Origin of the sequence: Pseudoalteromonas mucoides, from assembly GCF_049257175.1 — a bacterium.
In the GTDB taxonomy this organism is placed as follows: Bacteria; Pseudomonadota; Gammaproteobacteria; order Enterobacterales; family Alteromonadaceae; genus Pseudoalteromonas.
The window spans coordinates 172,725-230,395 of sequence record NZ_JBMMUC010000006.1; the positions used below are offsets into that span (position 1 = coordinate 172,725).

The following is a 57,671-nucleotide window of genomic DNA, read 5'->3' on the forward strand; positions in this document are numbered from 1 at the left end:
GCTGGGTTGAGTAAATCATTCCAGGGCTCAAGGTAAGGCATCATTTCGTTATTTACTTGTATGTAATCACCACCAAACATGACTAGTTGTTTGGTTTTTTTATCTATTTGAGTTAAATACAGAAATTTTTGCCAAGACCACTGATGAAAATTACAGTTGGTAGATTGATCTTGTCCATCTACCCATGCAAACGGACTGTCTTTGCCTTCTTTTGGGGGTTTAACTGGAGACTTAAACCACTGTGCTTGAGCAATGCAGTTTGCTTGTGTAGCATATTGAGCTGCAGATTTTCCCGTTGCATGAGTGGTGAACGAGCTTAAGCAGAGCAATACCACTGCGGCGGTTTTAACTGGCTGAAAACGTTTCATTATTATGTTCCTACAGTTGCTAATTGAGCTAATCATTTTTATTAGTTCAAAGTAGGTCACTACAGGTATTAAATCTATTACACGACATTGCAGCAAATAGCTAATAACGAGTTATTCAGTATTTGGGTCAATCAAGTTAAGTGCTTTATTAGAGGGGGGATTAATAATTGTGGTGTTGTCGCTCGGTTTTAATAAGGAATAACTATTAACTTAGTATTAACTATGAAATGAGTAAGCGTGAGTAATGGTAATGCTCACGCTCACAGATTATTTAAGTTTGTTATTGCAAGGCTTTAAACCTAATGGCTGTGCCACCACTAGTCGCTAACTTTAGCGATAATGTATCTTTCGCTGTAACAATGCGTTGTTCAATCTTGATGTCGTAGGGGTTGTTTTCCCATTGTGCGTTGTCACCATCTCTATAAATTTGTGCTTCGAATGCGGTTCCTGTTTCTAAAAAGTCGAGCTTAATATCTATTGTACGAGCTTGCTCATCGGTGACTGCGCCTAAGTACCAGTCATTACCAGAATAGTTGTCGCGTTTGCGCTCTTTACGTGCAAACACCACGTAGTCGCCAACTTCACCTGCCAATGCGATACTTTGTTGCCAATCAGTCGGCACGTCTTGAATAAATTTAAACGCATCCGGTTTTGCTAAGTAATTACGCGGTAAGTCAGCAGCCATTTGAATAGGGCTATACATCACTACATACAAAGCCAGTTGCTTAGCTAGGGTTGTTTGCGGACGGTTAGTATCAGCGCCTAAACCATTAAAACCCATATCAAATATGCCCGGGGTAAAATCTATAGGGCCCGCTAACATACGAGTGAAGGCAAGCATCGGAATATGTTCTGGTGGATTAGGTGGCGTGCCCCATGCATTAAACTCTTGGCCTCGAGCACCTTCACGAGCTATCCAGTTAGGGTAGGTTCGGCGCAGGCCGGTGTCTTTAATCGGCTCATGGGTATTTATGCTGAGTTTATGTTTAGCGGCCAGCTTTATACTGTGTAGGTATTCGTTAACCATAAATTGACCGTCGTGCCATTCTTTTCGAACAATACCATTTTCGTCAATGCGTTTGATGTTACCGCCATCTGCGACGTAGCCAGTCTTTACTTGGCTAACGTTGGATTTTTCATACAGCGCATAAGCATCTTCCATTTGATTACGGTAGTTTGTAACGTTACCAGAGGTTTCGTGATGGCCTATAAGCTGCACACCTCTTTGTTTACCGTAACGAGTCAGTTCGGCGATATCAAAATCATCATAAGGTTTGGTAAAGCTAAATACATCGCCATTGAAAAACCAATCACCGTCCCAACCAATATTCCAGCCTTCCACGAGTACCCCATCAAAGCCGTATTTAGCTGCAAAATCCATGTAGTACTTAGTGTTTGCTGTGGTAGCGCCGTGTTTTTCACCGCTGCCCCAGGTGGTTTCATTGATATGCATTCCCCACCAAATACCCACATATTTACCTGGTTTGACCCAAGATACATCGCCTAATTTGTTTGGTTCATTTAGGTTTAAAATTATATCTGAATTAATCAAATCAATGGCTTGTTCGCCAATTTGTACCGTACGCCATGGAGTATTAAATGCGCCGCTTTTTTTCACTGCGATGCCGTCAGACCAAGGTGTTAGATCAGCTTGTAATGTACCAGGGCGACGTTGATTGAGAACCATACCGGCATAATCAACCAATGCTGCTTCATGAATACTAATATGAACACCATCGGCATTTTTAAATGTGAAAGGGGTGTGTACAAGAGCAGCATCTTGTAATGGTGTGGTGTTGTAAACATATTCGTAGCGATTCCAGCCGCGGGCAGGGATCCACCAAGCTGTTGCTTTATCTGCGGCGGTTATTGCAAACTCGGTGAGCTCTTTGGTTATCTCGATCTGTTCAAAACCAGTTTGTTTCGGTACTTCGTAACGAAACCCGACACCGCTATCAAATGCTCTAAAGCGCACGGTGTAGGTACCGCCATGAGGAGCTGGTTTGCTAAAAGTAACTGCAACTTCATTATGCTGATCAAAAACCGTTTGTCGCTCACCCCATGGTTGCTGCCATTGTTCATTTACCTGTTTACTGGCAATGTTAGTGATTGTGAAACCTTCATCAAATGCTGCTTGCTGTTTGAACTCAAATCCTAGGGATGAGTTTTCAATAACATTTTTATTGTTAAAGCTGATTGAATAATGAGGTGCCGTATTATGATCTGAAATGGTTATTTTGATTTTTTTGTTTGGTGATTCAACAGTGGCTTCTTTAGCGAAGCCACTGCTTGATAAAAGCGCTAGCAGTAGTAAAGGTAATCGCATTGTGTGTCCTTTATGTCTAACTGGTTAATTATCCAGAGTTCAGATTAGTTAGCATAAAGCGAGGGGGTAGCATTTACGAGGTGGCTACATACGTATTCAACGCAATAAATTTTTCAAATTAAGTAATAAAGTATCAATAAAATAGGTCTATACTGTTATATAAAATAATTAGAATAGATAATATGAAACTCCTTACCTTTATTCTTTTAGCGTTGAGCGCTGTTAAAAGCTATGCAGCCACGGTAGCAATATCTGATTTAAATCAGCAAGCTGTAGAACATGCAGTGGTGTGGTTAACGCCACTGAAACCGTTAGAGAATACAGCTGTAGCTAACCAGTCATTTACCATGGCGCAAAAAGATCGTCAGTTCACTCCACATGTGCTGGTGGTTGAGCAAAATGCTAAGGTCGAATTTCCTAATTTAGATTCGATCATGCATCACGTTTATTCGTTTTCTAAAAGTAAGTCGTTTGAATTAAAGCTTTATCGTGAACAACCCCAAGCGCCGATCACCTTTGATCAAACAGGGGTTGTTGAGCTTGGCTGTAATATCCATGATTGGATGCTTGGTTACATAGTGGTTGTTGATAGCCCATTTTATGGCATAACAAACGAGCAAGGTCAGTTTTCTTTTGATGTACCTGCCGGTGAATATACACTCACTGTATGGCACGAAGGGTTTGGCGATATTAGCTCAACAGAGTCGCAAACCGTTAAAGTTAGCGATACAGATTTCAACTATCAATTAAAACAAAAAGTAACTCCACGTATTGCAATTGGTGTAGATGAATTTGATGAATATTAGAGTCTTAATCGGTTTTGCTCTTTTGGCTGTTGTGTCAAATGCCACTGCGCAAGTAAAAGGTTTATTGCAAGTAGGTGCAATAAAAGGCGATTCCCACGCTACTTGGCAAGAAGGTGGTGTAGGGCTTTATCGCTACGATACTGATACCGACGGTATTGTACTTACGCAAGGGTTAATCGATTTTAGAGCCGATATAACAAGTGGTTGGTCTGCGCATGGGGTGATTAACGCCTACCAAGATTCTGAACCAACGCTCGGGCTCAGCCAAGCGTATTTACAGTATAAACCCCTAACAAACAGCAAATATAAATGGCATGTTCGCGCTGGAGGTTTTTACCCTTTATTGTCACTAGAAAACCCTGATATGGGCTGGATATCTCCCTACAATTACACGAATTCTGCGATAAACTCATGGATTGGCGAGGAAGTGCGTACTTTGGGCGTAGAAGCAACAATTAAACGCCCTGGTCGCAGTTTTAATAGTAAGCATAGCTTTGCCTTTGTTGGCGCTACATTTAAAGGTAATGACCCCGCAGGTACGCTTTTAGCTTGGCGTGGGTTTGCGATGCATGACCGCCAAACAACACTGAATGAGGGGGTTGCATTTGCCGCTGTTGCATCGCTTGATACGCCTCAACTGCAATTTCAAGCTAATCAAGTTTTGCCGTTTGAAGAGGTTGATGGCCGCTTTGGTTATTATGCCGGTGTGCATTGGGATTATTTAAAAAAGTCGCAATTTCGATTCTATTACTATGATAATAATGGTGACCCAGCGGCTGTTAACTACAGTACTGGGCAATACGCGTGGGATACACGTTTTTCAAGCGCTGCATGGTTATATAAATTCAATGCTAAAACACGTTTAATTACTCAGGTTATGTCTGGTAGTACGGCGATGGGAGATACACGAGGTGTAGATAACCGTTTTTATAGCCACTTTGTTTTATTGAGCCATAAAATGGCATCTCATAGGCTATCTATTCGTTATGACTATTTTGAAGTAACAGATAAAGACGATTGGGCCTTTGATCCAAATGCTAGTTATGGCGAAGGGATTACAGCAACTTGGCGTTATCAGCTTTCACCACAATGGCAGTTAGGTATTGAAGGATCTGCATTACATAGCCAAGCCGATAATCGTGCCGCTATGGGTATCGCAGAAAAAATTTCCCAGCAGCAAATTAGTCTAAATGCCCAATGGCGCTTTTAGACCCGCATGAAAAAAGTAAGGGATTCTTGGAGCCCCTTACTTTTTTAAGACACCTTATTTTTTATCAAAGGCACGTTTCATAAAATTAGGTGTAGCTAATGCGCCGTGGTGAATACCACTGTTATAGTATTCAGTACCTTGAGCAAGCTCACTAGCAGCATCTTCTCTAAAGCCTGCAAATGCTTCATCTTTACGTGCTAGTGTCACAGACCATAAACCGCTTGGGTAAATAGGTTGTGGAAAAGGCAGAGTTTGCAAATCTTTAAAGCCTACGTCTGTCATGGCATCGCGCATCTCGACTAGTAGCGGCATGTGCATGAGTGGAGATTCACTTTGTTGCACCATAATACCGCCAGGGCGAAGGGCGTTTAAACAACTAGTATAAAAAGCATGGTTGAACAAGCCTTCACCAGGACCGACAGGATCAGTACCATCAACAATCACTACATCGATAGAATCACTTGGTAGTTCGCGCATGTATTTAATACCGTCATCAAACATCACCGTTGCACGTGAGTCTTGATTTGCTTCACATAACTCCGGGAAGTACTTTAGCGACATTTGCGTAACGACTTCATCAATATCAATTTGTGTTACCGCCTCAACACTTGGGTGTTTTAGTACTTCGCGTAAAGTACCGCAGTCACCACCGCCGATGATCACAACATTCTTAGGGTTCGGGTGAGCCAATAGTGCAGGGTGGCTGATCATTTCATGGTAAAAAAAGTTCTCACGACTACTTACCATAGTGCAGCCATCAATAATCATTAAGTTACCAAAATCTGTGGTTTCGAACATTTCGACTTTTTGAAAAGGAGACTGTTTTTCGTCTAATTTTTTATTAATGCGTAGAGAAAACGCACTGCCGTCACGTTCGCTTATTTCGGTAAACCATTTGCTTTGATCTAAATTTGCCATGTCGCTAGCTACACTTTTGAGTTGAGTATGAAAAAGGGGCAATTCTGCCAGTGGTTGGCGTTTTGCTCAATGAAATTTTATCAGTATAGCGAATATTTTATCCTAGCTTTGGCTTAAAGGTTAATTTTTGTTAGCTTAGCGAGTTATGACGTATTAAAATGCGTGATTAAACACGTATTTGCCAACTAAAGAAGAATTTGCCATGACTTGGGGTTTAGACACAGCACGCGCTACCTATAACGTTGCTCATTGGAGTGATGGTTACTTTGATATAAATAGCCAAGGCGAGCTGGTGGCTTATCCTGATGGCGATCAAAGCAAAGCGGCTATTTCATTAACTGATTTAACTGAGCAGTTTAAAAAACAAGGTCTAACACTGCCTGTGTTAGTGCGCTTTACTGATATTTTGCAAAACCGAGTTGATACACTCACCAGTGCTTTTTGCAAAGCCCGCGATGCACGCGATTATCATGGTCAATACACCTGTGTTTATCCAATAAAAGTAAACCAGCAGCGTTCAGTCGTGAGTAAGTTGTTAGCTCATCCAAGTGGATTAGTGGGTCTTGAAGCTGGCTCAAAACCAGAGTTAATGGCTATTTTAGGAGTGGCAACATCACCTATCACTATTGTTTGTAATGGCTATAAAGATAGCGAATTCTTACGCCTAGCCTGTATTGGTCAAGCGATGGGCCACAAGGTTAAAGTGGTTGTTGAAAAGCTATCAGAACTGACCACCTTACTAGCTGAAATAGATGATTTAGGCATTGAACCGGCTATTGGTATTCGTATTCGCTTAAATTCTGTGGGTAAGGGGAAATGGCAAAATACCGGCGGCGAAAAAGGCAAGTTTGGTTTAACTGCAGGGCAGGTGCTTAGTGCGGTTGAAGTACTTAAACAACATAATAAGTTGCATTTAATGCAAATGGTGCACTTTCATATCGGTTCTCAGATTGCCAATATTCGTGATATTCATCGGGCTTTACGCGAATGTTCGCGCCATTTTGCTGAGTTAACCCAGTTAGGTGTGCCATTAAACACCGTTGATGTGGGTGGTGGACTCGGCGTTGATTATGAAGGTTCTGGTTCACGCAGTGCCTGTTCAATGAACTACACAGTAGATGAGTATGCTCGCAATGTTGTGAATGCGTTCGCGGAAGTGTGTGAACAGCATGATTTACCACATCCAGCCATTATTACAGAGTCAGGTCGTGCGCTTACTGCGCACCATGCGGTATTAATTACTGATGTTATTGATGTTGAACAAGCGCCAAATCATTTGAACCCAAGCGCACCCGAACCTAACAGTGTATTAGTGCTTGATGAAATGTGGCAATGTTTACAGCGTTTGAATCCGCGTATGGCGCTCGAAATTTATCACGATGCGATGCATTTATTTAGTGAAGCGCATGATCAGTACGTACACGGTTTAGTCAGCATGTTGGAATGGGCTAAAATAGAGCAACTTTACTTTACGATATTGCACCGTGTGCGAGCGTCATTAAGTAATGCAAGAGCCCACCGTGAAGTGCTTGATGATTTAAATGAAAAACTGGCCGACAAGCTATTCGTTAATTTTTCATTGTTTCAGTCGCTACCCGATGTATGGGGTATTCAGCAGTTATTCCCAGTAATGCCAATTGAGAATTTAGACAAGCCTCTAACGCAACGCGCGATTATCCAAGATATAACATGTGATTCAGATGGGCAAATTCGTGAATATGTTGAAGGTGCTGGAATTGAAACAAGCTTACCAATACCGCAATATATTCCGGGGCAGCAATATCATGTTGCTATGTTTATGGTGGGTGCATACCAAGAAATTTTAGGTGACTTACATAACTTATTTGGCGACACTGATTCGGTACATGTTGAGTTGAACGAACAAGGCTATCAACTAACAAATGCGATAAAGGGTGATAGCGTTAAGGATGTATTAAAGTTTGTAGACTATGATAGCGAAATTTTAGCCGAGAACTTTGCATCAACTGTCGCAAAATTAAGTATCAGTGATAGCGAAAAAGCACAGTATTTAGTAGAGCTAAATGCAGGACTTGCTGGTTACACGTATTTTGAAGATTAAATTTGATGAAAGGAATTAAGTAGTAATGTCGATGATTCGCTGTGTGTTTAGTATTTTCTTTTACACCTTAAATACGGTAATTTGGTTTATACCAATCTTTCTTTTTGGCTTAATTAAATTACTGCCAATTAAACCATTGCAAAAAGCGATGAGTTGGGCGGCTAAAAAGTGCGCCTCTATGTGGGTGAGCTGCAACTCATTAAATCAAAATATATTTACACCTTATCAGCTTAATGTAACGGGCCTTGAGCAAGTTAAACTCAAAGACTGGTATTTGATTATTGCTAATCATCAAAGCTGGGTCGACATTTTAGTTTTACAGCGCTTATTAAATCGTAAAATTCCGTTTTTGAATTTCTTTTTGAAAAAAGAGCTTATCTATGTGCCGATTCTTGGCTTAGCTTGGTGGGCTTTAGACTTCCCATTTATGACCCGCACCAGTAAAAGCCAACTTAAAAAGAATCCTAAACTGCGTGGTAAAGACTTAGAAACAACCCGTAAAGCGTGTGAAAAGTTTAAAGAAATGCCAGTGAGTATTGTTAATTTTGTTGAAGGTACGCGTTTTACTCAGGCAAAGCATCAACGCCAAAATAGCCCATTCCCGCATTTATTAAAACCAAAAGCGGGCGGTATTGCTTTTGTAATGCAAGCGATGGGAGAGCAAATATCTAAAGTGGTGAATGTAACAATTCATTACCCTGATGGCATACCTACTTTTGTTGATTTTGCCAGTGGTCGAGTTAAAAACATCAACGTGCACGTTGAAGTGTTACCTGTAAGCCAAGAGTTAATAGGCGATTACACCGGGGATTCTGAGTTTAGAGTTGGCTTTCAATCAGAGTTAAACCGTTTGTGGCATGAGAAAGAGCAGCAATTAGTAAAGCTTGAGCAACAAGCTAAGTGATCATTAATAGTGAGTGCACATGCTAAATAGTGTTATTCCAAAATGGCTGAATGGCCTAATTGTGGGGGTTGTACTTTTTAGTAATACCTTACTGTGGGGCTGTGTTGTTTTAGTACTGGGCTTAATAAAACTAGTATTGCCCATGGCGTGGGTAAGTAACTTGTTACATAGTGCGTATCAAGGTTGGTGTAGTGGTAACCGGCTCGGGTTAAAATTGAGCAACGCGCAAATCACAACAGTTATTAATGGTGATGTAAATAAACTTGGTTGGTACTTGCTGATATCGAATCATTTTAGTTGGCTCGATATTGTAGTGCTTAGTGCCATTGATGTATTACCTGCTCCTAAGTTCTTTTTAAAAGATGAGCTTAAGTATGTGCCGCTTATTGGCTCAGGCGCTTGGGCTATGGGTATGCCATTTATGAAGCGTGTTAGTAAAGCTCAGCTCGCTAAAAATCCTGCACTAAAAGGCCTTGATGTTGCACGCACTAAGCATAGTTGCCGTAATTTTCGCAGTCATCCAACCACTATAATTAACTTTGTTGAAGGCACGCGTTTTACAAATGCAAAGCACCAAACACAGCAAAGCCCATTCAAGCATTTATTAAAGCCTAAAGCCGGTGGCGTCGCATTTGCGCTTGAAGTTCTAGGCGAGCAATTTGATGCCATTCTCAATACCACGCTGGTATATCAAGCACAGAGTAATCATATTTGTGGTAGCTTTTTAAGTGGGCGCTTAAATAAAGTGACTGTTAATGTTACTTTAGTGCCTGTTAGCCCTGAGCTATTAGGTAACTACCAGCAAGATAGTCAGTTTAGAGCGCGTTTCCAAGAGTCGATTAATCAGTTATGGTTAAATAAAGATAGTGAACTGGCAATTGCTTACGCAGAGCAGGGCTCTGAAATTGTAATTATCCAAGATAAGGAGATTGAACTACCGTGACAACACCTACACGCCTACAACAACTTGTTACACCTTGGTTTGAGGGGATGCCGGATGCTGAACTCTTCGGCTCGCTAGCAGCTACTGCGATTGGAGTATGTACATTACTGATTGTGTATTTATTTACTCGGCGCTTAATGTTACCGGGCATTCAAGCTGTGGTTACTAAACTCTCACCTGAGCGAATAGGCTCCCTCTCGCCATTACTTACAAAGCTTAATCGTCGCTTTGCAGGCATGCTGTGCTGTGTATTTTTTTTGGCTACATTTGATAGTGTTTATCCTGTTGGTGAATTTGCCGCCGAAGTATTTAAAACCATAGGTCAAACCCTGTTGATCATTCATGTTGGTTTTATCATTAGCAGTATAGTGAGTATTGCTGGGGCAATTTATAACCAACTTGAATTTGCTCGTGAAGTACCAATACAAGGGTTGATTCAAGTTGTTAAGCTGATCACTTTTATAATTTGCGCAATCTTAATTGTTAGTATTTTACTTGAAAAGTCGCCTACTTATATTTTGTCTGGCTTTGGTGCTATTGCTGCGGTTACTTTATTGGTATTTAAAGACACCATTCTAGGTTTTGTTGCGAGTATCCAAATAGCCGCAAATCGTTTAGTGACCTACGGAGATTGGATTCAAGTTGATAATTACGGCGCAGACGGTGAAGTCATCGACTTAGGCTTAAACACAGTAAAAGTACGTAATTGGGATAATACAATTACGACTATCCCAACTTACATGTTGGTAGCTGGCTCTTTTAAAAACTGGCGTGGTATGCAAGAGTCTGGCGGTCGACGTATAAAACGCTCCCTTAATATTGATATGAATAGTATTCGCTTAGCTGATGATGAACTTACAAAAACTATTGGTCAAACAATCGCCCTAAAAGACTATATTAAAATGAATAGTTTGCCTGATCCGGTATCAAATTTAGGCTTGTTTCGTCGTTATGCTGAAGGCTATTTAAAGCAACATGACAAAATAAACACCTCATTAACCTTAATGGTGCGTGAGTTACAGCCACTAAATCATGGTTTACCCATTGAGTTCTACTGTTTTAGTCAAGACAAGCGATGGATATCATTCGAACATTTACAAGCTGAAATAATGGATCATCTACTTGCGGTATTACCGCTGTTTGATTTACGTCCTTATCAAAGTGTGACAGGGCAGTTTAGCCCTGCGATAAATGGTGTTGCGGGGACTAAACCGACCGTTAAAGTTGCAAATGATACTGCCCAAGACCCATCAGAATAAAGCCAATTAATAGCCACCATATAGGTGGCTTGGCCAACCTTAGCCATGCAAAAGCGGCGATTACCAGCGCTATATGCCAAACGTTGTGAACTGCTGAAGTCCAAATTGGTGAGTATAGTGCCGCAGCAAGAAAGCCCACAACAGCAGCGTTAAGTGCAGCAATACTGCTTGCAAAACGAGGGTGCTGGGCTAACTGCAACCAACTACCCTGTAGGGCAAACATCAGTAATAGCCCCGGTAAAAAAATTAATGTCGTGGCAATTAATGCACCTACTACGGGCTGAATACCCTCAAACTGTGCCCCTAAATAACTTGCTATCGTAAACATTGGTCCAGGCACTGCTTGGGCGCTAGCATAGGCTGTTAAAAATTGCTCGGTATTGAGTGTGGGTAAACCAGCTTGAAGTATTGGCAGTACAACGTGCCCACCACCAAACACCATAGCGCCAGCTTGATAAAATGGCGCAAATAACGCGGCGCTTTCAGTCAAGGGCAAAAAGCTTATTATCAGCAGTAAGGCAAATAGCAGCAAAGCAAGCCAGTTAACGCCTGCCTTGGTTACTGATTGCGGTTCATTGTTATTAGTTAAGTTTAACATTGGCCAAATAGCGCCAATACTTGCAGCTACAAATAATACAGCTATTTGACTGGCAAGGTTGGGTATTACAATGAGCAACAAAGTGCTTGAAGCGGCCAATGCTTTTAATACCCAGCTGGTGCAAAAACTTTTTGCCATACTAAGTGTTGCATCAGCAACAATAACGACTGCAAACAGCTTTAACCCGGCGATAATAGCAAAGTAAATGGCATCAAATTGGTGAGCACTGATAGCAAGTAGTATCATGATCAATAATGATGGCAGCGTAAAGCCTATAAAAGCTGCGATTCCACCTAATAAGCCACCACGCTCAACACCGATGGCAAACCCTACTTGGCTTGAGCCAGGCCCTGGTAATGCTTGGCTTAAACTAATTAACTGTGCATAAAGCTGGGTGTTTAACCACTTAAGGTTATCGACAAAGTGGCGTTTAAAATACCCAAGGTGTGCTGCAGGGCCACCAAAACTCATGCAACCAAGTAAAAAAAACTGTTTAAAAATAGCGAGCCACATAGCGTTTGATTATCCTTTTATTGCCTTTATATTTCATTATGACAAATTTTAGTGACAATTTTGTGGTTATTAATTTATATACTTGTCTACAATAAATGTAGGTGATAGCTAAAAGTAAGTAGTTATGCGACTTATAGTTTACGTTTTGATCGGCACTATGCTTTTGATAAGTAACGGCTCCCACGCGGCTGTTGCAATAACTAAGGTGTCATTAGCAGTGGATCATGGCCCACCATATAGCCAAATATCTGACAGTGGTGAAATCACTGGCGCTATTGTTGATATTTTTCAGTTAATGCAGCAGCAACTTGATTTTAAATTAGAATTAGTAGGTTGCCCATTTTCTCGTTGTATCAGAATGCTTGAAAATGGTGAAGTTAACGCGATGGGAGGGTTAATACTTACACCTGAACGCCAGAAATTGATGCAGTTTGTTACGCCTCCTTATATGGTGATCACCTCGTCGTTTGTATTTTATGCGCGTCATGAAAGCAAGTTAGAAATTAAGCACTACGATGACTTATATGGAAAGAAAATAGCCATTATGCGCGGAGCTGCATATTTTAAGCGCTTTAATGAGGATGATAAGTTAATTAAAGTTCCTGTATTGACCGAAAAGACGGCTATTGATTTATTAGTAAAAGGCCGGGTGGATTTGGTGGTCGGCATTGAAAGCACAACGGATCATGCAATGAGTGTGTTAAATCAACCGGTTAATAATTTAGTGAAAATGCAGTACCGCCACAGTGATACTATTTACGGGTTCCTTGCACTGAGTAAGTCATTTGCTGACACTGATCTTGCTAAACGTATTGATGTTGAATTAAAAAAGATGGCTGATAGCGGCGAATTAACGAAACTCGTTGCACCTTATAAATTACCCGCTGTAGATCGAGAGTCGCTGGGCTTTTAACTGATTCTTCATCGGTTGTTCATGGATAGCTTTGCATACTTGCTAGCAAATGAGTATTTCAAGGCAAGGAGTTACCATGACGTTAACTAAACCATTATTAACAGCAGCAATTGTAAGTGTATTACTAACCGGTTGCGAAACTAACAATACAGGTATGGGAGCGGGCATAGGTGCAGCAACAGGTGCTGTACTAGGTAAAGCAACAGGTGACCACGATGACAAGCGTATTTTTATTGGCGCTGCAATAGGGGCCTTAGCCGGTGCAGCTGTTGGTGATTACATGGATAAGCAAGAGCAGGCTTTTCGTGATGAACTCGCCGGTTCTGGTGTTGAAATAGTCCGTGAAGGTGACAACTTACGCTTAGTTATGCCGTCAAATATTACCTTTGCGACAGACCAATCATATATTTCATCGGGTTTTCATAACACCTTAGATGCGATTGCTAAAGTAATGAACAAATATGAAAAAACCTTCCTTAGCATTGAAGGTCATACCGATAGCACAGGTAAAGATAGCTACAATATGACACTATCTGAGCAGCGTGCACAAAGTGTGAAAAGCTACTTAGTGAATCAACAAATTCTAGCTGGGCGTATCAGCACTCGCGGCTACGGTGAAACTCAGCCAATCGCCAGTAACGACAGTGCTAACGGTCGCGCGCAAAACCGCCGTGTAGAAATTCAAATCGTACCAAATACAGAAGGCTAGTTATTTGCATTTATACCCAAGCCACCTCAAGGTGCGAGCGTCGTTGGAATTAAAAGCGATTTAGGCAAGGCATTGATTGCAAGTAATAGTGGTTCTATTGTTAAAATCAATAACGCAGTATAAATCGCTTTTAAACCAACCCTTTGGGCGTTTCACAGAGACTTACTCTTATCGTTGTTACTTCTTAAAAGGGACTGCCATTCTTGCAAAGTAACGCCTTGATATTAAGCCCCTGTGAAACGCTGAATTCTGCATCTTGAGGTGGTTTGGGTATATTTATCTCATTCACTTGTTAATTAGCAGGTGAATGAGATGATTGACCGCCGACCGCCGACCGCTGACCGCTGACCGCTGACCGCTGACCGCTGACCGCTGACCCTCAATCCCTATTAAACTGCAATTCACATAACTGTTTATAAAGCGGGTTTGACTCTATTAATTGCTGGTGCGTACCTGTGGCAATTATCTCACCTTGCTCCATTACCACAATAACATCAGCATGCTTTACTGTAGCTAAGCGGTGAGCAATGATAAGTGTTGTACGATGCTGCATTAGATGCTCCAGCGCAGCTTGCACATGATGTTCACTTTGCGCATCAAGCGCGCTAGTTGCTTCATCAAGTAACAATATTTCAGGGTCTTTTAATATTGCGCGAGCGAGAACAATACGTTGTTTTTGCCCGCCAGATAAACGCACTCCTTGTTCACCTAAAAAGCTTTCATAGCCGTTTGGTAATTGCTGTATAAACTCATCAGCATGGGCGTGTTTAGCGGCGGCAAAGACTTGTTCGTCCGTTGCGTTAGGGTTGCCATAGCGAATGTTGTGCATCACATCTGAGCTAAATAAAATAGGGTTTTGTGCCACCATGCCCATGCTATTACGTAGGGTATTGAGTGATAGTTCTTTAATATTAATACCGTGAAACTTAATATCGCCGCGAGCGGGGTCGTAAAAGCGCTGTAGTAGTTCAAAAAGAGTGGTTTTACCTGCGCCAGAGGGGCCCACTATCGCCACTGTTTGACCTTGTTTAATGTTCAGCGTTACATTTTTAAGTGCACTTACATCAGGGCGTGACGGATAATTAAAGCTAATATTGTTGAGCTCTATAGCCGCTGATTCTTTTTTTGCTTGCAGCTGATCATCAAGCGGTGTTTCAGGATTTACAATCTCACTTTTTACCGCTAACAATTCAAGCAGCCTTGCCGCGGCCCCTGCGGCGCGTTGTAGCTCACCATATACTTCGGCCACTGTTGCCACAGACATTGCCACCATAATGGCGTAAAACACAAAGGCACCGAGCTCTCCACCGGTCATTGTGCCTGCAAGTACATCAGTGCCGCCGACCCAAAGCATGACACTTATGGCGCTAAAGGTTAAAAATATTACTGCGGCAATTAAAAATGAGCGCTGTTTAATACGGCTTTTAGCCACATTAAATGCTTTATCGGTTTCAAGCGCAAAGGCCTGTTGCTCGCGCTGCTCGTGGCTATAGCTTTGCACCACTTTTATATTTTGAATGATCTCCCCAGCATAAGTGCTAATATCGGCAATAGCATCTTGGCTAGAGCTGGCAAGTTTGCGCACCTTTTTGCCAAATACCATCATCGGCACCAATACTAACGGCACACAAGCAACCACCACTAAGGTGAGTTTTAAGTTAGTGACGAGCAGCATCACTAAGCCGCCAATAAGCATTAATGCGCTGCGCAATGCCATTGAAAACGATGAGCCTATAATGGATTGTAACAAGGTGGTGTCGGTGGTTAAGCGCGACATTAACTCACCGCTGCGGTTTTCTTCAAAGTAACTCGGATGCAAAGTAACGATGCGATCAAATACGGCTTTGCGAATATCATTACTGACTCGCTCACCAATCCACGACATTAAATAAAAACGGCTAAACGTGCTAATCGCTAATAAGCTAATGAGGCCAATTAATACTAATACAGCATATTTGAGTTGTGCTTGCGAACCCGCAATAAAGCCATGATCAATTACAAATTTAACCCCTTGCCCAAGTGATAGGTTAACACCTGCGGTAATAAGTAGCGCCAAAAGCGCAGAAAAAACCACCCATTTGTAAGGTTTAATAAATTCAAAAATCGGGATTAAGCTACTAAAAGCCGCTTTTTCTTGATGCGTGGATTTGCTCATGCTGGATTCTTTTTAATGGATAAGGTATAGATATGGCTGCAAATAAAAATATTTCAATAACCGCAAACAACAATCAATAAAGGATTATCATGGCTACTACACACATTACGGGCGAATTTAGCGTTAAACTCAACCCAATAGAAGGCTACGCTAAAGGTATTGATGGCGTTAATTTGGGGCGAATGTCGATTGATAAAACCTTTACAGGCGAGCTTGATGCGACTAGCACTGGCGAAATGCTCAGCGCGATGACTACCACCCAAGGCAGTGCAGGCTATGTTGCTATTGAGCAAGTTGTTGGCACACTTGCAGGTAAGCAAGGTAGTTTTGTATTGCAGCACTTTGGAACCATGGATAAAGGCCAAGATTCATTAATTTTAAATGTTATACCTGACTCTGGTAGCAATGAGCTTGAAGGGCTTAGTGGTAAAATGAGTATTCGCATTGAAGACGGAACTCATTTTTATGATTTTGAGTATCAGCTGTAAGGGGTATAAACATGCAAAAAGTAATAGAATTTAAAAAGACGCGCTTTTTTGGTGGTATTAATATCGATGTCCTCAATGAAAAAGTTTATCAATTAAATCAAGATGGCTGGAACTTGGTTAATATCAGCCCTGTAACGGGCTTTTTTGGCCAAGTTTATGGTTATATTCTTCTGATTGAAAATAATGAGTTATAAATGACATTATCACTGTGGTTAAGCTTAGTGGCCATTTGTATGATGGGGGCTATGTCTCCTGGGCCAAGTTTGGCTGTGGTTTTGAAGCACAGTATTCATGGCAGTATGAAAAATGGCATGCTTGCGGCTATTAGCCATGGAGTAGGTGTTGGCTTTTATGCAGCGGCATCTTTGCTTGGTCTTGGTGCATTGATGTTACAATTTCCCACTGTGTATCAAGTGTTAGTTTACTTTGGTGCGGCGTATTTAGCATATTTAGGTATTAAGATTTTATTAGCAAAACCCAGTGCTGATGAGCTTCAAGTTGCGCATCAAAGTGGTAGTGCTCAACAAGCGTTGCAAGATGGTTTTGCTATTGCGTTTTTGAACCCCAAACTTGCCGTGTTCTTTTTAGCCTTATTCTCACAGTTTATTGACCCTGCAAACCTAACTTTTAAAGTGGGCATGATCATGTGCTTGACCGTATTTGTTATTGATACTGGCTGGTATTTGATAGTGGCAGCACTCACTGAACTGTCAAAAAAACGATTTGCGTTTACTAGGTCATCACCTTGGCTCGATAAAATTCTTGGGGTTGTTTTCATCGCTCTCGCGATTCGAGTTGTTATTACGTTATAAGGAATTACTATGTCAGAGAGTTGTTTAAAAAGTGCAGCATTTAACCCTAAAGTGAAATCTTACTGGATCACGTTAGGAGTTGTTACCTGCTTAGTGTGTTTGGTTGGTATCCCATTAATTCCAATTGTAGCCTTAATAATTTGGATCGTTTCAGGGCGTATGCTTAAAGCAATGTCAGCAGTGCTATTGGAGCGTAAGCTGGTGGTAAAGCGCGGTGTATTTTTTAAAGAAGAAAAGTCCATCCCGCTTGAAAAAATAACCGATGTAGGGTTAAGCCAAGGGCCATTGATGCGTCTATTTGGTTTATATCGATTAAGTTTTGAAACGGCAGGTCAGTCTGGGCACGGTGCATTAGTGTCGTTACTAGGGGTCGAGAATGCCAGTGAATTTCGCGAGGCTATATTAACGCAAAAAGACAATCTAACCGAAGCAAAGCCAAGCACAGTTAAAACGGATGAGCCACAAAGCCAAGTCGAATTACTTCGCGCACTCACCTACAGCGTGAAAAACATCGAGCAAATGATGGTCACGCTACTGGATGAGAAAAAGTAAAATTAACTTATTATTGTACTGTGTTTTGCACAAAGAGAAGAAAATGAGAAGTGAATGAGGGTAGAATATTAAATCAATTGACCAAATCAACTGAGCATGTAGGTCGTCATTTATGACGACAGTCGTGTAATTAACGCGCTAAAGCACGACCTACGAAGATCTCAGCATCTGGAATTCGTTACTGTAAAGGGCTCTTTCGGGGAGCTGCGTTGCACTTAAATCAGCCCAGCGATCAGTTGATCGCCGGGCTGCTTTAACCTTTTCCCTAGCCCCTAGGTACTTTCTTGAGCCTTTACCCTTGAATTTCTGGCTGACCAGCAATCATGTGTAGTTCTTTGCTGCGCTCAGTTTGCATAGCGTAAGACGCGGTTTTAATGCTGCTTACGTAGTTCCATTTGGCTTCGGCTTGCTCTGGTGTAAAGGTAACGGTTAAGTAACCACGATCTACCAGGTTGTTATACATCAAGTCATTAACTAGTAATGGGATCACTTGCTCCATTTGCGCGGTTGCTTCTGGCCCTTGGGTGTTCAGCGCTAAGTACTCTTCAAGACCTGGCGAAGACACCGATGAGGTGGCAAATTCAACACCGGCATTTTGTGATGCAGCAATTGGGTTGCTGGCATCAGTGGTTAATTGGCCTGCCCAGGCATTATGAGTGTCGCCGGCTAACACAACTAAATTCTTTTGTGCCGCTATAGCAGTACCAAGCAGAACTTCACGTTCGTAGGCATAGCCGTCCCATGCATCTAAATTGTAAGGAGCTGTGGTATCAACGCGGGCACGCTCAGCATCAGTGACTGTTGGATCACCGGCTAGAATGCGGCCTTTAATTTGTGCTAGTTCTGTAAATAATGCCGATGCTTGAGCTAACAGAGTTTCAGTATCAGCACCGTTAGCTTGGCTTACTTGTAGGCTAACTAAAAGTTGTAGTACTTCAAACGGCAGGTGCATCTTGGTCATTAGCACTTGCTGGCCAAGCACTTGCCATTTTGAGCTTGAAGTTGTCATACCATCGGTGAGCCAGGTTAATTGTTCATTACCCAGTAGTGCACGTGTTGGCGAACTAATAGCAGCGACAAAATCACCTTGCCCCTGCGCACTGGTTAAATCAAAGTCACCGTAGCTTAGTTGTTCATCACGAGCGAGTACACGGGTATCCAGCATATACAGCGAGACTAAATCACCAAATTCAAAGCGGCGATAAATACGCTCTTTATCGGCAACATTACGAATTGGCATCCATTCAAAATAGGCCTGTAGAGCATGTAATTTACGCTCACTAAACTCGCCTTCGCCATCATTATGGTTTTCTGCGCCTTCACGCCACGTGTCGTTAGTTACTTCGTGATCATCCCATACTGTTATAAAAGCGCAATTGCTGTGAGCTGCTTGTAAGTTGCTATCGGTACGGTAATGGGCATAGCGCTTACGATAGTCCGCTAAGCTGATAATTTCTGCGCTATTATCATCTGGTAGTAAACGCCCTAGCAGGGCGGCGTCTTGTGAAGCATAACCACCATTACCGTATTCATAAATATAATCACCGAGGTGAAGTACAGCATCAAGGTCAGTTTGTTTTGCTATTTCACCATACACATGGAAAAAGCCAGCAGGGTAGTTAGCGCACGACACGACTGCAAATTTTACTTTATCAACACTACCTGTTGGTAATGTTTTACCTGAGCCCGTAGGTGAGGCTTTACCGTTTGAAATAAAGCGATAGTAGTAAGTGGTATTGGCATCTAAGCCTTGTAAGTCAACTTTTAGAGTAAAGTCACTGGCGGTCGTTACTTCGGTTTCACCGTCATGAACTATATTATTAAAGTTACTGTCGGTGGCTGCTTGCCATTGCACTTTTATGCTGGTGGTTGCTGCGTCAATGGGTGTTACACGAGTCCATAAAATGAGGCTGTCACTAAGTGGGTCGCCACTGGCTACACCGTGATTAAAGCTAACCTCAATGATTTCATCATCATCGTTATCAAATGTACAACCTGTGATGCCTAATGATAAAACGGCAGCGCCAAAACCCGCCGCCGATGCCTTTAAAAAACTTCTCCGTGTAAACGTCATTGCTCTATACCGTTAAATTAAAAGTATGAGCTTATCCGACCAGTATGACTTTTATGTGAAGTTGTGATGCTATTTGTATTAAAATACCTGGCAAATAGTGTCTGCTTTACAAGTGATTACAGTAACGTTTTCATACCCTACTCGGGTCAGCGCTTCTGCACTTAATGTGGCACGTGCACCACTGGCACAGTGTAAATAAATAGGTCTAGCAGGGTCCTTTTCGATTTCCATTAACTTCATTTCAAGCAAGCCGCGGGGAATATTAATAGCACCAGTTGCCGCTTTGGTTGCATGTTCTGCTGGTTCTCGCACGTCAATTAATAAGCCATGATTTTGCTCAAGCTCTTGTTTTGCTTGTTCAGCATCGATACGACGTTGGTTGGGTGTAATAATTTTCATAAGATCTGGAATTGAAGTAAGCATGTTATTCCTCGAAGCCTAGTTTTTTTAATACAGTGATCATAGGGCACCATTTGCTAAATGCCGATTGAATTAAGTTTAGGGCAATAAATACAGTAAACCAAATCCACTGTGGATCATGAAAGTGTTGTAGTAATAATGAAATACCAATCATTACTCCTGCAATAAGACGAAGTGCCTCATTTAGTTTCATAGTGAACCTTATCTATTGTGGTTGTTGTTTTGTAATATATTAGAAAAAACTAAATTAGTAAAATCTAATATTAGACTTTTCTAATATATAGATTTATACTTAGTATGTAATTTGAATATAAGAGCGCAACTTATGACTATCGACTTTACAGCCATGACAGAAAATGTAGAACGGGCTGAGCAGCTACTAAAAATTTTAGCGAATAAAAACCGTTTAATGATCTTGTGCTCGTTACAAGATAGAGAAATGAGTGTCTCAGAATTAAATGCTGCAATACCTCTGGCACAATCAGCTTTGTCACAGCATTTAGCTGCATTACGAAAAGCTAACATCGTCACTACGCGCCGTGAAAGCCAAACTATTTTTTATCGTGTAATTGACGAAAATGCGCAAGTTATTCTAGCCACTTTATATGGCTTATTTTGTAAGGAATAACGGTTATGAATACGCTCGATAGTGCAGTAAAAAATAGCCTTAACGGCCGTATTCCTATCATTATTTTTGTTATGGCTGTCTTGTTAGGTATGCTGGCTTTAAAGCAAACTCCTCGAGAAGAAGAGCCGCAAATTGTCGTTCCCATGCTTGATATTTATGTCTCAGCCCCTAATGTTGAAGCGCCAGAAGTTGCTAGGCTGGTTACTCAGCCACTTGAGAAACTGTTAGCGCAATTACGCGGTGTTGAGCATATTTATTCAACGACCCAATCTAATGGCTCTGTGGTGACATTACGTTTTGAAGTTGGTCACGACCGAGAGCAAGCCATCCTCGATACATACGCTAAGCTTTATAGTTATCAGCATGCGATGGCATCGGTTATTAGCTCCTGGCAAGTTCGTCCTGTCGAAGTTAATGACGTACCCATAGTGATGTTAGGTTTATTCAGTAAAGATCCTAAGTTATATAGCGATTTTGAACTAACACGGTTTGCTAATGAAATTGCTAATAGCTTACAGCGCATAGAAAATACCAGCGAAGTGAAAGTAATAGCAGGGCGTGAGCGAACCTTAACAATTAACTTAGATGCCAGCGCATTGGCAGCCCATCAAACAACACTAAGTGATGTATATTACGCGTTAAGTGTATCCAATCAATTATCGCAAGTAGGTAGTGTCGTCAACGCGAAGCAGCAAATAACACTGCAAGCCGGTGATGTCTTACGCGCAAAAACTGATATAGAGCAGCTTGTTGTTAATGTAATTAATGGCAAAAACATCTATTTAAAAGATGTTGCTAACGTACTTGATGGCCCGGGTGAACCGCAAAATTACCAATGGCTAGCGCAGAGCAATACAGCACAAGAGCTACCACTCGTTACATTGAGCGTAGCTAAGCAAGCGGGCACCAACGCGGTTGCGGTTGCTAATGATGTTCACGCCATGATGGCTGAATTAAAAGAAAACTTTTTACCCTCGCAAATAGACTACACCATACTCAGAGATTACGGCCAAACAGCTGATGAAAAAGTGAATAACTTAACATCGAGCCTCGTATTTGCGGTGTTTACTGTGGTTATATTTGTCGGGGTGTTTTTAGGTTGGCGACCAGCCATCGTTGTCGGCCTTGCTGTGCCTATTTGTTACGGTATTACTTTAAGTCTTGATTTTGCCTTTGGTTATACGATTAATCGCGTCACGCTTTTTGCGCTTATTTTATCATTAGGTTTACTGGTGGATGACCCTATTACGGGCATTGATAACATTAGTCGCTTCTTACAGAAAAAAGGCAATAAAAAGCAACAGATAGTCGCCGCAATGAGTGAAATACGTGGCGCACTTTTAATGTCTACATTAACCATTATGGTGGCTTTTATTCCTTTGGCTTATATAACCGGCATGATGGGCCCTTATATGGCACCAATGGCGTTTAATGTGCCAGTTAGTGTTATGGTTTCAACTATAGTCGCGTTTTTCGTTACTCCTTGGCTTGCTATGAAATTACTAAAAGAGCCCGTAGCTGAGCATTCAACTTTAGCGGATGACAAAGCCGGTATTTATGCGCGATTACTAACCCCACTTTTGGCCTCTAAAGGCAGAGCTAAATTAATTTTATGGATAACTCTTGGCCTATTTATTATCAGTGCAATGCTACCTGTTATGCGCCTTGTACCTTTGAAGTTATTACCTTTTGATAATAAAAATGAGCTACAAATATTAATAGATATGCCAGAAGGTACTAACCTAGAGCAAACAGCACTTATCGCTCGTAAAGTGCAAGCAATTACATGGCAGCTTAGCGAAGTCAGTGAAATTGCTGCTTATGTGGGTCAACCATCTAGTATGGACTTTAATGGCATGGTACGCGGGTATTATCGCCGCCAAGCGCCTAATTTAGCTGAGCTCAGAGTGTTGTTATTAGATAAAACTGAGCGTGAACATCAATCACATGGTGTGGTTATGCGATTACGCAAACAGCTAGAGCCGATTGCAGATAACGGCATTGTAATAAAGGTGGTTGAAGTCCCCCCTGGGCCGCCTGTGTTTAGTACGCTCGTTGCAGAGGTGTATCGTGATGCATTTGTTGATACAGAGACTTTTCATCAAGCGGCCTACAATGTTGCTAAACGACTAAAGCAAGAACCCCATGTAGTCGAAGTCGATACCAGTATCGCGGTAGCAGCACCGTTACAGCGTTTTATTACAGACAAAAGTAAAGCGGCCCTTTCGGCGGTCTCAACTGAGGATATTGCAAGCTCATTAGCTATTGCCTCAGCAGGCAAAAATGTGGGAGTAATGTATGTAAGCGGCGAAACAAAGCCCGTTGATATCAAACTACAGTTACCTTATCAGCAGCGAAATCAGCTTGCTCAATTACTGGCAATTCAGGTGCGTGGTGATCGAGAGCTTACAAAAAACACCGATGACTTTGGCTTATCCAGTGCTCCAAGGCCGCTTGTCGCTTTGTCTGAATTAGGTGAATTTAAACACTTAGAAGTAGCCAAACCGATTATGCGTAAAGATCAGCGTGATGTGGTTTACGTTATGGCTGAATTAAATGGCCGTACTCCCGCCGAAATTATTGCTGACGTGAATGCTGATTTAAATGTCAAAAGTGATCAGTTTACGCAAACTAATTGGCTTAATCGACACTTTTTCAATAATGGGGGCACGGCTGCGTGGCATTTACCACAAGGCACTCATGTGACCTTTAGCGGCGAAGGGGAGTGGCGAATTACCATTGATGTGTTTAGAGATATGGGCATTGCATTTGCGTTTGCGCTTAGTGCTATTTTCATTATTTTGCGTATCCAAACTCAATCAGCTAGTTTGTCACTGATTATTATGTCAGCAATCCCACTTACGGTTATTGGTATTATGCCTGGTTTTTGGCTGTTGAATCAGTTTGGTGAACGTACAATTGCAGGCGCACCAGAACCTGTGTTATTCACTGCTACGGCGATGATCGGCATGATTGCACTTGCGGGAATCGTTGTGCGCAACTCATTAATTTTAGTTGAGTTTATAAATCAAGCGCGTGGGCAAGGTATGGCTATAAAAGATGCATTAATTGCTGCAGGAACAACCCGTATGCGCCCTGTATTATTAACCGCAGGAACTACTTTACTAGGTAACTTGGTAATTACTTTAGATCCTGTCTTTAGTGGCCTCGCTATCGCTATTATTTTTGGTATTGTTGCTTCCACATTGTTTTCATTATTTGTGGTGCCGCTAGTTTATTATTTAGTGTTTGCAAACACTCAAACAACCGAGGACGAAGTTCATGCAAGGTAAATCAAAACTATTTGGTTCAATCATTGCGTTGTTAGTGATTATTTTAGCTGTACTGTTTATGGCTGGCAGCTTTACCGACAAGCAAACACCGGGTAACAAGCCTGTATCAGCGGCTGAATACAGTGGTAAAGTCGTTTCGGTTGAGTTAACGACTATTCAGCCTGATGAGCTCGTGCCAGGTACTGTTATTGCTAAACAAAATACGCAAATATCATCGCGGGTTATGGCGCAAGTTGAACGCTTTAATGTACGCGCTGGCGATAAGGTGGCAAAAGGTGATGTACTTATCACGCTTCAACAAGATGATTTAAAAGCCCAACTGGCACAAAGTGATGCACAAATTAAAGCAATACAAGCCTCTTTAACTCAAGCCGAAAAACAACTTAAACGAGTAAATGACTTATACTCACAAGGCTTGGTATCAGTTAGTGACTATGATGACGCTAAAGCTAAGTTTGATAACGCAGCCGCCAATTTAGCCGTAGCCCAGCAGCAGCAAACTCAAGCACAAGTTGCATTGAATTATACCCAGATCAAAGCGCCAATCTCAGGTGTTGTGGTTGAAAGGCTGGTTGAACCGGGCGATATAGCTTCACCGGGCGCTCCTTTACTTGCTTTATATAATCCTCAGCAACTACAACTTGAGTTTAACGTGCGAGAGCGTCAAGCGATAAAGTTAAAGTTGGGAGATTTACTTAACGTTAAATTACCTTCGTTAAATCTAACTGCAAGTGCAACTGTTACGGAGATAGTGCCCGTTGCAGATAGTGCGGCTCGTAGTATGTTAATTCGCTTAGAACTCTCGTCTCAAACAGGTTTAACACCAGGGTTGTATGCACAACTACAGTTACCATTAAAACCAGAACCCGGAATTTTAATTTCACCTGATTGGGTGTTTCAGTTTGGTCAGCTAAATATGGTCTATGTGATCAATAATAATAGTATTGAACGTCGCTTTGTGCGTTTAGGAGAGCAGGTAAACTCTCAACAGCATGTTGTCACTGGACTTAACCCTGGCGACAAGCTCGCTGTTGATTATAAACCGATGGGAGTTAAATAAAGGTGGCTATTTCATCCAGTGATTTTTTAACAAGCGCATGATTTGGTACGGTTGCCTTATCACTGGGGTAACCGGTAATTAAAAGCATATAAGGGCGTTCGTTGTCTTTATCTCGGCCACATATATCGGTCAAAAAGCTCATAGGCTTTGGCGTATGAGTAAGTGTTGCAAGGCCAGCTCTATGCAGTGCTTGAATTAAAAAGCCAGTCGCTAGGCCAACTGATTCATGAACATAGTAGTTCGTGTTTTTATCATCAGTACTTAACCCGCCTTTCTTTTGACTAAACACGGCAATTAACCAAGGTGCGTGTTCTAAATAAGGTTTACTGGCATCAGTACCTAGCGGCTTTAATGCATCAAGCCACTCTTCGCCTGCACGGCCTTCATAAAAAGAGCGCTCTAGTTTTTCAGCGGCTTCGCGAATTTGTTTTTTCACGTCACTTGAGTGAATAGCTACAAAATGCCACGGCTGGTGATTTGCCCCACTTGGTGCCGTGCCTGCTGCTTTAATACAGGTTTCAATAATTTCTTTTGGCACAGGACGGTCGCTAAAACTGCGAATACTATGGCGGCGCTGACTAGTGATTAAAAACTCTTGGGCACGCTCTAGCATTTGATCATGAGGATATTCGGTAAAGTCGGTGAGTGGTTGATTATCATGTTGCTGCATGGCTTTTCGCTTCTTATTCAAAGTAGTTAATTATTTTTATACCTAGACGCAAGATTAGGTGCAAGTAATATCTACTTCACAGCTTTTCTTTTTTATACAAACTTGTTCATTTATCGAACGTTACGTTCACAAAATGTTCAGCTATATTTGCTTATAGTAACGATCTAGATAGAGAGATCATGAACATTCAAGCAACTAATTAGGTTAATCAGTACCAGTTAAACACTACTTTAAATGGTAGCAGCAACCTGTTAACGCCCATTTAGAAAAAGATAAAATAGAACAGACTAATGAGATTGCCGATATTATGATTGATTCGATTGAGCAAAAAGATGATGAAGACGAAAACAATCTGCTCCAGTATTAAAAGCTAACTTATTAAGCGTTATTTCAGAATTTAAGTCACTTCTCCTAAAGAGTGAAACCAAGCCGCATTTACTGCGGCTTTTCTGTGTTCATCAGATTAAAGTTTACATTGTAAAAAAGTGTCTATCTGGTTATTAGCTTTGGCTACACAATCACTACAGTTTCTTACCTTTTATTGTATTTGTTATATGTACAATTACAGCTCTTAACCAAATACATAAAAAGGATATAACAATGAGAGCGTTAATTGCTTGCTCAGCGTTACTCATGCTCAGTGCTTGTTCTTCGGTGACTATCCAACCGCAGCAAGTTGCTAAGCTTAGTTCTAAACCTAGCTATCAAGACAGCCGCCCATTCTTTATGTGGGGGCTGGTCGGTGAGCAACGTGTTGATGTAAAACAAATATGCGGCGATCAAACTGTTGTACAAATGCAGTCACAGCAAACATTTACTGATGGCGCACTAGGGTTAGTAACGTTAGGTATTTACGCACCGCATACAGTTAAAGTTTGGTGTAATGAACAACAAGCCACAGGAGAAGAAGCATGAAAAATCTAAGCTTGTTTACAGTGTGCCTATTTATATTGGTTTTAACTGGTTGTACAAATATTCACTTTGATAATGGTGAGTATGATGATTTAGCTAATAACCATAAAAGCGAACAATGGCATCACAATTTTGCAGCAGCATTATATGAAGGTTCTAATGCGGTAGATTTATCTGACATCTGTCCCGACTCGCAATGGCAAAGTGTGCACACTTATAAATCATTTACTAATGGCTTGGCCGAGCTGGTTGTCAATGATGTTGGTCCTATCTGGTACCCTAAAACAGTGGAAGTAAGCTGTGCTAAGGTACCTTATAAAGTACAATAACTTTTTCATTACAAAGGCGATGTGCCGTTATATGAATTAAACTTTTAAAATTTGTATTAATTATATAATTTTAGTATCGGCACTCATGATCTAGAGTGCCTTTCTATGTTAGGTATATTATTTTCTTTTTTCTATTAAATATGTATTAAGTTAGTAAAATGTACTCTACTCGTTTAGTGGCTTAAATAGTTGAGAGATAATGATGAATAATGCAGAACGAAAAATTGATGAGTTAGTCCTTGGATTTTGGCGCTTAATAGATTGGCAAGTCACCCCGCAGCAATGTTTAACTTTTCTTGAGCAAGCTATTGAAGCAGGTGTAACAGATACAGATCACGCTGATATTTACGGTGAATATGGTTGTGAAGCTGAATTTGGCAAAGCTTTGGCGCTTAAACCAAGTATTCGTGATGAAATTAAAATAATCACTAAGTGTGGTATTAAGCCTGCGTTTCCAAGTTTAGGATTGGCTGGGCAAGCTAACCATTATGATTCAAGTGCGCAGCACATTATTGCCTCAGCGCAGCAATCACTTAAGCATTTTAATACTGACCGGTTAGATGTATTGCTAATCCATCGCCCTGATTATTTAATGCATGCAGATGAAATGGCACACGCTTTTAATACCTTAAAGCAAAATGGTGATGTGTTGGAGTTCGGTGTATCGAACTTTACACCGTCGCAATTAAGCTTATTACAATCACGGTTAGACTTTGAGTTAGTGACCAATCAAGTTGAGTTTTCTCCTTATGAAATGAAAGCCCTTGATGATGGTACGCTAGATCAATGCCAGTTATTAGATATCAAGCCAATGTTATGGTCACCACTTGCTGGCGGGCGCTTGTTCGCAGAGAATGATGAAAAAGCGATACGTTTACGTCATGTGCTTGAACAAGTTGCTAGTGAAATTGGCGCAAGTTCAATTGACCAAGTGGTATACGCATGGTTACTGATGCACCCAAGCGCGCCATCGGTAGTACTCGGTACAGGTAATATCAAACGTATTGAATCGGCCGTTACTGCCAAGCAGTTAAAACTTAACCGCGAACAGTGGTACCGTATTTGGCAGGGCTCTACAGGGCACAGCGTGCCGTAAAATATATGCCAGTGAGCACATTGGTGTGCTCACTCGAATAAATAGTTACTGCGCCGCAGCGAGTGCTCGGGCTCTAATATCAGCGGCAAAAGTTAAGCCTTTCTTGAAGCTTGCCTCAGCAACAGCAATATCCTCAGCATCACCATTAGCCCCTAGAATAGCCTGACTTAGGGCATTATATAAGTTAGTTACTTGTGATTGATATGCCGATTCAATTGCCTGTTCAACAGTCGTCATTATTGTTCCTTATAATTTATTTGTGATTTTTATTTTAAGGTACAGCAATAAATCATGCACGAAAAAATTTTAATGCAAAAGCTGTTTATGGCTGAAGTCATCTCCTACGGGGATTTTGAATTACGCTTTTATATCTTGTAGGTCAGGTTTTAGTCTGAGAAATGTGACGGGATAAATCCCGACCTACAAAAGAATACGAACCTTTGTGCAGCGCGAAGTACCTCGGTGGTGCAACTAGCACTGAAATTGCTTTATTAAAGTTTGGCTAATCAAAGTTATCCATTGTCTTCATTAAGTTAAATGGTTTATTTAACTTCTCCAAATTTGAAAACTGTTTACGTATATCTTGTGGCAATATAAAGTAATCTGCTTTAGTTCTCTCATAGGCTAAAGGGATGGCCATAAGCAACTGATTATATTTATCCAGCATCGATTTATCAGTGTCTTTTAAAGCTTGCAATTTAGCCCAAAGTAAAGAGTAGCGTTCTAATTCATCACGTGCGCACAAATCTTGAGTTTTAGCATAATGATAAGATAGAGCACTACTTAATACACCCCAATCATCCGAAATATGCTTCACATCATCAGGTGTGATGGTTGCTTCTACTTGTTGGCATTTTTCAAGCTTAGCGTCATATGCTTTTATTGAATTCTGATATTCGATAGTTAGATAATTTGCAAGGTCCTGTTCTGCTGAACCTGCATACGTAAAAGTAGAACTAAATATTGTAAAAAATAAAATAATATAGTTATTCATTTTGCAGCCTCACAACCTTTATATACTGCTTTCCAGAATTGCCTTTCTTTAGATGTTTTGGCTTTAATTGCTTGAAGGCCTGATATTGTTTCTATAGTTTTTCTTGCAATGCTGGGCGAGCTTTTAAGTGCTGCGGCAAAAGAGTCAAAATCAGTTTGAGTGAGGTTGTAATGGCTTTTGATTACACCGTTTCCAGCAAATATGTTGGCAAAAGTACCGACAGTAATAGATGTACTTAGCCACTGATTAATTTCTTTTATTCGTCTTATTTCCTTTACGGCTAACTTTCCACGCTCAGAAAACTCTAAATCATTAATTTCAGGACATTTCATGATTACTCCTTGTTATTGAATTCCATAAATATGGAGCCTAGCAAAAACAATCTAAATGTTGTACCTGAAAATTGTAACCAAGAAGTAGAGCTCTTAAATTTCTATTTTTATTCAACAGGGTATACACTGGCTTGGTATATGGTTTATAAGGATATTAAATTGTCGCAGTCTCTTCCTATTCCAGCCCAGCGTTGGTTATCCCTTTTATTGTGCGCAACTACCGCAGCCGCGCTCACAGTATTTTTAAGTAACGTCAGCCTTGTACAACAAGCCTACGCAAGCTGGGGCAGTATTTTAAATACAAGCCCCTTACTGCATTATAGTTTTGCTTTTCTCGCAGGTATTGGCATTAAGCTAATGCTGGATAAGTTTTATATCTCCCATGCCAAACGCAGTATTGGGTTTAATTGGCGATATCCACCTGTGACTATAAGTGTATTGTTAAGCTTACTTTGCATTGTGGGTTATGTGTACTTCACGTATTCGAGTGAAATAGTAGAACAATTGACTACTCATACTTTTGTAAGTTTTAAGTTTCTGTCATTGAGCTTTTTAGCTATTGCAGCGACTATTATCTATCAAATTAAATTGCATACAAAAAATCCCATATTTTCGGTTGTACTGTGCGCGATATCAGCACTTTATTTATTTTCAGCAATAAACCTAGTTGAGGTAGAACAAGCATTCTGGGTGTTTTTATTTATAGCAGCTGCCTATTTGGGTATGTCGGTATATTTGTTATGGGAGCAGCTAAAAGTATCCAGCACAAAGTTAATAGTCGAATCAAAACAAGACGTGGAATAAAATGAGAGCCTACCAAAGCTTCAGCAATGGTTTAAAGACGATTCCACAATTAAAAACACAGAGCAATTAGAGCCTGATTTACAGGTTTATGCTAAGCGCATTACCGCGCGACTGCACAATGGTGGTGATAAAGAAGGGGGGGAGAAAAAGGGAGCGCAACACATTGCCTTGTGTGGGCCATTTGGTTGCGGAAAAAGTAGTATAGTTGATAGCATTGCAAATGATTTAGCTAAAACCCCAGAGCAATACGGGGGCTTGATACATAGTGATATATCGACATGGGGAGCAGCCAGCGGCAGTGTTGCTCATGTGGTGCTCAGTAACATTATTGATGATATCAGCCAGCATATTGATATGTGCGCCTTTCGTGCGTTACCAAAACATTATACCGAAGCGATGAAGTCAGGTGGTAGCGTATTTCAGTTTGCATCTACATTACTATCAGGCCCAGTTGATATCGAAGAAAGTTTTTTAGAGCTCAATAAAGTATTAGAAGCTACGAACCATAAATTATTGATCACGCTACAAGATGTTGACCGTGGCACTGGTGTTGAGAACGAAAAACGCCTAAATGATATCTCAGCGTTATTAGATAGGTTAAAGGACCAAAAGCTTAGTCAAATCAATTTTATTATCGCGATGGGTAATGATAAACCTGAACACCTTGAAGTTCTTGGAAAAGTCGCTGACCATATAGAGTCAATAATTACTGTGGACTTTAAAGAAAAGCTATGTGATTGGGCTGAACTCTGCGTTAAGGAAATATCTAACAATGAAAATAAAATGGTATTGCTTAATACTGATGCTCTAAATAAGCTTTCTTTTAGTAAAATTTTTTATCATCCTGCAATTATTTCTAATCAATTAATTCCCTCTATTCGGGTGCTGAAGCGGATAATGCGACGAATAGATCTATGTTGGAATAAAGATAAGTTACTAGGCGAAGTGGATTTCGGTTCTTTACTTATGCTAACAACGCTTCGAGAAGCAAATCCTGGTCTATTTAACGCATTTGTTAAATCATACCCTAGCTTAATTAATGGTAAACCCCTGCCTGTTGCCAACTCTGAAGATGGGAGGCGTAAAACGATTAATGAAACCCTACTTGAATTGATAGCCGATTTTACAAGTGATGGAAGTGCTCATGTTTATAATGCATTTTTTAAGGAACTCTTAAACCTTCAAGAAGATATAACTGAAAAAAGCGGAAATGGCTTAAAAAGTAACAATAAAAGTAGTGAACAACACTTAGGTGTAAAACCAGACACTGTTAATTACTTAAATCGAATTTTACTGGAAGGGGTTCTTAAAAGCGAATTGAGAGATCAAAGTGTTATTAAAGAGCTTAAAGTTATCACTTCGGTAAACGTAAAAGAAATAGCTAGAGATATAGTAACTGACAATCGATGGTTGGACGCATTTGAACGTTTTCACTTCAAAATCGATGAGATTGGTAAAAAGAGTTTAACTTACGAAATTTTAAACCAGCAAGCTTTTGCAAATAGTAGATTATTTGAAACAAATGGTGCTTTACATAAGTTGATTTATGAGGAAATGTGTAATGGCTCTTTCAAAGATATTCTAAACAAATTGGTTGAAATAGATTCAGCCCAACTTCTACTATCAGGGGTTGTAAAACACTTTTTTGAAATTGAATATATTGGAAATAAGTTACCAGCTCTTAAGCTTGGTGATACTGACAATAATCAATACTACGATGTGAAAGATAAAGCTGATAGAAAGGCAATTGCCGATAAGACCAAACTGTGGACTCAACATATGGATATATCAGTTTTCCTAGATAGTAATATTGATAAGCTTAACTCAAAATCGATTGAGACTTTAATAAGATTACTTACATTCACACAACTTTATGATTTTAAATCAAAAGTTGTAGATCAACTAGTTAAAAATATTTTTGAATTCTATAGTAAGACTAGCTCACAAAGTACAGTAAATATTATAATTAAAATATCAATCAAGTCTAACGATGCTGAGCGAAACTCGCTTGTAGACTTTGTTAACGCTCAAAGTAAAGGTTTTAAGAGTCGTTTGAAATCGCGCATTGAAAAGGCAGAGAAAGAGAAGCAAGATATTGAGAAAACAATTGAAATACTTGGATTATAGCTATTCTTAATTTTTGTTGATAAATTACACCTTTAATAGGATTCAACTTTAATACAAGATACGTCATTTTATACGCAAAGTTTACTCCTCTGTGTAGCGCGAAGCGCTTCGGTGAGCTCGGTGGTGAAATTTGTTTTTCAAACAGAGTCCGGTGTAGGATTTTTCGTGGCTAAAGCCAACTCCTACGAGGTGGGATATGAGCTTACAATTTAAAGCTCTACAGCTTATGGCTTAAGACTCAACGTTGCTGGGTTTCGCTTCGCTCTACCCAGCCTACGATGATAAATATAACGCCGAGCGGCTCTTAAACTGACGGCTGATAGCTTACAGCTTAAAGCTCTTATTCTTCCACCGCACTCACAATAAAATACGGGTTCAAATATTCATCTTTGGTGTTATATAACAGCGGGCTGCCGTCGAGTTTGGTGACTTTTGCACCGGCGATTTCAGCGATTGCGTGGCCGGCACCGGTGTCCCATTCGCAGGTTGGGCCTAGGCGTGGGTATATATCAGCGCTGCCTTCGGCAACTAAGCATAATTTGAGGGAGCTGCCTTTTGACACCATTTCAACGTCATCAAAGCGTTTTACAAATTCAGCTAAATCAGGAGAAGGGTGTGAACGGCTGCCAACTACACGAATTAAGCCTTTGTTAGGTTTAGTCGTTACTTTAAGCTCTATGCGTTCATCGCCTTTATCTTTAAATGCACCGATGGCTTCCGCAGCTAAATACGAAACTCCAAGTGCAGGAGCATCTACCACGGCTAACGTAGGTTTACCGTTTTCGATTAGTGCGATGTTTACCGTGAACTCACCGTTCTTTTTAATAAATTCTTTAGTGCCATCAATTGGGTCAACTAACCAATAACGGTCCCATGTTTGACGAACATCCCAGCTGATATCTGCGCTTTCTTCACTAAGAATAGGCACATCTGGGGTTAAGTGTTTTAAACCATTAGCAATGACTTTATGAGCTGCTAGATCGGCGTCGGTTACTGGGCTTTCGTCGGCCTTGTACTCAACGTTAAAGTCTTTTTCATAAATCCCCATAATAGCATTACCGGCTTGGCGGGCGAGGATCAATACTTCTTCTAGCAGTTCCGTTTGGTTCATGACTTAACCTTTAATAATTTGCTGTTGTTTTAGATACGCTATCAGCTCTTGTACTGATTGGTCTAGGGTGTTTTTGCTGGTATCTAAAGTTATTTCTGGTGAATTGGGAATTTGATAATCAGAATCTATCCCTGTGAAGTGCTTAATTTCACCAGCGCGGGCTTTTTTATACAAGCCTTTAGGATCGCGACTTTCGCATACATCCAGCGGTGTATCTATAAACACTTCAATGAACTCACCGTCATCGACTAAGTCTCTAACCATATCGCGCTCGGCGCGAAACGGTGAAATAAATGCGGTGAGTACCAATAGTCCGGCATCAACCATAAGTTTGGCTGTTTCGCCTACGCGGCGAATATTCTCGATGCGATCTTCATCACTAAAGCCTAAGTCTTTACATAAGCCATGGCGTACGTTGTCGCCATCGAGCAAGTAGGTATGAATACCTTGCTGATTAAGTGCGCTTTCAAGTGCATTAGCAACGGTGCTTTTACCTGAGCCTGAAAAGCCGGTAAACCACAAAATAGCGGGTTTATGGCTCTTCTGTTCACTACGTTGTGCTTTAGTAATGGCATAGTTATGCCAAACAATGTTCTCATCCATTGTAATACTCTCTTACTTTTTATTTGCTAATGCGCTGGCTTAAAACGGGAATACCAGCGGAATAAGGGTTAATACCGTTATTGAATAAATAATAGAAAGCGGTAAGCCCATTAATATGTAATCTTTTAGTCGGTAGTTACCGGCGCTGTAAACCATTAAGTTAGTTTGATAACCAAACGGTGATATAAAACTGGCTGATGCACCAAATGCCACCGCCATAATAAATGGCAACGGGTCAACATTAAAGCCAACCGCCAGTGCATAAGCAACAGGAAACGATAATGCCGCTGCTGCATTGTTAGTAATAAGCTCAGTGAATAGCACTGTCATAATAAATATAGCGATAAAGGCACCATAAGGACCAAAGTCACCGAGTACATAAAACATTGCGTCAGATATTTGCCCAGCTAAACCTGTGCCGATCATGAGTTTAGCAAGGCCAATAGCGCTACCTACTACGGCGAGTAATTCTATTGGGAAGCGGCGTTTCACTTCGCTTAATTTAATTGTACCGCTAAGCATTAAACCGATGAGCAATACCAGTAAACCTTTAACAAGTGGCACTATACCAAAAATGCTTAAGCCTAATACGGCTGCAAAGCTAGCCAGCACTATGTTAGATTTTTTAGGCGCTAAGTGAGTTTGTAAATCAAGTCCTGAGATATAAACAAACTCGCGCTTTAAATTAGGTAGGGTGTAAAAGTCTTTACCTGGGGCAAGAATAAGTGAATCGCCGGCTTGTAACTGCACTTTACCAAGGCCACCTTGTAGGCGGTCATGACCACGGCGAATCGCGATAACCGCGGCATGAAACTGCTCACGAAAACGAATCTCTTTGACCGTTTTACCAATAAATTTTGAAGACTGACTGACAACCACTTCAACCAAGTGTTCTACGTCTTTTTCGTGTTTGTCATGCACTACTTTTAAGCCATCAAAACGCGTGAGTAGTGGTACTGATTTAATATCGCCAACAAATAGCAATACATCGCCAGATTTAATCACTTGCTGCGGAGTGACCGCGCATATGCGTCTGTCGCCACGTAGAATTTCGGCGAGGAACAAGTCTTTAAGGTCGCGCAGGCCATTTTCTTCTACGCTTTTACCAATCAGTTTTGAGCCTGTCTCTACTTTACCTTCGAGATAAAAGGGTACAACTTCTTGGTCGTTTTTACCGTTGTCGGGTAAGTATTTAAGCATGACTAAAATAGTAATAAGGCCAACACTTAATGCGCCCAAGCCGACTAAGGTAAAGTCGAAAAAGCCCAGTGGTGCCATACCAGCATCAACGGCAAAACCATTGACGATTAAATTTGTTGAAGTACCAATTAAGGTAATCGTGCCACCTAAAATAGCGGTGTACGATAAAGGTAATAACAGCTTTGATGGTGAATGGGTTGGGTTATCTTTAATTGAAGTAATTAATGATGCAACCACCGCTGTATTATTAGTAAATGATGATAAAAAGGCTGTCGATAGGCCAAGCTTTGTTACTGAGCTAGTTAAACTACCTTTAGATAGTGATTGAGCCAACTTTTGAACAAGTGTGGTTTTTTCTACCGCGATAGAAACTAAAACTAATAAAACCAGTGTAATGAGAGAAGGGTTGGCGTAGTTTACCAACATGTCTTCAAGCTCAATCAGGCCCGCTAAATAGGCGGTGCCAATCGCACCGACAAAAAGCCATGCCGGCTTTAGTCGGGTGCCAAAAAGGCAACCGACTAAAGTTAGCATAATGCCTGTTAATACTAGCTGTTGATACATGCTCTATGCGTCCTTAACAGGCAGTGCTGATTATTTAAGCTTTGAGATATCAAGCGCTTGCCAATGCGGGAAGTGCTTGCGTACTAAAGCGTTAAATTCAACTTCAAAATCACTAAAGTCACCGCTTTGTTCTTGGCTGGCAAGTGCTTGTTCTACCATGCCTGCTGCAACGGTTAAATTAGATAAACGGTCGATTAAAATAAAAGAGCCCGTTTCGTGATTGTTGTGATACTCATCAGCTAGAATCATTTCTGTCAGTTCAAGTGTCACAATAGCGATTTCATTAAGCTGTAGGCTGTCTGCGCTACCATGCTCAAGGGTGTTCACATCAATAGTGTGATCAATATTTTTAACAATGGCTGAGGTATTCTTACTGCCTAACTTAAAGTTATAGCTTTTACCTAATACCAATGGCGCTTCGTGCATCCATACTAGCTTTGCTTGTACTTGGTTCGTCACAGCAACAGTAGAATCAGCAGGAACAATCACATCGCCACGGCTAATATCAATTTCAGTATTTAGCGTGATGGTAATAGCTTGACCCGCTTGTGCGGTATCTAAGTTACCGTCAAACGTGACAAGCTCTTTAATGCTTGATGTTTTACCCGACGGTAATACTTTTACTGCATCGCCAACGCTTAACTTGCCCGAGGTTAATGTACCTTGGAAGCCACGGAAGTTTAAGTTAGGGCGCACTACATATTGCACTGGGAAACGCGCTTCAAAGCCAGTGTCGGTTTCAGCTGCTGGTGAGTCTTCTAATAGCTCAAGTAGCGGCTTGTCTGTGTAATACGGTGTGTGCTCAGAGCGAGTAACCACGTTATCGCCTTTAAGCGCTGACATAGGTACAAACTTGATGTTAGATACATTAAGTTGCTCAGCAAACTTTAGGTAGTCGGCTTTGATGCGCTCATAAACGGTTTCGTCAAAATCAACGATGTCCATTTTGTTAATCGCTACAACAAACTGTTTAATGCCCAGTGAGTCACAAATAAAGCTATGACGCTTAGTTTGTACTTGTACACCGTAACGTGCATCAACAAGAATAATGGCTACGTCACTGGTAGATGCGCCAGTTACCATGTTGCGGGTGTACTGCTCGTGCCCTGGGGTGTCAGCAATGATAAATTTACGCTTAGCGGTTGAAAAATAACGATACGCTACGTCAATAGTTATGCCTTGCTCACGCTCGGCTTGTAGGCCATCAACCAGTAGGGCTAAATCAAGCTCTTCGCCTGCGTTGCCTACTTTTTCGTTATCTTTATGCAGCGCTGCTAGCTGATCTTCATAAATTTGGTGACTGTCGTGTAATAGGCGGCCAATCAGGGTTGATTTACCATCATCTACGCTGCCACAGGTCAACATACGTAACAGGCTTTTATCTTGTTGGCGAGCAAGGTAGGCGTCGATGCCAATTTCTTTTACTTCGTTAATTGTGTCGTTAGTATTAGTAGACATTAGAAATAGCCCTCACGTTTTTTCTTCTCCATTGAACCTGCTGAATCATGGTCAATGACTCGTCCTTCACGCTCTGATGAAGTCGATAACAGCATTTCTTCGATAATTTCAGTTAATGTGCTTGCCGTTGATTCCACTGCACCGGTAAGTGGATAGCAACCAAGGGTGCGAAAACGCACTGACTTCATTTGTGGTACTTCGCCATCAGCAAGCGGCATACGCTCATCATCAACCATGATCAAGGTGCCATCACGCTCTACAACTGGGCGCTCTTTCGCTAAATAAAGCGGAACCATATCGATGTTTTCTTGGTAAATGTATTGCCAAATATCTAACTCAGTCCAATTAGACAGTGGGAATACTCGAATACTTTCACCAGGGTTAACTTGGCTGTTGTAAGTATTCCAAAGTTCAGGACGCTGATTTTTTGGATCCCAGCGGTGATGTTTATCACGGAACGAGTAAACACGCTCTTTTGCACGTGATTTCTCTTCATCACGACGCGCGCCACCAAAGGCTGCATCAAAGCCATACTTATCAAGTGCTTGTTTTAAACCTTGAGTTTTCATGATGTCGGTATGTTTACCAGAGCCATGGGTGAATGGGCTGATATCAATAGCCAAACCCTCAGGGTTTTTATGGACGATTAAATCAAAGCCGTATTCTTTGGCTAAACGGTCACGAAATTCAATCATTTCTTTAAACTTCCAGTTGGTATCAACATGAAGCAATGGAAATGGAATTTTACCTGGGTAAAATGCTTTACGCGCTAAGTGTAAAAGCACCGATGAGTCTTTACCGATAGAGTAAAGCATAACTGGGTTCTCAAACTCAGCGGCGACTTCGCGCATGATTTTGATACTTTCAGCTTCTAATTGCTGAAGGTGAGTTAAAGCCATTGTTAGTCGTCCTACTAAAATGATTAAAAGTTAAAATCTAAATAAGTTAAAGCTTATGCTACGCCAGTAAGTGGCTGGGCAAAGCTGCTGGTTTGTGCTTTTTCGCCAAACCAATGAAGCTGCTCGTGTAATGAGGCAACTTCACCAATAATTAATAATGCCGGTGAAATAATACTGTGGCGTTCAATTAAATCAGCTAGCTCACCGAGTGTGCCAGTGACAACACGTTGATTTTTACGCGTGCCATTTTCGATAATGCCCACAGGTGTATCTGCGCCACGCCCATGCTTAAGTAGTTGTGCCTGTATATGTGGCGACTTAATCACGCCCATATAAATAGCCAAGGTTTGATTTGGTTTAGCCAGTGATTGCCAATCTAATTCTTGACCGTCTTTTTTACAGTGTCCGGTAACAAACTGAATTGCTTGGGCGTGGTCACGGTGAGTAAGCGGAATACCCGCATAGGCACTACAACCTGCGGCAGCGGTAATGCCTGGCACTATTTGGTAGTTCACTTTATTCGCTGCCAGTACTTGTACTTCTTCGCCACCGCGGCCATAAATAAATGGGTCGCCACCTTTAATTCGGCATACTTTTTTACCTTGTTTGGCAAAATCGACTAACATTTGATTGGTATCTTCTTGCGCCACACTGTGATCGCCTAAACGCTTACCAACACACACTAAATCAGCATCACGACGCACTAGATCCATAATTTCATCTGACACTAAGTAGTCGTATACCACTACATCTGCTTGTTGCATTAATTGCAGTGCTTTTAAGGTTAATAACTCAGGATCGCCAGGGCCTGCACCAATGACATATACTTCGCCTTCAGGCTCAGGTTTAGCATCGAGTAGTTGTTCAAGTTGCTCGCTTGCAGCTTGAGTGTTGCCGCTTTGTACTTTACTGACCACTGATGAATCAAATACCGTTTCCCAAAACTGGCGGCGATCGGCAAAGTGTTTAAAGCGTTGCTTTACTTTGTCTCTAAAACTACCCACTAGAGTTGCAAGTGGGCCGATATGTTGTGGAATGAGGGTTTCTAATTTTTCACGTAAACGACGAGCTAATACGGGGGCAGTCCCCGCGCTTGAAATCGCAATCGTGATTGGATCGCGGTCAACAATCGACGGAAAGATAAAGCTGCATTTAGGCTGATCATCAACCACATTAACAAATATATTGCGCGTGTTTGCCAGCTCAAACACTTGAGCGTTGACCTCTTCAAGATCTGTTGCTGCAATAACCAGCATCATGCCGTCAAGGTGTTGCTCGTTAAAATAGGCTTCAACCAGTGTTACTTCATTATTGTTTGCAAGCTCAATGAGTTCATCACAAAACTCAGGTGCAACGAGAGTAACCGCTGCGCGGGCTTTTAAAAATGCACTGCACTTTCTTAGTGCCACATCTCCACCGCCAACAACCAATACTGGTTTATTGTCTAGCTTGGTAAAGATAGGTAAATATTGCATTGTAGTAACACCCCTTAACAACAGTCGTAGCATAAATGCTTTTCAGAAAGGCAGAATATAGCGCTCTATGCGAAGTAAAAAATAATTAAAACCCAGTTTATATAACCAAAAGTTATATGCGGTGTATTAATTTGGCCTAAGGCTTAGTTAACAGGGGATTGCGCCGAGTTACAAGTGGTATGGTCGTGAGTTGAGCTACTTATAGTGTTTGGTTATGAGCTATAGCGAGATTATGGAAATTTGGTACTATAGTCAGCACAACCGCTATCAGGATAAATTTATGACAACACAATTAGCTGTGCAATTAATGGATTTAACAAGTTTAAATGACGACGATACCACTGCGAGTATAAAAACGCTGGTTGAAAGTATTGAGCCTAAGTTGGGCATACCAGCTGCTATTTGTGTGTATAGTGAATTTGTCGATGACGCTAAAGTGTTCCTCGGTGAAAGAGAGCTAAATCACGTTAAAGTGGCCACGGTGACAAACTTTCCAACAGGGAATTACCCACTTAGCGATGTAATTAATGAAACACTTATCGCGATTGAGCGTGGAGCTGATGAAATTGATTTGGTTTTACCATACCAAGCCTTGATGGCTGGCGAGCATGAGTTAGCCTTAAAATATGTTAAAGCAAGCAAAGAGTGTTGCCCAGAGCATGTGAAATTAAAAGTAATTATCGAATCTGGGGAACTAAAAACACCAGAGCTAATTACTCAAGCGACCCAAATTGCTATTGATGGCGGCGCTGACTTTGTAAAAACAAGTACAGGTAAAGTAGCTGTAAATGCTACTTTGCAAGCGACTAAGATAATGCTGAATGCTATTAAAGGCTCTGGAAAGTTAGTTGGTTTTAAGGCTGCCGGCGGTGTTAAAACAGTCGTTCAGGCTGATGAATATTTGGCACTCGCTACAGATATCATGGGGCAAGAGTACTTAAGCCCTCTGACATTTAGGTTTGGTGCTTCTAGTTTGCTGGCAGATGTTTATATGGAGCTTAAAAAAACATTATAAGCGGTTATCTTTTGTGAGTATCGAGTTTACTTGAGGAGATTTAAGGCTGCACCATAAATTAACCGCTAAGATTTTATAATATGGGTATCTTTTACTCTTGTGTTAATGAATTGCGTAAGTATAATAGGCATCCACTTTGCAGGGGCGTAGTTCCAATTGGTAGAACAGCGGTCTCCAAAACCGACGGTTGGGAGTTCGAATCTCTCCGCCCCTGCCAATTTTCTTGTGAGTGGGTAAAGTCTTAGGTTAAAAATCGGTTTAAATAAGTCTGTTTTTAAGTTTAGATTTTAATGGATTAACCCTGCCGTAGTGTAGGGTTGTTGTGTCTGTAGTTAAGGTAATAATATTATGAGCACGAATGTAGAAACGCCATCAAGTGGGATGGATGCAGTAAAGTGGCTTGTGGCAATTGCGCTACTTGCAGGCGCAGTAGTTGGTAATTATATGTACGCAGATCAGTCTGTGTTATTACGTGCTATTGGTGTTGTTATTGCGGTTGCAGCCGGTTTAGGTATTGCAGCAGTAACAGAAAAAGGACGTACCTTCCTTGCTTTTGCAAAAGAAGCGCGTATTGAAGTACGTAAAGTAGTGTGGCCAACGCGCCAAGAAACTACCCATACGACATTTATTGTAATGGTAGCAACTGTGATTATGGCACTTATCCTTTGGGGATTAGATGGCATTTTATTCCGCGCAGTAGGCTTTTTAACTGGATTGGAGATCTGATCCCATGTCGGATGAGAACAACGAAAAGAAACTACGTTGGTACGTAGTACAGGCTTTCTCAGGTTATGAGAAGCGTGTTGCACAAACCCTTCTTGAGCATATCAAGATTGAAGGTTTAGAAGATAGTTTTGGTGAAATATTAGTACCAACAGAAGAAGTTGTTGAGATGCGCGCTGGTCAAAAGCGTAAATCTGAGCGCAAATTCTTCCCGGGTTATGTACTAGTACAAATGGATATGAACGATGCAAGCTGGCACTTAGTGAACAGCACTGCACGTGTAATGGGCTTTATCGGTGGTACATCTGACCGTCCAGCACCAATTAGCTCGAAAGAAGCTGATCGTATTCTTAACCGCTTACAAGAAAACGCTGAAGCACCTAAGCCTGCTACATTATTTGAACCAGGTGAAGTTGTTCGTGTTGTTGATGGCCCATTCGCTGACTTCAGTGGTGTGGTTGAAGCAGTTGACTACGAAAAGAGTCGCGTAAAAGTATCTGTACTTATCTTTGGTCGTTCTACGCCAGTTGACCTTGAATTTGGTCAAGTTGAGCAAGATAAGTAATAAAAATTAGATAGTTTATGTGAAGTGATTTATTACTTTGCATAGGACTTGAAAAAGGCCGCTGATTAACTTATAATCAGCGGCCTTTTTGTATTCAGGGATAGAATTTCTTGAATTGATTACAAAAAGTACGAAACCAATTTTTAAACTGGGAAGCCGCTAGAGTACGCGTCCTCGCGCGCACAAGGCTAAGACCCACCTAATGAGGTATTTATAATGGCTAAGAAAGTTGAAGCTCTAATCAAGCTACAAGTTGCTGCTGGTATGGCTAACCCTAGTCCTCCAGTAGGTCCAGCACTAGGTCAACACGGTGTAAACATCATGGAATTCTGTAAAGCGTTCAACGCACGTACAGAATCTATCGAAAAAGGCGCTCCAGTTCCTGTAGTGATCTCTGTTTACGGCGACCGTTCATTTACGTTCGACATGAAAACGCCACCGGCTGCTTACTTACTTAAGAAAGCTGCAGGCATCAAATCAGGCTCAGGCCGTCCTAACACTGAAAAAGTAGGTACGGTAACTCGTGCTCAACTTGAAGAAATCGTTGAGACTAAAAAACCTGACCTTACAGCGGCTGATTTAGACGCTGCGGTTCGCACTATCGCAGGTTCTGCGCGTGCGATGGGCTTGAACGTAGAGGACTAAGACAATGGCTAAATTAACTAAACGTATGCGTACTATCCGCGAGAAAGTGGAAGTAACTAAAGATTACGAAATCAATGAAGCAGTTGCTCTTTTAAAAGAGTTAGCGACAGCTAAATTCGTAGAAAGTGTTGACGTTGCCGTTAACCTTGGTATCGATGCTCGTAAATCTGATCAAAACGTTCGTGGTGCAACTGTACTACCTAACGGTACTGGTCGTGACGTTCGCGTTGCAGTATTCACACAAGGCGCTAACGCAGAAGCTGCGAAAGAAGCCGGTGCTGAGCTTGTAGGTATGGAAGATCTTGCTGATCTAGTTAAGAAAGGCGAGATGAACTTTGACGTTGTTGTTGCATCACCAGACGCTATGCGTGTTGTTGGTCAACTAGGTCAAATTTTAGGCCCACGTGGTCTAATGCCAAACCCTAAAACTGGTACTGTAACACCTAACGTTGCAGAAGCAGTTAAAAATGCTAAAGCTGGTCAAGTGCGTTACCGCAATGACAAAAATGGTATCATCCACACTACTATTGGTAAGGTTGATTTCACAGCTGAGCAACTTCAAGAAAACCTTGAATCTCTTATTGTTGCGCTTAAGAAGGCTAAACCTTCTCAAGCTAAAGGTACTTACGTGAAGAAAGTAACTATCTCTACAACAATGGGCGCAGGTGTTTCTGTTGACCAAGGCACTTTAAGCACAACTGTAGCTTAATAGGTGTTTACATGGCGTGAAATTTGTACTATAATTTTGCGCCATTTTGTTGAATAATTTGATTACTCAACAAAATAAAGAATTCGGGTTGAAGTCCATAATTTCGGTGCGCCTTCGGGTAAAGCGATAAATTGGGCTTCCGTCCAAGACCGTAGGTGGTTTAGGCCTTAATTTTACCTACGTAGACGGTGTGAATCCCCAGATAGATTTTTCCTAATCTCTTCTGGCTCTCGCCGTAAAAAGCATCTCCATCACGTGTGGTGGGGAAGAGTAAAACAGGGAAACCGATAACGGTAACCCATTAAACCAGGAGTAACACCCATGGCTTTAAATCTTCAAGGCAAAAAAGCAATTGTTGCTGAAGTCAACGAAGCAGCCACTGGTGCTCTATCTGCAGTAATCGCAGATTCTCGTGGTGTAACAGTTGGTGCAATTACTGCCCTTCGTAAAGAAGCTCGTGAGAACGGTGTTTGGATGAAAGTTGTCCGTAACACTCTAGCAAAACGTGCTATCGAAGGAACAGATTTTGAGTGCCTTAACGATTCATTAGTTGGTCCAAGCTTAATCGCTTTCTCATCAGAGCACCCAGGTGCTGCTGCGCGTATCTTCTCAGATTTCGCGAAAAAGAATGAGAAATTCGAAATTAAAACGGCCGCTTTTGAAGGTAATGTAGTAGACGCAGCTATGCTTGCAACTCTACCTACATACGACGAAGCTGTTGCACGCTTAATGAGCGCTATGAAAGAAGCGTCTGCCGGCAAATTGTGTAAAACAATTGAAGCAGTACGCGTACAGAAAGAAGAGCAAGCTGCTTAATTTTAAGCTGTTTAAACTCTCTTTCGGTGTAAAATTTTTTTGGACCTTTGAGTCCGTTAATTATTAGGAAATTTGTAATGTCTGTAACTAAAGACCAAATCCTTGACGCAATTGCTGAAATGTCAGTAATGGACGTTGTTGCTCTTGTTGAAGCAATGGAAGAAAAATTCGGCGTAACTGCTGCAGCTGCTATGGTAGCAGGTCCTGCTGCTGAAGCTGCTGAAGAGAAAACTGAATTTGACGTAATCCTTACTGGCGCTGGCGCTAACAAGGTTGCGGCAATCAAAGCTGTACGTGGCGCAACTGGCCTAGGCCTTAAAGAAGCGAAAGCTCTTGTTGAAGCTGCTCCAACTCCAGTTAAAGAAGGTATCTCTAAAGAAGAAGCTGAAGCTCTTGCTAAAGATCTTTCTGAAGCTGGTGCTGAAGTTGAGGTTAAGTAATCTAGCTTTTGCTAGGTTCGCTGTCTGAGAAATCAGGCAAGGGCTGGTGATTATTTAATCACCGGCCTTTTTGCGCTATATAGCGACTATTCTTATAGCGCAAATAAAATCTGATTTTCTCTTTACTTTCAACGCTTTATAGTTTGCTAGTGTTAAAGTGGGAGTTTATCGGAACAACAATTAAATGTTGTACATCTTGGCATAGATGCCAGTTAAGTCTGTTCTTACAAGAACAGGTCGGGTCAAAGATCAGCAAGCTGAGGAACCCCATGGCTTACTCTTATTCTGAAAAGAAACGTATCCGTAAGGATTTTGGTAAACGTCCACAAGTATTGGATATACCTTTCTTACTGTCGACGCAGTTAGAATCGTTTAAAAAATTCTTAGTCCCGGACGCTGATGGCGATCATGGTTTGGAAGCAGCCTTCCAATCTGTGTTTCCAATCAAAAGCTACTCGGGAAATTCTGAGCTTCAATACGTAAGTTATCGTATTGGTGAGCCAGTTTTCGATGTAAAAGAATGTCAAATTCGCGGTGTGACTTTTTCTGCTCCACTTCGCGTAAAATTGCGTCTTGTAGTAATGGACAAAGAAGCTCCAGGCACAGTTAAAGACATTAAAGAGCAAGAAGTTTACATGGGCGAAATTCCGCTCATGACCGATACCGGTACCTTTGTAATCAATGGTACAGAGCGTGTTATCGTTTCTCAGCTACACCGTAGCCCTGGTGTATTCTTTGATAACGACCGCGGTAAAACTCACTCATCGGGTAAAGTACTATATAACGCACGTGTAATTCCTTACCGTGGTTCATGGTTAGACTTTGAGTTTGATGCAAAAGATAACTTATATGTACGTATTGACCGTCGTCGTAAATTACCGGCGTCTATCATTTTACGTGCACTTGAGTACACGACTGAAGAAATCCTTGAGATGTTCTTCGACACAACTGCGTTTGAAGTAACTGACGGTAAAGTTCTTATGGAACTTGTGCCTGCACGTTTACGTGGTGAAACCGCTGCCTTTGATATTAAAGGTGAAGACGGTGATGTGCTGGTTGAAAGTGGCCGTCGTATTACTGCGCGTCATATCAAGAGCATTGAGAAAAAAGGCATTACTCAGTTAGAAGTACCACATGAGTACATCATTGGCCGTGTTATTGCAAAGAACTACGTTGACGAGTCAACGGGTGAAATCATTGCAACTGCTAATGACGAGCTAACACTTGAAGTAATGGCTGAGCTTGTAAAAGCGGGTCACACTAAGATTGATACTTTATATATCAACGAAGTTGACAGCGGTGCATATATTTCAGATACCTTACGTATCGATTCAAGCACTAACCGTTTAGAAGCACTTGTCGAAATTTATCGCATGATGCGCCCAGGCGAGCCACCGACGAAAGACGCGGCTGAAGCCTTATTTGAGAACTTATTCTTCTCAGAAGAACGCTATGACTTATCAACTGTAGGTCGTATGAAGTTCAATAGCCGTGTTGGTTATGACACTGACACAGGCCCAGGCACATTAAGCAAAGAAGACATCGTGTCTGTTATGAAGGTATTAATTGCTATTCGTAACGGTCAAGGCGATGTTGATGATATTGACCACTTAGGCAACCGTCGTATCCGTAGTGTTGGCGAAATGGCTGAGAACCAATTCCGTGTAGGTTTAGTACGTGTTGAACGTGCTGTACGTGAGCGTTTAAGCTTAGGTGACCTTGATGCGATAATGCCACAAGATCTAATTAACGCTAAGCCTATTTCGGCAGCAGTTAAAGAGTTCTTTGGTTCATCTCAGTTATCACAGTTCATGGACCAAAATAATCCGCTATCAGAAGTAACGCACAAGCGTCGTATTTCTGCATTAGGTCCGGGCGGTCTAACACGTGAACGCGCTGGCTTTGAAGTACGTGACGTTCACGTAACTCACTATGGTCGCGTATGTCCAATCGAGACTCCTGAGGGTCCAAACATCGGTCTAATTAACTCATTGTCTACGTACGCACGTACAAATGACTATGGTTTCTTAGAAACACCTTACCGCAAAGTGGTAGACGGTGTTGTAACTGATGAAGTTGATTACTTATCAGCCATTGAAGAAGGTCAGTTTGTTATCGCGCAGGCGAACTCAAACTTAACTGAAACCAATGAGTTTGTTGATGAATTAATCCCATGTCGACACAAAGGTGAATCAACCTTTATGGGTCGCATGGACCAGCAATATATGGATGTATCACCACAACAGGTTATCTCTGTAGCGGCAGCACTTATCCCGTTCCTAGAACACGATGATGCTAACCGTGCATTGATGGGTTCAAACATGCAACGTCAAGCAGTACCAACATTGAAAGCGGATAAGCCGTTAGTAGGTACAGGTATTGAGTTAACACTAGCGAAAGATTCTGGTGTAACGATTGTTGCAAAACGTGGTGGTGAAGTAATGTATGCTGACGCAAGTCGCATCGTTGTTAATGTACATGAAGAAGAACGCATCCCTGGTGAAGCGGGTATCGACATCTACAACTTAACTAAATACACCCGTTCTAACCAAAACACATGTATTAACCAAAAACCAACTTGTATGGTTGGTGAACCGGTTACTCGTGGCGATGTATTAGCAGATGGTCCTTCGACTGACTTAGGTGACTTAGCCCTTGGTCAAAACCTTCGCGTGGCATTCATGCCATGGAACGGTTATAACTTCGAGGATTCAATCCTACTATCAGAGCGCGTAGTTGAAGAAGATCGTCTAACGACTATCCATATTCAAGAACTACAGTGTATCGCCCGTGATACTAAGTTAGGTCCTGAAGAGATCACAGCAGATATCCCGAATGTCGGCGAATCTGCACTAGGCAAGCTTGATGAATCAGGTGTTGTTTATATCGGTGCTGAAGTTAAAGGCGGCGATATCCTAGTAGGTAAAGTGACTCCGAAAGGCGAAACGCAATTAACACCAGAAGAGAAGCTACTACGTGCTATCTTCGGTGAAAAAGCGTCTGACGTTAAAGACAGCTCATTACGTGTACCAAACTCTGTAACTGGTACTGTAATCGACGTTCAAGTTTTCACCCGTGACGGTGTTGAAAAAGACAAGCGCGCGCTAGAAGTTGAAGAAATGCAACTTCGTGATGCGAAAAAAGACTTTAACGAAGAATTCCGTATTCTTGAAGCAGGCGTGTTAGACCGTGCTCGCAAGTTACTTGTGGCAGCTGGTCAAAACGAAGAACAATTAGCGACACTTAATGCTGAGAAGCTACTAACTCAAAGCCTTGCTGAAGAAGACAAGCAAGCTGAACTTGAGCAACTAGCTGCACAGTACGATGAGCTTAAAGCTGAATACGATAAGAAGTTTGAAAACAAACGTCGTAAGATCACTCAAGGTGATGACTTAGCACCAGGCGTACTTAAGATTGTTAAAGTATACCTAGCTGTTAAACGTCGTATCCAACCAGGTGATAAGATGGCGGGTCGTCACGGTAACAAAGGTGTTATCTCGACTATCGTACCAGTAGAAGATATGCCATACGATGACAAAGGTCGTACGGTAGATATCGTATTGAATCCACTAGGTGTACCATCACGTATGAACATCGGTCAGATCCTTGAAACACATATGGGTCTAGCTGCACGTGGTATCGGCGAACGTCTAGAAGAAATGATGAAAGAACAACGTGAGCTTCATGAGCTACGTGAATTCATCAAGCAAGCCTACGAGATCGGTGATTGCCGTCAAAAAGTAGACATTGCTAGCTTCTCTGATGATGAAGTTCGTCGCTTAGCTGTAAACTTAAAAGGTGGTTTACCAATCGCTACTCCTGCATTTGATGGCGCGAAAGAAGACGAAATCAAAGACATGCTTGAGTTAGGTGGCTACCCAAGAAGTGGTCAGGTTACACTTTATGATGGCCGTACTGGCGATCAGTTTGAACGTCAAGTAACTGTAGGTTACATGTACATGCTGAAACTAAATCACTTAGTTGATGACAAGATGCATGCGCGTTCAACTGGTTCTTATAGCCTTGTTACTCAACAGCCGTTGGGTGGTAAAGCACAGTTCGGTGGCCAGCGTTTCGGTGAGATGGAAGTATGGGCACTTGAAGCATACGGTGCTGCTTACACGCTACAAGAAATGCTAACAGTGAAATCGGATGACGTGAACGGTCGTACTAAGATGTATAAAAACATCGTTGATGGTAACCATAAAATGGAACCAGGTATGCCAGAATCGTTCAACGTATTGTTGAAAGAAATCCGCTCACTGGGTATCAACATCGAGTTGGAAGAAAATTAAGCCAATTAGGTGCTACAGCTAGCCTGTAGCACCTGTTACGGCCGAATAGAATGTAGGGGCGAGATTATCCGCCCTCAAGATTAACTCCGACAGGAGAGCTAAGGTGAAAGACTTACTTAAGTTTCTGAAGCAACAAAATAAGACCGAAGAATTCGATGCAATTCGCATTGGTCTTGCTTCACCAGACATGGTTCGTTCATGGTCATACGGTGAAGTAAAGAAACCTGAGACTATTAACTACCGTACTTTCAAGCCTGAGCGCGATGGCTTATTCTGTGCCCGTATTTTCGGTCCAGTGAAAGATTATGAGTGTTTATGTGGTAAATATAAACGCCTTAAACACCGTGGTGTGATCTGTGAAAAGTGTGGCGTTGAAGTAACACTGACTAAAGTGCGTCGTGACAGAATGGGTCACATCGACTTGGCAAGCCCAGTTGCGCATATTTGGTTCTTAAAATCATTACCGTCACGTATCGGCTTAATGCTTGATATGACGCTTCGTGATATTGAACGTGTTCTTTACTTCGAATCATTCGTAGTAACTGAGCCTGGTATGACAACGCTTGAGCGTGGTCAACTATTAGGTGAAGAAGAATACCTAGATGCACTTGAAGAGCATGGTGATGAATTTGAAGCGAAGATGGGTGCTGAAGCAGTATTAGACTTGCTTCGTGAACTTGATCTTGGCCAATTAATTGCTGAGATGCGTGAAGAGTTACCAACAATTAACTCTGAAACTAAGCGTAAGAAGATCACTAAACGTCTTAAATTAATGGAATCGTTCCACCAATCAGGTAACAACCCTGAGTGGATGATCATGACAGTACTTCCAGTATTGCCACCAGATCTACGTCCATTAGTACCACTAGACGGTGGTCGTTTTGCGACATCTGATCTAAATGACCTTTACCGTCGTGTTATTAACCGTAATAACCGTCTTAAGCGTCTACTAGATTTAGCAGCACCAGACATTATCGTACGCAACGAAAAACGTATGTTACAAGAAGCGGTAGATGCGCTACTTGATAACGGTCGTCGTGGTCGTGCAATTACAGGTTCTAACAAGCGTCCGCTTAAATCTCTTGCTGATATGATCAAGGGTAAGCAAGGTCGTTTCCGTCAGAACTTACTTGGTAAGCGTGTAGATTACTCAGGCCGTTCTGTAATCACGGTTGGTCCTACTCTTAAGCTTCACCAATGTGGTCTTCCTAAGAAGATGGCACTTGAGCTATTCAAACCATTCATCTATGGCAAATTAGAGCGTCGCGGCATGGCTACGACAATCAAAGCTGCTAAGAAAATGGTAGAGCGTGAAGTTCCGGAAGTATGGGATGTATTAGACGAAGTAATTCGTGAACATCCAGTATTACTTAACCGTGCACCAACACTTCACCGTTTGGGTATCCAAGCGTTTGAACCTGTGCTTATCGAAGGTAAAGCAATTCACTTGCACCCATTAGTATGTGCGGCTTACAACGCCGACTTCGATGGTGACCAAATGGCGGTACACGTACCGTTAACGATTGAAGCACAGCTAGAAGCACGTGCGCTAATGATGTCGACTAACAACATCTTATCGCCTGCTAATGGTGAGCCAATCATCGTTCCTTCACAGGACGTTGTATTAGGTCTTTACTACATGACGCGTGATCGCATTAATGCGAAAGGCGAAGGTACTGTATTTAAAGATCCAAAAGAAGCAGAAAAAGCATACCGTAGTGGCAATGCTGAACTTCACGCTCGCGTAAAAGTTCGTATTAGCCAATCAGTGAAGAACGAAAATGGTGTAGTAGAAGATACTATTACTATTATCGAGACCACTGTTGGTCGTGCAATTCTGTCTCTAATTTTACCTAAAGGTATGCCGTTTGAGTCAATCAACCAAGCATTAGGTAAAAAGCAGATTTCTAGCTTATTAAACGAGTGTTACCGTCGTCTAGGTCTAAAAGACACCGTTGTGTTTGCTGACCAAGTTATGTACACCGGTTTCCACTACGCAATGAAATCAGGTGTTTCAATTGGTATCGATGACTTAGTTATCCCACCAGTTAAAGCATCAATCATTGAAGCAGCAGAAGCTGAAGTAACTGAAATCAACCAACAATTCCAATCAGGTCTTGTAACGGCTGGTGAAAAGTACAATAAAGTTATCGATATCTGGTCACGTGTAAATGAAAACTTATCACGTGAAATGATGGCCAACTTGTCAAAAGACACGGTTATCAATGCTAAAGGTGAAGAAGAAGAGCAACCATCATTTAACTCAGTGTTTATGATGGCCGACTCAGGTGCTCGTGGTAGTGCCGCTCAGATCCGTCAGCTAGCAGGTATGCGTGGTCTAATGGCACGTCCAGATGGTTCAATCATCGAGACGCCAATCACGGCTAACTTCCGTGAAGGTCTAAACGTACTTCAGTACTTCATCTCAACGCACGGTGCGCGTAAAGGTCTTGCCGATACAGCACTGAAAACAGCGAACTCGGGTTACCTAACGCGTCGTCTAGTAGACGTTGCACAAGATTTGGTAATCAACGAAGACGATTGTGGCACAGAAGATGGCTTAACAATGAAACCGCTTATTGAAGGTGGTGACGTTGTAGAAGCACTTCGCGAACGTGTTCTTGGTCGTGTTGTTGCTGAAGATATCGTTATTCCAGGTACTAATACAGTACTTGTTGAACGTAATATCATGCTTGATGAAAAACTGTGTGACCTGTTAGAAGAGCACTCAGTTGATGAAGTTCGCGTACGCTCAGTTATCACATGTGATAACGACTTTGGTGTATGTGCTAAGTGTTATGGTCGTGACCTTGCACGTGGTCATATCATCAACGCGGGTGAATCAGTTGGTGTTATCGCGGCACAGTCAATCGGTGAGCCGGGTACACAGCTTACGATGCGTACATTCCACATCGGTGGTGCGGCATCAAGAGCATCTGCTGAAAACAATGTACAAGTTAAAACTAACGGTACATTGAAGCTTCATAACGCTAAGTATGTGTTAAACACAGACGGTAAGATTGTTATTACCTCTCGTTCTACTGAGATCACTATCATCGATAGCTATGGTCGTGAGAAAGAACGTTATAAAGTACCTTACGGTGCGGTATTAACAGTGCAAGACAATGCTGAAGTTCAAGGTAACGACATCGTTGCTACTTGGGACCCGCATAGTCACCCAATCGTTCTTGAGCATAAATCAAAAGTATCGTTTAGCGATATCGATGACTCGAATACAGAGACACAAACTGATGAATTAACCGGTTTAACTCGTATCGTTGTTAAAGATCTTGCTAAAGCGAATGCGAAAGAGCCTAAGCTTATCATCGAAAGTGAAGAGCGCGGCTTGCAAGAAACACGTCTTCCTTCATTCACTACGATTGAAGTAACAGATGGTGCGACTGCAAACCCTGGTGACGTGTTAGCACGTATCCCGCAAGAAGGTTCGAAAACTCGTGATATCACGGGTGGTCTACCACGCGTAGCCGACTTATTTGAAGCGCGTAAACCGAAAGAGCCAGCTATCTTAGCTGAGATCACAGGTACTATTAGCTTCGGTAAAGAGACTAAAGGTAAGAAGCGTTTAGTTATTACTCCACCAGAAGGCGATCATTACGAAGAAATGATTCCTAAGTGGCGTCAACTTAACGTGTTTGAAGGTGAGCAAGTGTCTAAAGGTGAAGTTATCGCCGATGGTCCTGAATCACCACATGACATCTTACGCCTACGTGGTGTGACTCATGTTGCTAACTACATCGTTAACGAAGTGCAAGAGGTTTACCGTTTGCAAGGCGTTAAGATCAATGACAAGCACATTGAAACAATTATCCGTCAGATGATCCGTAAATGTACCATCCTTGACGGCGGCCATAGTGAATTCTTAGCCGGTGAGCAAATTGAAGTGGCACGCGTTAATATCGCAAACCGCGACTTAGAAGCTCAAGGCAAGTTACCTGCTAAGTATGAAATCCAATTAATGGGTATCACTAAAGCATCACTAGCCACAGAATCTTTCATCTCGGCAGCCTCGTTCCAGGAGACAACTCGTGTCCTAACAGAAGCCGCTGTAAATGGTAAGAGCGATGAACTTCGCGGTCTGAAAGAAAACGTAATTGTGGGTCGTTTGATCCCAGCCGGTACCGGTTTTGCGTATCATCAAGATCGTATGGCACGTCGTAAGCAAAGTTTAGTTGTTGAAGAGCAAACAGTAAGTGCAGAAGAGGCGACTCAAGCACTAACAGATGCTTTAAACGCTGATTTATCTGGAAATCAATAAACTGAATCTAATCAATAGATTAGATTTTAGCAAGGCAGATATCTACTGCCTTGCTAACGGTTTATGTTGACAGGTTAATCTTTGCTCATTAAAATTCCGCCACCCATTTACCTGCGCGTTTGTAACGAGCTTGTAAAAAGGGCGGATTTTTTTATTTTTTTCAGTAGTAATTTTAATTTCAGGAGCTATTTAAATGGCAACTATTAACCAGCTAGTGCGTAAGCCACGTCGTAGCAAGGTTACTAAAAGTAACTCAGCTGCGCTTAAAGCGTGTCCGCAAAAGCGTGGTGTATGTACTCGCGTATATACAACTACACCTAAGAAACCAAACTCGGCGTTACGTAAAGTAGCTCGTGTACGTTTAACTAACGGTTTCGAAGTAACATCATACATCGGTGGTGAAGGTCATAACCTTCAAGAGCACAGTGTAATCCTAATCCGTGGTGGTCGTGTTAAAGATTTACCAGGTGTGCGTTTCCACACTGTACGTGGTGCACTTGACTGTGCAGGCGTAAGCGACCGTCGTCAAGCTCGTTCTAAATACGGTGCAAAACGCCCTAAGGGCTAATTGTATTCCGTTAGTAAGGCCAAGCACTAAATATTATTAATTATTGTTTTGGGTTATTGTCTCGAAAGAGCAAACCTGAATAAACCGGAGATACAAAATGCCTAGAAGACGCGTAATAGGTCAACGTAAAATTCTTCCAGATCCTAAGTTCGGATCGGAACTTCTTGCAAAATTCGTTAACATCGTAATGTTAGACGGCAAGAAATCTACTGCTGAAAAAATCGTTTACGGTGCGCTAGATGTGGCTGCTGAGAAATCAGGCAAATCGCACCTTGAAATCTTTGAGTCTGCACTTGATAACATCCGTCCACAGGTAGAGGTTAAATCTCGCCGTGTTGGTGGTTCAACTTATCAAGTACCAGTTGAAGTACGTCCAGTACGTCGCAACGCATTAGGTATGCGTTGGTTAGTAGACGCTGCACGTAAGCGTGGCGAAAAATCTATGGGCTTACGTTTAGCTCAAGAAATCGTTGACGCTGCTGATAACAAAGGCACTGCGGTTAAGAAACGTGAAGACGTTCACCGTATGGCTGAAGCGAATAAAGCATTCGCTCATTACCGTTGGTAATCTGCCCTTAACCTTTAAGAGGATCATATGGCACGTACAACTCCACTTGAGCGCTATCGTAATATCGGTATTGTTGCTCACGTAGATGCAGGCAAAACCACCACAACAGAACGTGTTCTGTTCTACACGGGTCTTTCTCATAAGATCGGTGAAGTACATGATGGCGCCGCAACTATGGATTGGATGGAGCAGGAACAAGAGCGTGGTATCACAATCACTTCTGCTGCAACAACGTGTTTCTGGAAAGGGATGGACGCGCAATTTGACGACCATCGTATCAATATCATTGATACTCCAGGACACGTAGATTTCACTATCGAAGTAGAACGTTCTTTACGTGTACTCGATGGTGCGGTAGTTGTTCTTTGTGCTTCATCAGGTGTACAGCCACAAACTGAGACAGTTTGGCGTCAAGCGAACAAATACGAAGTTCCGAGAATGATCTTCGTTAATAAAATGGATCGCACGGGCGCTGACTTCTTAACGGTTGTTAGCCAGGTGAAATCTCGTCTTGGAGCAACGCCTGTTCCAATTCAGCTACCTGTTGGCGCTGAAGACGACTTTAAAGGTGTAATTGACCTTATAAAAATGAAAGTGATTAACTGGAATTCTGAAGACCAGGGCATGACTTTCTCTTATGAGGCAATACCGGCAGAACTTCAAGAGCTCGCTGAAGAATGGCACTCTCACTTAGTTGAAAGTGCTGCTGAAGCCTCTGAAGAACTAATGGATAAGTATTTGGAAGGTGAAGACCTGAGCGAAGCTGAAATTAAAGCAGCTTTGCGTCAGCGTACATTAGCAAACGAAATCGTCCCAATGACTTGTGGTAGTGCATTTAAAAATAAAGGCGTTCAAGCTGTGCTTGATGGCGTTATTGAATATATGCCTGCACCAACACAAGTGAAACAAATTCAAGGTATCCTTGAAGATGGCACTGAGGAAGAACGTCCAGCTGATGACAACGCACCGTTTGCTGCACTTGCTTTTAAGATTGCAACAGACCCGTTCGTTGGTACTTTAACCTTTTTCCGTGTTTACTCTGGTACTGTTAAACAGGGTGATGCGGTTTACAACCCAGTAAAAAGTAAGCGTGAGCGCCTTGGTCGTATCGTTCAGATGCATTCAAACTCACGTGAAGAGATCAAAGAAGTCCACGCAGGCGACATCGCGGCGGCTATTGGTCTTAAAGACGTAACAACAGGTGAAACACTGTGTGATCCGAATTCTAAAATTACGCTTGAGCGTATGGAATTCCCAGAACCAGTAATCTCTGTTGCGGTTGAGCCTCGCACAATCGCTGACCAGGACAAGATGGCTATCGCACTAGGTAAACTAGCGGCTGAAGATCCATCTTTCCGTGTACAAACTGATGATGAATCAGGCCAGACTATAATTTCTGGTATGGGTGAACTTCACCTCGATATCATTGTCGACCGTATGAAACGTGAATTCAGTGTTGAATGTAACGTTGGTAAGCCGCAGGTTTCTTACCGTGAAGCTATCCGTGATACCGTTAAGGTAGAAGGAAAGTTCGTACGTCAATCAGGTGGTCGTGGTCAATATGGTCACGTCTGGCTTAAACTTGAACCGATGGATATTTCGGATGATGAAGCCCCAATTTACGAGTTCGTTAACGAAACCGTAGGTGGCTCAGTTCCTAAAGAATACATCCCTGCGGTAGACAAAGGCATCCAAGAGCAAATGGCTCAAGGTGTGCTGGCCGGCTACCCATTACTTGGCGTGAAAGCGACTTTATATGATGGTTCATTCCATGATGTTGATTCGAATGAAATGGCATTTAAAATAGCAGGTTCTTTGGCAATGAAGCAGGGCGCACTTGATGCCAACCCTGTACTTTTAGAGCCAATGATGAAGGTTGAAGTACTCACTCCTGAAGCAAACATGGGTGATGTAGTTGGCGACTTAAACCGTCGTCGCGGCATGATCGAAGGCATGGAAGAAGCACTAGGCGGACTTAAACAAGTTAACGCTTTAGTACCGCTCTCTGAAATGTTTGGTTATGCAACTGATCTGCGATCTGCAACACAAGGCCGTGCCTCATACTCTATGGAGTTTTTGAAGTACGCAGAAGCCGCAAAAAATGTTGCAGATAAAATAATTGCAGCTCGCACTTAAGTAATTTTTAGCTTGGTTTAGCTCAATAACGAGCTTAACCTTTAATTTCTTTATAGGAATTTTTTAAGATGGCAAAAGAAAAGTTTGAACGCGTAAAACCGCACGTAAACGTTGGTACAATCGGCCACGTTGACCACGGTAAAACAACCCTAACTGCAGCAATCACTAACGTACTTGCAAAAGTATACGGTGGTGTAGCTAAAGACTTCGCATCAATCGATAACGCTCCAGAAGAGCGCGAGCGTGGTATCACAATCTCAACTTCACACGTTGAGTACGATACTCCTACTCGTCACTACGCACACGTAGATTGTCCTGGACACGCCGATTATGTTAAAAACATGATCACTGGTGCTGCTCAAATGGACGGCGCTATCTTAGTAGTAGCTGCGACTGATGGCCCTATGCCACAAACTCGTGAGCACATCCTACTTTCTCGTCAGGTTGGCGTTCCTTACATCATCGTATTCATGAACAAATGTGACATGGTTGATGACGAAGAGCTACTTGAGCTAGTAGAAATGGAAGTTCGTGAACTTCTTTCTGAATATGACTTCCCAGGTGATGACTTACCACTAATTCAAGGTTCTGCACTTAAAGCACTTGAAGGCGAAAAGCAATGGGAAGACAAGATCGTTGAGCTTGCAGAAGCACTAGATTCTTACATCCCAGAGCCAGAGCGTGACATCGATAAGCCATTCATCATGCCTATCGAAGATGTTTTCTCAATCCAAGGCCGTGGTACAGTTGTAACTGGTCGTGTTGAAGCTGGTATCATCAACGTGAATGACGAAGTTGAAATCGTTGGTATCAAAGAGACTACTAAGTCTACTTGTACTGGTGTTGAGATGTTCCGTAAGCTTCTTGACGAAGGTCGTGCTGGTGAGAACATTGGTGCACTTCTACGTGGTACTAAGCGTGAAGACGTTGAACGTGGTCAAGTACTAGCTAAGCCTGGTTCAATCAACCCACACACTACATTCACTTCAGAAGTATACGTACTTTCTAAAGATGAAGGTGGTCGTCATACTCCTTTCTTCAAAGGTTACCGTCCACAGTTCTACTTCCGTACAACTGACGTAACTGGTGACGTACAGTTACCAGATGGCGTAGAAATGGTAATGCCTGGTGATAACGTTAAGATGACTGTAACTCTAATCGCGCCAATCGCGATGGATGAAGGTCTTCGTTTCGCTATCCGTGAAGGTGGCCGTACTGTAGGTGCTGGTGTTGTAGCAACTATCGTTGAGTAATAGTTAGCTTAGCTAATTAATACTAAAAAAACCCGAGCTTTGTCTCGGGTTTTTTAATG

51 protein-coding genes and 1 tRNA gene (1 of these 52 only partly in view) are annotated in these 57,671 nt (G+C 41.8%); 34 read left to right on the forward strand and 18 right to left on the reverse strand.

Annotated elements, in window-relative coordinates:
- Together AAEU30_RS08995 and AAEU30_RS09000 are read right to left on the reverse strand one after the other, a co-directional pair.
- On the reverse strand, positions 1-368 hold the 5' portion of the coding sequence (locus tag AAEU30_RS08995) for a hypothetical protein (RefSeq protein WP_421960206.1). The gene continues 1,039 nt to the left of window position 1, outside the view; the window shows 368 of its 1,407 coding nt (coding positions 1-368); it begins with the start codon at positions 366-368; the stop codon falls past the left edge of the window.
- A gap of 280 nt (positions 369-648) precedes the next feature.
- Complete coding sequence (locus AAEU30_RS09000; protein WP_421960207.1) at positions 649-2,694, reverse strand: glycoside hydrolase family 97 protein; 2,046 nt, start codon at positions 2,692-2,694, stop codon at positions 649-651.
- 182 nt (positions 2,695-2,876) lie between these two features.
- Between AAEU30_RS09000 and AAEU30_RS09005 the strand changes: the two genes are divergently transcribed.
- Both AAEU30_RS09005 and AAEU30_RS09010 read left to right on the forward strand, forming a co-directional pair.
- Positions 2,877-3,500: a methylamine utilization protein gene (locus tag AAEU30_RS09005; protein WP_421960208.1), complete on the forward strand. Its 624-nt coding sequence runs from the start codon at positions 2,877-2,879 to the stop codon at positions 3,498-3,500.
- Positions 3,490-4,710 (forward strand): hypothetical protein, encoded by a 1,221-nt coding sequence (locus tag AAEU30_RS09010; RefSeq protein WP_421960209.1) that lies wholly within the window; start codon positions 3,490-3,492, stop codon positions 4,708-4,710. Before AAEU30_RS09005 ends, AAEU30_RS09010 begins: the two co-directional genes overlap by 11 nt.
- Before the next feature lie 54 nt (positions 4,711-4,764).
- Here AAEU30_RS09010 and speE read toward each other — a convergent pair whose 3' ends face one another.
- The gene (speE, locus tag AAEU30_RS09015; protein ID WP_421960210.1) at positions 4,765-5,628 is read right to left on the reverse strand and encodes a polyamine aminopropyltransferase; all 864 of its coding nucleotides are present in this window, start codon (positions 5,626-5,628) and stop codon (positions 4,765-4,767) included.
- A 202-nt stretch (positions 5,629-5,830) separates the two neighbouring features.
- On the opposite strand from speE, the gene speA reads away from it, so the two are divergent.
- From speA to AAEU30_RS09035, 4 genes are read left to right on the forward strand one after another with little or no spacing between them, the layout of a single operon-like run.
- Positions 5,831-7,708 (forward strand): biosynthetic arginine decarboxylase, encoded by a 1,878-nt coding sequence (gene speA, locus AAEU30_RS09020; protein WP_421960211.1) that lies wholly within the window; start codon positions 5,831-5,833, stop codon positions 7,706-7,708.
- A 25-nt stretch (positions 7,709-7,733) separates the two neighbouring features.
- A complete protein-coding gene (gene yihG / locus AAEU30_RS09025) occupies positions 7,734-8,612 on the forward strand; it encodes a 1-acylglycerol-3-phosphate O-acyltransferase, YihG family (RefSeq protein ID WP_421960212.1) in 879 nt (292 codons plus the stop codon).
- Between the two features lie 19 nt (positions 8,613-8,631).
- Entirely contained in the window at positions 8,632-9,555 is a 924-nt protein-coding gene (gene yihG, locus AAEU30_RS09030; protein WP_421960213.1) for a 1-acylglycerol-3-phosphate O-acyltransferase, YihG family, read from the forward strand.
- A 47-nt stretch (positions 9,556-9,602) separates the two neighbouring features.
- Complete coding sequence (locus AAEU30_RS09035; protein WP_421960242.1) at positions 9,603-10,814, forward strand: mechanosensitive ion channel family protein; 1,212 nt, start codon at positions 9,603-9,605, stop codon at positions 10,812-10,814.
- On the opposite strand, the gene chrA is transcribed toward AAEU30_RS09035, so the two are convergent.
- Positions 10,774-11,925, reverse strand: coding sequence for a chromate efflux transporter (chrA, locus tag AAEU30_RS09040; protein ID WP_421960214.1), 1,152 nt, complete (start codon positions 11,923-11,925; stop codon positions 10,774-10,776). The two genes, AAEU30_RS09035 and chrA, sit on opposite strands and share 41 nt — an antisense overlap.
- A 124-nt stretch (positions 11,926-12,049) precedes the next feature.
- On the opposite strand from chrA, the gene AAEU30_RS09045 reads away from it, so the two are divergent.
- On the forward strand, positions 12,050-12,838 hold the full coding sequence (locus tag AAEU30_RS09045) for a substrate-binding periplasmic protein (protein WP_421960215.1): 789 nt from the start codon (positions 12,050-12,052) through the stop codon (positions 12,836-12,838).
- Positions 12,839-12,914: 76 nt separating this feature from the next.
- Complete coding sequence (locus tag AAEU30_RS09050; protein WP_421960216.1) at positions 12,915-13,547, forward strand: YiaD family glycine zipper/OmpA-like lipoprotein; 633 nt, start codon at positions 12,915-12,917, stop codon at positions 13,545-13,547.
- 379 nt (positions 13,548-13,926) lie between these two features.
- Here the strand turns inward: AAEU30_RS09050 and AAEU30_RS09055 are convergent, their stop codons facing one another.
- Positions 13,927-15,702, reverse strand: a complete 1,776-nt coding sequence (locus tag AAEU30_RS09055; protein WP_421960217.1) for an ABC transporter transmembrane domain-containing protein — start codon at positions 15,700-15,702, stop codon at positions 13,927-13,929.
- Positions 15,703-15,791: 89 nt separating this feature from the next.
- On the opposite strand from AAEU30_RS09055, the gene AAEU30_RS09060 reads away from it, so the two are divergent.
- From AAEU30_RS09060 to AAEU30_RS09075, 4 genes are read left to right on the forward strand one after another with little or no spacing between them, the layout of a single operon-like run.
- Complete coding sequence (locus tag AAEU30_RS09060; RefSeq protein WP_087532529.1) at positions 15,792-16,190, forward strand: DUF3224 domain-containing protein; 399 nt, start codon at positions 15,792-15,794, stop codon at positions 16,188-16,190.
- Positions 16,191-16,201: 11 nt separating this feature from the next.
- Positions 16,202-16,384, forward strand: a complete 183-nt coding sequence (locus AAEU30_RS09065) for a DUF4177 domain-containing protein (RefSeq protein WP_421960218.1) — start codon at positions 16,202-16,204, stop codon at positions 16,382-16,384.
- On the forward strand, positions 16,385-17,002 hold the full coding sequence (locus AAEU30_RS09070) for a LysE family translocator (RefSeq protein WP_421960219.1): 618 nt from the start codon (positions 16,385-16,387) through the stop codon (positions 17,000-17,002).
- 9 nt (positions 17,003-17,011) lie between these two features.
- Positions 17,012-17,554, forward strand: coding sequence for a PH domain-containing protein (locus AAEU30_RS09075; RefSeq protein ID WP_421960220.1), 543 nt, complete (start codon positions 17,012-17,014; stop codon positions 17,552-17,554).
- Positions 17,555-17,846: 292 nt separating this feature from the next.
- Here the strand turns inward: AAEU30_RS09075 and AAEU30_RS09080 are convergent, their stop codons facing one another.
- From AAEU30_RS09080 to AAEU30_RS09090, 3 genes are all read right to left on the reverse strand, one after another.
- Positions 17,847-19,628: an alkaline phosphatase D family protein gene (locus tag AAEU30_RS09080; RefSeq protein ID WP_421960221.1), complete on the reverse strand. Its 1,782-nt coding sequence runs from the start codon at positions 19,626-19,628 to the stop codon at positions 17,847-17,849.
- A gap of 78 nt (positions 19,629-19,706) precedes the next feature.
- Complete coding sequence (locus AAEU30_RS09085; protein WP_421960222.1) at positions 19,707-20,051, reverse strand: rhodanese-like domain-containing protein; 345 nt, start codon at positions 20,049-20,051, stop codon at positions 19,707-19,709.
- 1 nt (position 20,052) lies between these two features.
- Positions 20,053-20,241 (reverse strand): YgaP family membrane protein, encoded by a 189-nt coding sequence (locus tag AAEU30_RS09090; RefSeq protein WP_290209709.1) that lies wholly within the window; start codon positions 20,239-20,241, stop codon positions 20,053-20,055.
- 132 nt (positions 20,242-20,373) lie between these two features.
- On the opposite strand from AAEU30_RS09090, the gene AAEU30_RS09095 reads away from it, so the two are divergent.
- From AAEU30_RS09095 to AAEU30_RS09105, 3 genes are read left to right on the forward strand one after another with little or no spacing between them, the layout of a single operon-like run.
- Positions 20,374-20,676 (forward strand): ArsR/SmtB family transcription factor, encoded by a 303-nt coding sequence (locus AAEU30_RS09095; RefSeq protein ID WP_290209708.1) that lies wholly within the window; start codon positions 20,374-20,376, stop codon positions 20,674-20,676.
- 5 nt (positions 20,677-20,681) lie between these two features.
- Positions 20,682-23,969 carry an efflux RND transporter permease subunit gene (locus tag AAEU30_RS09100; RefSeq protein WP_421960223.1) on the forward strand — a complete coding sequence of 1,096 codons (3,288 nt, stop codon included), beginning with the start codon at positions 20,682-20,684 and terminating at the stop codon, positions 23,967-23,969.
- Positions 23,959-25,029, forward strand: coding sequence for an efflux RND transporter periplasmic adaptor subunit (locus AAEU30_RS09105; RefSeq protein WP_421960224.1), 1,071 nt, complete (start codon positions 23,959-23,961; stop codon positions 25,027-25,029). Before AAEU30_RS09100 ends, AAEU30_RS09105 begins: the two co-directional genes overlap by 11 nt.
- Here the strand turns inward: AAEU30_RS09105 and AAEU30_RS09110 are convergent.
- The gene (locus AAEU30_RS09110) at positions 25,022-25,699 is read right to left on the reverse strand and encodes a nitroreductase family protein (protein ID WP_421960225.1); all 678 of its coding nucleotides are present in this window, start codon (positions 25,697-25,699) and stop codon (positions 25,022-25,024) included. The two genes, AAEU30_RS09105 and AAEU30_RS09110, sit on opposite strands and share 8 nt — an antisense overlap.
- A 600-nt stretch (positions 25,700-26,299) precedes the next feature.
- Between AAEU30_RS09110 and AAEU30_RS09115 the strand changes: the two genes are divergently transcribed.
- The 3 genes from AAEU30_RS09115 (at position 26,300) to AAEU30_RS09125 (ending at position 28,036) form a co-directional block, all read left to right on the forward strand.
- Positions 26,300-26,614, forward strand: a complete 315-nt coding sequence (locus AAEU30_RS09115) for a Bor family protein (protein WP_421960226.1) — start codon at positions 26,300-26,302, stop codon at positions 26,612-26,614.
- Positions 26,611-26,940, forward strand: coding sequence for a Bor/Iss family lipoprotein (locus AAEU30_RS09120; protein ID WP_087532516.1), 330 nt, complete (start codon positions 26,611-26,613; stop codon positions 26,938-26,940). The genes AAEU30_RS09115 and AAEU30_RS09120 overlap by 4 nt, the downstream gene beginning before the upstream one ends.
- A 202-nt stretch (positions 26,941-27,142) precedes the next feature.
- Positions 27,143-28,036 carry an aldo/keto reductase gene (locus tag AAEU30_RS09125; RefSeq protein ID WP_421960243.1) on the forward strand — a complete coding sequence of 298 codons (894 nt, stop codon included), beginning with the start codon at positions 27,143-27,145 and terminating at the stop codon, positions 28,034-28,036.
- Positions 28,037-28,081: 45 nt separating this feature from the next.
- On the opposite strand, the gene AAEU30_RS09130 is transcribed toward AAEU30_RS09125, so the two are convergent.
- The 3 genes from AAEU30_RS09130 to AAEU30_RS09140 all read right to left on the reverse strand — a co-directional run bounded on the left by AAEU30_RS09130 (position 28,082) and on the right by AAEU30_RS09140 (position 29,362).
- Positions 28,082-28,273, reverse strand: a complete 192-nt coding sequence (locus tag AAEU30_RS09130) for a hypothetical protein (RefSeq protein ID WP_421960227.1) — start codon at positions 28,271-28,273, stop codon at positions 28,082-28,084.
- A 265-nt stretch (positions 28,274-28,538) separates the two neighbouring features.
- Positions 28,539-29,030 (reverse strand): hypothetical protein, encoded by a 492-nt coding sequence (locus AAEU30_RS09135; RefSeq protein ID WP_421960228.1) that lies wholly within the window; start codon positions 29,028-29,030, stop codon positions 28,539-28,541.
- Positions 29,027-29,362, reverse strand: a complete 336-nt coding sequence (locus AAEU30_RS09140; RefSeq protein WP_421960229.1) for a hypothetical protein — start codon at positions 29,360-29,362, stop codon at positions 29,027-29,029. The genes AAEU30_RS09135 and AAEU30_RS09140 overlap by 4 nt, the downstream gene beginning before the upstream one ends.
- A gap of 159 nt (positions 29,363-29,521) precedes the next feature.
- On the opposite strand from AAEU30_RS09140, the gene AAEU30_RS09145 reads away from it, so the two are divergent.
- Positions 29,522-30,166 (forward strand): hypothetical protein, encoded by a 645-nt coding sequence (locus AAEU30_RS09145; RefSeq protein WP_421960230.1) that lies wholly within the window; start codon positions 29,522-29,524, stop codon positions 30,164-30,166.
- Between the two features lie 168 nt (positions 30,167-30,334).
- On the forward strand, positions 30,335-32,293 hold the full coding sequence (locus AAEU30_RS09150) for a P-loop NTPase fold protein (protein ID WP_421960231.1): 1,959 nt from the start codon (positions 30,335-30,337) through the stop codon (positions 32,291-32,293).
- 340 nt (positions 32,294-32,633) lie between these two features.
- Here the strand turns inward: AAEU30_RS09150 and cysQ are convergent, their stop codons facing one another.
- Genes cysQ through cysG form a run of 6 tightly spaced genes read right to left on the reverse strand, consistent with a single transcriptional unit; the run spans position 32,634 to position 39,603 of the window.
- Entirely contained in the window at positions 32,634-33,404 is a 771-nt protein-coding gene (cysQ, locus tag AAEU30_RS09155; protein ID WP_421960232.1) for a 3'(2'),5'-bisphosphate nucleotidase CysQ, read from the reverse strand.
- A gap of 3 nt (positions 33,405-33,407) precedes the next feature.
- Positions 33,408-34,007: an adenylyl-sulfate kinase gene (gene cysC / locus AAEU30_RS09160; RefSeq protein ID WP_421960233.1), complete on the reverse strand. Its 600-nt coding sequence runs from the start codon at positions 34,005-34,007 to the stop codon at positions 33,408-33,410.
- A 39-nt stretch (positions 34,008-34,046) separates the two neighbouring features.
- Complete coding sequence (locus tag AAEU30_RS09165; protein ID WP_421960234.1) at positions 34,047-35,771, reverse strand: SLC13 family permease; 1,725 nt, start codon at positions 35,769-35,771, stop codon at positions 34,047-34,049.
- 30 nt (positions 35,772-35,801) lie between these two features.
- Complete coding sequence (cysN, locus tag AAEU30_RS09170; protein WP_421960235.1) at positions 35,802-37,229, reverse strand: sulfate adenylyltransferase subunit CysN; 1,428 nt, start codon at positions 37,227-37,229, stop codon at positions 35,802-35,804.
- A complete protein-coding gene (cysD, locus tag AAEU30_RS09175) occupies positions 37,229-38,128 on the reverse strand; it encodes a sulfate adenylyltransferase subunit CysD (RefSeq protein ID WP_087532509.1) in 900 nt (299 codons plus the stop codon). Before cysD ends, cysN begins: the two co-directional genes overlap by 1 nt.
- A 53-nt stretch (positions 38,129-38,181) precedes the next feature.
- Positions 38,182-39,603: a siroheme synthase CysG gene (gene cysG / locus AAEU30_RS09180; protein ID WP_421960236.1), complete on the reverse strand. Its 1,422-nt coding sequence runs from the start codon at positions 39,601-39,603 to the stop codon at positions 38,182-38,184.
- A 280-nt stretch (positions 39,604-39,883) separates the two neighbouring features.
- Here cysG and deoC point away from each other — a divergent pair, with 280 nt between their 5' ends.
- From deoC to tuf, 14 genes are all read left to right on the forward strand, one after another.
- Positions 39,884-40,618: a deoxyribose-phosphate aldolase gene (deoC, locus tag AAEU30_RS09185; RefSeq protein WP_421960237.1), complete on the forward strand. Its 735-nt coding sequence runs from the start codon at positions 39,884-39,886 to the stop codon at positions 40,616-40,618.
- 140 nt (positions 40,619-40,758) lie between these two features.
- A tRNA-Trp gene (locus tag AAEU30_RS09190) sits at positions 40,759-40,835 on the forward strand.
- 131 nt (positions 40,836-40,966) lie between these two features.
- Complete coding sequence (secE, locus tag AAEU30_RS09195; protein WP_087532505.1) at positions 40,967-41,344, forward strand: preprotein translocase subunit SecE; 378 nt, start codon at positions 40,967-40,969, stop codon at positions 41,342-41,344.
- A gap of 4 nt (positions 41,345-41,348) precedes the next feature.
- Positions 41,349-41,906 carry a transcription termination/antitermination protein NusG gene (nusG, locus tag AAEU30_RS09200; RefSeq protein WP_087532504.1) on the forward strand — a complete coding sequence of 186 codons (558 nt, stop codon included), beginning with the start codon at positions 41,349-41,351 and terminating at the stop codon, positions 41,904-41,906.
- A gap of 216 nt (positions 41,907-42,122) precedes the next feature.
- On the forward strand, positions 42,123-42,551 hold the full coding sequence (gene rplK, locus AAEU30_RS09205; protein WP_421960238.1) for a 50S ribosomal protein L11: 429 nt from the start codon (positions 42,123-42,125) through the stop codon (positions 42,549-42,551).
- Between the two features lie 4 nt (positions 42,552-42,555).
- Positions 42,556-43,260 (forward strand): 50S ribosomal protein L1, encoded by a 705-nt coding sequence (gene rplA / locus AAEU30_RS09210; protein WP_087532502.1) that lies wholly within the window; start codon positions 42,556-42,558, stop codon positions 43,258-43,260.
- Positions 43,261-43,581: 321 nt separating this feature from the next.
- A complete protein-coding gene (gene rplJ / locus AAEU30_RS09215; RefSeq protein ID WP_087532501.1) occupies positions 43,582-44,076 on the forward strand; it encodes a 50S ribosomal protein L10 in 495 nt (164 codons plus the stop codon).
- 77 nt (positions 44,077-44,153) lie between these two features.
- Positions 44,154-44,516, forward strand: coding sequence for a 50S ribosomal protein L7/L12 (rplL, locus tag AAEU30_RS09220; protein ID WP_087532500.1), 363 nt, complete (start codon positions 44,154-44,156; stop codon positions 44,514-44,516).
- Positions 44,517-44,785: 269 nt separating this feature from the next.
- Positions 44,786-48,811, forward strand: coding sequence for a DNA-directed RNA polymerase subunit beta (gene rpoB, locus AAEU30_RS09225; protein ID WP_421960239.1), 4,026 nt, complete (start codon positions 44,786-44,788; stop codon positions 48,809-48,811).
- Positions 48,812-48,914: 103 nt separating this feature from the next.
- Positions 48,915-53,087: a DNA-directed RNA polymerase subunit beta' gene (gene rpoC / locus AAEU30_RS09230; RefSeq protein WP_087532498.1), complete on the forward strand. Its 4,173-nt coding sequence runs from the start codon at positions 48,915-48,917 to the stop codon at positions 53,085-53,087.
- Positions 53,088-53,280: 193 nt separating this feature from the next.
- The gene (gene rpsL / locus AAEU30_RS09235) at positions 53,281-53,655 is read left to right on the forward strand and encodes a 30S ribosomal protein S12 (RefSeq protein ID WP_002958885.1); all 375 of its coding nucleotides are present in this window, start codon (positions 53,281-53,283) and stop codon (positions 53,653-53,655) included.
- A gap of 97 nt (positions 53,656-53,752) precedes the next feature.
- Positions 53,753-54,223 (forward strand): 30S ribosomal protein S7, encoded by a 471-nt coding sequence (rpsG, locus tag AAEU30_RS09240; RefSeq protein WP_004588211.1) that lies wholly within the window; start codon positions 53,753-53,755, stop codon positions 54,221-54,223.
- A 27-nt stretch (positions 54,224-54,250) separates the two neighbouring features.
- On the forward strand, positions 54,251-56,359 hold the full coding sequence (gene fusA, locus AAEU30_RS09245) for an elongation factor G (protein ID WP_099295629.1): 2,109 nt from the start codon (positions 54,251-54,253) through the stop codon (positions 56,357-56,359).
- A gap of 68 nt (positions 56,360-56,427) precedes the next feature.
- Positions 56,428-57,612, forward strand: a complete 1,185-nt coding sequence (tuf, locus tag AAEU30_RS09250) for an elongation factor Tu (RefSeq protein WP_087532496.1) — start codon at positions 56,428-56,430, stop codon at positions 57,610-57,612.
- The last annotated feature ends 59 nt before the right edge of the window (positions 57,613-57,671 follow it).

Coding starts and splice junctions, on each gene's coding strand:
- AAEU30_RS09085 (WP_421960222.1), bottom strand. CDS start 20,051: ATGCTTACTTCAATTCCAGATCTTATGAAAATTATTACACCCAACCAA.
- speE (WP_421960210.1), bottom strand. CDS start 5,628: ATGGCAAATTTAGATCAAAGCAAATGGTTTACCGAAATAAGCGAACGT.
- AAEU30_RS09035 (WP_421960242.1), top strand. CDS start 9,603: ATGCCGGATGCTGAACTCTTCGGCTCGCTAGCAGCTACTGCGATTGGA.
- rpoB (WP_421960239.1), top strand. CDS start 44,786: ATGGCTTACTCTTATTCTGAAAAGAAACGTATCCGTAAGGATTTTGGT.
- AAEU30_RS09080 (WP_421960221.1), bottom strand. CDS start 19,628: ATGACGTTTACACGGAGAAGTTTTTTAAAGGCATCGGCGGCGGGTTTT.
- tuf (WP_087532496.1), top strand. CDS start 56,428: ATGGCAAAAGAAAAGTTTGAACGCGTAAAACCGCACGTAAACGTTGGT.
- AAEU30_RS09065 (WP_421960218.1), top strand. CDS start 16,202: ATGCAAAAAGTAATAGAATTTAAAAAGACGCGCTTTTTTGGTGGTATT.
- AAEU30_RS09010 (WP_421960209.1), top strand. CDS start 3,490: ATGAATATTAGAGTCTTAATCGGTTTTGCTCTTTTGGCTGTTGTGTCA.
- AAEU30_RS09140 (WP_421960229.1), bottom strand. CDS start 29,362: ATGAAATGTCCTGAAATTAATGATTTAGAGTTTTCTGAGCGTGGAAAG.
- AAEU30_RS09125 (WP_421960243.1), top strand. CDS start 27,143: ATGAATAATGCAGAACGAAAAATTGATGAGTTAGTCCTTGGATTTTGG.
- cysN (WP_421960235.1), bottom strand. CDS start 37,229: ATGTCTACTAATACTAACGACACAATTAACGAAGTAAAAGAAATTGGC.
- speA (WP_421960211.1), top strand. CDS start 5,831: ATGACTTGGGGTTTAGACACAGCACGCGCTACCTATAACGTTGCTCAT.
- AAEU30_RS09055 (WP_421960217.1), bottom strand. CDS start 15,702: ATGAGCAAATCCACGCATCAAGAAAAAGCGGCTTTTAGTAGCTTAATC.
- AAEU30_RS09135 (WP_421960228.1), bottom strand. CDS start 29,030: ATGAATAACTATATTATTTTATTTTTTACAATATTTAGTTCTACTTTT.
- AAEU30_RS09045 (WP_421960215.1), top strand. CDS start 12,050: ATGCGACTTATAGTTTACGTTTTGATCGGCACTATGCTTTTGATAAGT.
- cysG (WP_421960236.1), bottom strand. CDS start 39,603: ATGCAATATTTACCTATCTTTACCAAGCTAGACAATAAACCAGTATTG.
- AAEU30_RS09060 (WP_087532529.1), top strand. CDS start 15,792: ATGGCTACTACACACATTACGGGCGAATTTAGCGTTAAACTCAACCCA.
- deoC (WP_421960237.1), top strand. CDS start 39,884: ATGACAACACAATTAGCTGTGCAATTAATGGATTTAACAAGTTTAAAT.
- AAEU30_RS09050 (WP_421960216.1), top strand. CDS start 12,915: ATGACGTTAACTAAACCATTATTAACAGCAGCAATTGTAAGTGTATTA.
- cysQ (WP_421960232.1), bottom strand. CDS start 33,404: ATGAACCAAACGGAACTGCTAGAAGAAGTATTGATCCTCGCCCGCCAA.
- cysC (WP_421960233.1), bottom strand. CDS start 34,007: ATGGATGAGAACATTGTTTGGCATAACTATGCCATTACTAAAGCACAA.
- AAEU30_RS09095 (WP_290209708.1), top strand. CDS start 20,374: ATGACTATCGACTTTACAGCCATGACAGAAAATGTAGAACGGGCTGAG.
- rpsL (WP_002958885.1), top strand. CDS start 53,281: ATGGCAACTATTAACCAGCTAGTGCGTAAGCCACGTCGTAGCAAGGTT.
- yihG (WP_421960213.1), top strand. CDS start 8,632: ATGCTAAATAGTGTTATTCCAAAATGGCTGAATGGCCTAATTGTGGGG.
- rpsG (WP_004588211.1), top strand. CDS start 53,753: ATGCCTAGAAGACGCGTAATAGGTCAACGTAAAATTCTTCCAGATCCT.
- AAEU30_RS09105 (WP_421960224.1), top strand. CDS start 23,959: ATGCAAGGTAAATCAAAACTATTTGGTTCAATCATTGCGTTGTTAGTG.
- AAEU30_RS09005 (WP_421960208.1), top strand. CDS start 2,877: ATGAAACTCCTTACCTTTATTCTTTTAGCGTTGAGCGCTGTTAAAAGC.
- AAEU30_RS09090 (WP_290209709.1), bottom strand. CDS start 20,241: ATGAAACTAAATGAGGCACTTCGTCTTATTGCAGGAGTAATGATTGGT.
- rplJ (WP_087532501.1), top strand. CDS start 43,582: ATGGCTTTAAATCTTCAAGGCAAAAAAGCAATTGTTGCTGAAGTCAAC.
- rplL (WP_087532500.1), top strand. CDS start 44,154: ATGTCTGTAACTAAAGACCAAATCCTTGACGCAATTGCTGAAATGTCA.
- AAEU30_RS09165 (WP_421960234.1), bottom strand. CDS start 35,771: ATGTATCAACAGCTAGTATTAACAGGCATTATGCTAACTTTAGTCGGT.
- AAEU30_RS09130 (WP_421960227.1), bottom strand. CDS start 28,273: ATGACGACTGTTGAACAGGCAATTGAATCGGCATATCAATCACAAGTA.
- AAEU30_RS09110 (WP_421960225.1), bottom strand. CDS start 25,699: ATGCAGCAACATGATAATCAACCACTCACCGACTTTACCGAATATCCT.
- AAEU30_RS09070 (WP_421960219.1), top strand. CDS start 16,385: ATGACATTATCACTGTGGTTAAGCTTAGTGGCCATTTGTATGATGGGG.
- AAEU30_RS09100 (WP_421960223.1), top strand. CDS start 20,682: ATGAATACGCTCGATAGTGCAGTAAAAAATAGCCTTAACGGCCGTATT.
- AAEU30_RS09115 (WP_421960226.1), top strand. CDS start 26,300: ATGAGAGCGTTAATTGCTTGCTCAGCGTTACTCATGCTCAGTGCTTGT.
- cysD (WP_087532509.1), bottom strand. CDS start 38,128: ATGGCTTTAACTCACCTTCAGCAATTAGAAGCTGAAAGTATCAAAATC.
- rplK (WP_421960238.1), top strand. CDS start 42,123: ATGGCTAAGAAAGTTGAAGCTCTAATCAAGCTACAAGTTGCTGCTGGT.
- fusA (WP_099295629.1), top strand. CDS start 54,251: ATGGCACGTACAACTCCACTTGAGCGCTATCGTAATATCGGTATTGTT.
- secE (WP_087532505.1), top strand. CDS start 40,967: ATGAGCACGAATGTAGAAACGCCATCAAGTGGGATGGATGCAGTAAAG.
- yihG (WP_421960212.1), top strand. CDS start 7,734: ATGTCGATGATTCGCTGTGTGTTTAGTATTTTCTTTTACACCTTAAAT.
- AAEU30_RS09075 (WP_421960220.1), top strand. CDS start 17,012: ATGTCAGAGAGTTGTTTAAAAAGTGCAGCATTTAACCCTAAAGTGAAA.
- nusG (WP_087532504.1), top strand. CDS start 41,349: ATGTCGGATGAGAACAACGAAAAGAAACTACGTTGGTACGTAGTACAG.
- AAEU30_RS09120 (WP_087532516.1), top strand. CDS start 26,611: ATGAAAAATCTAAGCTTGTTTACAGTGTGCCTATTTATATTGGTTTTA.
- AAEU30_RS09000 (WP_421960207.1), bottom strand. CDS start 2,694: ATGCGATTACCTTTACTACTGCTAGCGCTTTTATCAAGCAGTGGCTTC.
- chrA (WP_421960214.1), bottom strand. CDS start 11,925: ATGTGGCTCGCTATTTTTAAACAGTTTTTTTTACTTGGTTGCATGAGT.
- rplA (WP_087532502.1), top strand. CDS start 42,556: ATGGCTAAATTAACTAAACGTATGCGTACTATCCGCGAGAAAGTGGAA.